Here is a 57,671-nt window from a genome sequence, read left to right as displayed (position 1 = left end):
GCGGGCGCCCGCGATGTTTACGCCATGTTGCGAAGTGCTCACGCGGGGAACGGGCGCGGTGCGCCGCCCCGGCGGATCCGGGCGGCGCAGCCGGTGGGCCCCGGCGGCGCGTTCCGCGTGCTGGGCGGTCAGCGCCCGGGCCCGCTCCGCGTCGCCGCGCGCCACGGCGTCCACGATCGCGCCGCGCTCGGCCCAGGAGTCGACCGGGCGGGCCGGCTGCTCGACCGCGTACATCCAGGCGATCTTGTGGCGGAGCTGGGTGAGCAGCGCGATGAGTCCGGGGCTGCCGGACGCCTGGGCGAGGGTCTCGTGGAACCAGCCGCCCAGCGAGCGCAGATCCTCGCCCTCGCCCCGGCGGGCCCGTTCCTGGCCCAGCCTGACCAGGCCCCGGAGCACCTTCAGGTGGGCTTCCGTGCGGCGCTGCGCGGCGCGTGCCGCACCCAGTGGCTCCAGGAGCATCCGCATCTCCAGGAGGTCGGCGGCCTCCTGCACGGTGGGCTCGGCGACACAGGCTCCGGCGTGTCTGCGGGTGACCACGAAGCCCTCGGACTCCAGCGTGCGCAGGGCCTCGCGGACCGGTACGCGGGAGACCCCGTAACGGCGGGCCAGCAACTCCTCGGTGAGGCGGCTGCCGCGCTCGTAGACACCGGAGACGATGTCGTCACGGATTGCCGTGCATACCGAATGCGCGGGAATGCGCATGTCCGAACCTCCGCCTTGATCCCCGCGAAACGCGGCCGCCCGACGTCTGTTCCGTGACTCTATTGCAATCCGCCGGAATTTCCGATGGCAGGCCGGAATCCATGGATATCCTGGGGCCGGAATTGCCGAAGGCCCCGGCGGGTGCCGGGGCCTTCGGGCAAGGTCGCGCGGAGCGGGTCAGACGTTCAGACCGTGGGAGCGCAGGTAGCCGACGGGGTCCATGTCGGAGCCGTAGTCGGGGGTGGTGCGGGCCTCGAAGTGCAGGTGCGGGCCGGTGGAGTTGCCGGTGGAGCCGGAGAGGCCGATCTGCTGGCCGGAGGAGACGCTCTGGCCGACGGAGACGCCGATCGAGGAGAGGTGGCCGTACTGGGTGTACGTGCCGTCCGTCATCCGGAGCACGATGTTGTTGCCGTACGCGCCGCCCCAGCCGGCCTCGACGACCGTGCCGGCGCCGACGGCGACGACGGAACTGCCGGAGGCGGCCTGGAAGTCCACGCCGGAGTGGCTGCCGGAGGACCAGAGCGCGCCGCCGGTGTTGTAGCCGGTGGTGACGTGGGAGCCGGCGACCGGGAGGTGGAAGGCGTTCAGCCGGGCGCGCTCGGCGGCGCGGGCGGCACGGGCCTTCTCCTCGCGGACCTCCTTGGCGCGGGCCTCGGCCTTGCGCTGGGCCTCCGCCTTCGCCTTGGCCTTGGCGGCCTTCTCGCGGGCCTCCGCGGCGGCCTTGGCCTTCGCCTTCGCGATCGCGTCGGCCTGCTGCTTCTGGGCGTGGGCCTGCGCGTCGATCTGGTCGGCGAGGGTGGCGTCGAGGGCGACGGCCTGGGTGAGGCCGGTGTCGGCGACCTTGGCGGCCTCGGTGTCCGCGGCGAGGGCCGGGGAGGCCAGCGAGCCGAGGACGCCGGTGGTGGCCAGAGCCGCGATGCCGGCGGCCTGGGCGCTCCGGCGCGTGAGGCGGCTCGGGGCACGGTGCTTCCCGGTGGCACGGGTGAACGCCATGGAGGGGCTGATCCTTTCCTTCCTTCTCGCCTACCGGGTTAGCTGACGGGTTCGGAGCAGGAAGGTCTCCTACGGATCCCCACGCCGGTTTCGCGGCACGGGCCTCCGATTCACCCCAGGGACTGCGTGGGTCCCCGGCTCCCCAGGCTCGCGCCTGACGGGGACTCGGCGATGACTGCCCGGCGCCGCGGCTGCGGCATACGGGTGACGGACAGCCGAGCCGACGCTAGGCCGGGCGACTTCCCATCACCAAACGGACCAGGGGATTTGTCGCACATCCCACAGGGCAGACAGGCAACCTCTCCCCCAAAGGGGATGGAATGAACTAATCGGGCGAAACAGGAAGGACCCCGACGAACTGATGCCCGTCGGGGTCCTGCTCGCGGCGGTGTGCCACGGGTGCGTCAGCCGGTGACGACGGACACCTCTCCGATGCCGAGGGCCCTCACGGGCTCCTCGATCCGCGCGGCGTCCCCCACGAGGACCGTGACCAGCCGGTCGACCGGGAAGGCGCTGACCACGGCGGCGGTCGCCTCCACGGTGCCCGTCTCGGCGAGCCGGGCGTAGAGGTGGGCCTGGTAGTCGTCGGGCAGGTGCTGCTCGACCTGGTCGGCCAACGTGCTCGCGACGGAGGCGGCGGTCTCGAACTTCAGCGGGGCGACGCCCACCAGGTTCTGCACGGCCGTCTCACGCTCGGCGTCGGTCAGACCCTCGGCGGCCAGCGTCCGCAGGACCTTCCAGAGGTCGTCCAGCGCCGGGCCCGTGGACTCCGTGTCCACCGAGCCGCTGATCGCGAGCATGGCCGCGCCGCCCGAGTCGGGACCGCTGGAGCGCAGCACCTGGGCGAAGGCCCGCACCCCGTAGGTGTAGCCCTTCTCCTCGCGCAGCACCCGGTCCAGCCGGGAGGTGAGGGTGCCGCCCAGGCAGTACGTGCCGAGCACCTGGGCGGGCCACACGCGCTCGTGCCGGTCGGCGCCGATGCGGCCGATCAGCAGCTGGGTCTGGACCGCGCCGGGCCGGTCCACGATCACGACGCGGCCGGTGTCGTTCGCGGTGATGGGCGGCACCGGGCGGGTCCGGCCGGCGTCGCCCGACCAGTCGCCGAGGGTCTCCGCCAGCAGCGCGTCCAGGTCGATGCCGGTCAGGTCGCCGACGATCACGGCCGTCGCGGTGGACGGACGGACATGGGCGTCGAAGAAGGCGCGCACGGCCCTCTCGTCGATCCGCCGGACCGTCTCCTCGGTGCCCAGGCGCGGGCGGGACATCCGGGCGGTGGCCGGGAACAGCTCCTTGGAGAGCTGCTTGGCGGCGCGCCGGGACGGGTTGGCCTGCTCGTGCGGGATCTCGTCGAGCCGGTTGCCGACGAGGCGCTCGATCTCGCTCCCGTCGAAGGCCGGGGCCCGCAGCGCCTCGGCGACCAGACCGAGGGCCTTGGTCAGCCGGGAGGCCGGGACCTCAAGGGAGACCCGGACGCCGGGGTGGTCGGCGTGCGCGTCGAGCGTGGCGCCGCAGCGCTCCAGCTCGGCGGCGAACTCCTCGGCGCTGTGCTTGTCGGTGCCCTCGGAGAGCGCCCGCGACATGATCGTGGCCACACCGTCCAGGCCCTCGGGCTCGGCCTCCAACGGCGCGTCCAGGAAGATCTCCACCGCGACGACCTGCTGGCCGGGGCGGTGGCAGCGCAGCACGGTCAGCCCGTTGGGCAGGGCGCCGCGCTCGGGCGCCGGGAAGGCCCAGGGGCGGGCCGTGCCGGGCGTGGGCTGCGGGTGGTACTCCATGGCTACTCCAGTCACGGCGGCGTCGCTCACTTGTCCGCCCCCTCGTGCGCGTCGGTGCCCTCTTCGCCCTCGGCGGCCTCGTCGGCCGGCTCGATGGGCTCGTAGACCAGCACCGCCCGGTTGTCGGGGCGCAGGGCCGCCTCGGCCGCCGCGCGCACCTCCTCCGCGGTGACGTCCAGGACGCGGCCCACGGCGCTCAGGGCGAGCTGCGGGTCGCCGAACAGGACCGCGTAGCGGCACAGTTCGTCGGCGCGGCCGGCGACCGTGCCGAGCCGGTCCAGCCACTCGCGCTCCAACTGCGCCTGCGCCCGCTCCATTTCCTCGGGGGTGGGCCCCTCGGAGGCGAACCGGGCGAGCTCCTCGTCGACCGCGGCCTCGATCGTCTCCACCTCGACGCCGCCGGACGTCTTCACGTCCAGCCAGCCCAGCGAGGGTGCGCCGGCGAGCCGCAGCAGCCCGAAACCGGCCGCCACCGCCGTACGGTCGCGGCGGACCAGGCGGTTGTGCAGGCGGGAGGACTCGCCGCCGCCCAGCACGGTGAGCGCCAGGTCGGCGGCGTCACAGGCGCGGGTGCCGTCGTGGGGGAGGCGGTAGGCGGCCATCAGCGCGCGCGCCGGGACCTCCTCGTGCACCACTTCGCGCAGCTGCTCGCCGATGGTCCCGGGCAGCGTCCCGTCACGCGGCGGCTGCTTGCCGTCGTGGGAGGGGATGGAACCGAAGTACTTCTCGATCCAGGCGAGCGTCTGCTCGGGGTCGATGTCGCCGACCACCGAGATCACCGCGTTGTTGGGCGCGTAGTACGTACGGAAGAACGCGCGGGCGTCCTCCAGCGTGGCCGCGTCCAGGTCGGCCATGGAGCCGATCGGGGTGTGGTGGTAGGGGTGGCCCTCGGGGTAGGAGAGGGCGGTCAGCTTCTCGAACGCGGTGCCGTAGGGCACGTTGTCGTAACGCTGGCGGCGTTCGTTCTTGACGACGTCGCGCTGGTTCTCCATGGACTCCTCGTCGAGCGCGGCGAGGAGGGATCCCATCCGGTCGGCTTCGAGCCAGAGAGCCAGCTCCACCTGGTGGGTGGGCATGGTCTCGAAGTAGTTGGTCCGCTCGAAGCTGGTCGTCCCGTTGAGCGAGCCGCCGGCCCCCTGGACGAGCTCGAAGTGACCGTTCCCCTTGACCTGGCCCGAGCCCTGGAACATCAGGTGCTCGAAGAGGTGAGCCAGACCGGTGCGTCCCTTGACCTCGTGGCGCGAGCCGACGTCGTACCAGAGGCAGACCGCGGCGACCGGGGTCAGATGGTCCTCGGAGAGCACCACACGCAGGCCGTTGGCCAGGCGGTGCTCGGTCGCTGTCAAGCCGCCGGAGCCGGCCTGTGCGGTGGCCGTGTGACCCATGGGCATGTACGTCCCTTCGATCGCGATACTGGACTTCCTGCCAGACCTGCCACTCTAAGCAAGCGCACCGGCACCTGGCGAAGTTCCCGTTCCTCGGATGTTTCCGTCGATGGTGTCGCGGACGCTGTCCGGGCGGGCCCCCTCGGCCCGCTTCGGACGGGTCGAGGTCGGCGTTGTCAGTCCGGCGGTCCACAATGGACCGCGTCAGTAGCTCGTGTTGTACCGAACAAGCTCAGGTTGTCCGAACAGAATCTGTGAAGGAGTCGCAGCCGCGATGGCCCGCCGTAGCACGAAGACCCCGCCGCCGCCGGACGACTTCGAGGAGAAGATCCTCGACATCGACGTCGTCGACGAAATGCAGGGCTCCTTCCTCGAGTACGCGTACTCGGTGATCTACTCCAGGGCCCTGCCCGACGCCCGCGACGGCATGAAGCCGGTGCACCGCCGCATCGTGTCCCAGATGAACGAGATGGGGCTGCGCCCCGACCGCGGCTATGTGAAGTGCGCCCGCGTCGTCGGCGAGGTGATGGGCAAGCTGCACCCGCACGGCGACGCCTCGATCTACGACGCCCTGGTGCGCATGGCGCAGCCGTTCTCGATGCGCCTTCCCCTGGTCGACGGCCACGGCAACTTCGGTTCCCTGGGCAACGACGACCCGCCGGCCGCCATGCGGTACACCGAGTGCCGGATGGCCGACGCCACGTCGCTGATGACCGAGGCGATCGACGAGGACACCGTCGATTTCCAGTCGAACTACGACGGCCAGGAGCGCGAGCCGGTCGTCCTCCCCGCCGCGTACCCCAACCTCCTGGTCAACGGGGTCTCCGGGATCGCCGTGGGCATGGCCACCAACATGCCTCCGCACAACCTGGGCGAGGTCATCGCCGCCGCCCGGCACCTGATCAAGCACCCGGGCGCCGACGTCGAGACGCTGATGCGCTTCGTCCCGGGCCCCGACCTGCCCACCGGCGGCCGCATCGTCGGGCTGGGCGGCATCAAGGACGCGTACACGGCGGGCCGCGGCACGTTCAAGATCCGCGCCACCGTCGCCGTGGAGAACGTGACGGCACGCCGCAAGGGCCTCGTCGTCACCGAACTGCCCTTCACCGTCGGCCCGGAGAAGGTGATCGCCAAGATCAAGGACCTGGTCTCGGCGAAGAAGCTCCAGGGCATCGCCGACGTCAAGGACCTCACCGACCGGGCGCACGGACTGCGTCTGGTCATCGAGGTGAAGAACGGCTTCGTGCCGGAAGCGGTGCTGGAGCAGCTCTACAAGCTGACGCCGATGGAGGAGTCCTTCGGCATCAACAACGTGGCGCTGGTCGACGGCCAGCCGCTCACCCTGGGCCTCAAGGAGCTGCTGGAGGTCTATCTGGACCACCGCTTCGAGGTGGTGCGCCGGCGCAGCGAGTTCCGCCGCACCAAGCGCCGCGACCGGCTGCACCTGGTCGAGGGCCTGATCGTCGCCCTGCTCGACATCGACGAGGTCATCCGGATCATCCGGGACAGCGACAACTCCTCGCAGGCGAAGGAGCGCCTGATGGCGCACTTCTCGCTGAGCGAGATCCAGACGCAGTACATCCTGGACACCCCGCTGCGCCGGCTCACCCGTTTCGACCGGATCGAGCTGGAGAGCGAGCGGGACAGGCTCACCGGCGAGATCGACGCGCTGACCGCGATCCTGGAGTCGGACGCCGAGCTGCGCAAGCTGGTCTCCTCGGAGCTGGCCGCCGTGGCGAAGAAGTTCGGCACGGACCGGCGCACGGTGCTGCTGGAGTCGGCCGGTGCGCAGATCGCGTCCGTACCGCTGGAGGTGGCGGACGACCCGTGCCGGGTGCTGCTCTCCTCGACGGGCCTGCTGGCCCGCACGGCGAACGCGGAGCCGGTCGAGATCTCCGAGGACGCCCGCCGGACCAAGCACGACGTGATCGTGTCGGCGGTGGCGGCGACGGCGCGCGGCGACGTCGGGGCGGTGACCTCCACGGGCCGGATGCTGCGGCTCTCGGTGATCGATCTGCCGCAGCTGCCGGACACGCACGCGGAGCCGAATCTCTCGGGCGGGGCACAGATCTCCGAGTTCCTCAGCCTGGAGGCGGACGAGGAGCTGATCTGCCTGACCACCCTGGAGGAGTCCTCGCCGGGCCTCGCGATCGGCACCCTTCAGGGCGTGGTGAAGCGCGTCGTGCCGGACTACCCGGCCAACAAGGACGAGTTGGAGGTCATCTCCCTCAAGGACGGTGACCGCATCGTGGGCGCGACCGAACTGCGCACGGGCGAGGAGGACCTGGTGTTCATCACCTCCGACGCCCAGTTGCTCCGCTACCCGGCGGCCCAGGTGCGCCCGCAGGGCAGGCCCGCCGGCGGGATGGCGGGCGTCAAGCTGACGGCCGGGGCCGAGGTGCTGTCGTTCACCGCGGTGGACCCGGCGGCCGAGGCGATCGTGTTCACGGTGGCCGGCTCGCACGGCACGCTGGACGACTCGGTGCTGACGTCCAAGCTCACCCCGTTCGACCAGTATCCGCGCAAGGGCCGGGCGACCGGCGGAGTGCGCTGCCAGCGGTTCCTGAAGGGCGAGGACGTCCTGGTCTTCGCCTGGGCGGGCCCCACCCCGGCACGGGCCGCGCAGAAGAACGGCACCCCGGCGAAGCTGCCGGAGCCGGACCCGAGGCGGGACGGCTCGGGCACGCCGCTGCTGGAGACGGTGGCCGTGATCGCGGGACCGCCGCTGTAGGCGGGGCTCCTTCCCCGGGACACCTTCCCGGGGGCTCCTTCCCGGGGGTTCCTCCCGTACGACGGGGAGCGGCCGGGGGCGTTATGCCTCCGCGGCCGCTTCCCGCGGGTCGGCCGTCCCGTGTGCGTCGAAGACTTCCGGTTCGGGGGCCTGCTCCTGTACGTAGCGGAGCACGCCCCACATGGCACGCTCGACTTCGGCGGCGTCCGCACGCCCGGGCTCGTCCGCCCGCTCGGCCCCGTCCGCGCGGCAGGCGGCGAGTCCGGCCGACAGCGCCGCGGCGTCGATGCCCGCGCCGATCATGACGAGCTGGGTGAGCCGCTGTTCGCCGCGCGCCCACGGGCGGGGGACGAAGCGCAGGAAACGGCCCACCGCGTGCAGCGCGTAGGTGTGGTCCCGGTCCCCCTCGCCGAAGTCCGCGAACCCCTTGATCCGGTAGAGCCCGTCGGGCCGGGAGTCGAGGAACTCCATGAAGCGGCGCGGGTCCATGGGGATGTCCGAGGTGAAGTCGACGCTCTCGTACGAGGCGTGGAGATGGTCGTCGTGCCCGTCGGGCGCCTCCTCCCGCAGCAGGTCCTCGAAGGTGAGCTGGCGGACCTTGTCCTCGTGGTCCGGCCGCAGGGCCGGGTCGAAGAGGAGCTCGGGGTCGATCCGGCCGTGCACGGCGGAGATCACGGCGGCGGGGCCGCTCAGCTCCGCGACGGCCGCTCGCAGCCGCTCCCGCTCGGCCTCCCCCACCCGGTCGGTCTTGTTCAGGACGACGAGGTCGGCGACGGCGAGATGGCGGTCGATCTCGGGGTGCCGCTGACGTGTGCGGTCGAACTCCGCCGCGTCGACGACCTCGACGAGGCCCCCGTACAGGATGTGCGGGTTGTCGCTGGCCAGCAGCATGCGGACGAGTTCCTGGGGTTCGGCCAGCCCGCTCGCCTCGATGACGATCACGTCCAGTCGGGCGGACGGCCGGGTCAGGGTCTCCAGGAAGGTGTCGAGTTCGCTCGCGTCGACGGCGCAGCACAGGCAGCCGTTGCCCAGCGAGACCGTCGAGCCGACCTGTCCCGAGACGGTCATGGCGTCGATCTCGATGGCCCCGAAGTCGTTGACGATCACGCCGATCCTGGTGCCCGCGCGGTTGCGGAGCAGATGGTTCAGGAGCGTGGTCTTGCCGGAGCCGAGGAAGCCCGCCAGGACGACGACCGGGATCTGCGGGGTGCGGGGCGGGGTCAACGGGGGCCTTCCTGGGGGCGTCGTCAGGGTGCCGGGACCGGCTGCGGCGGGGGTGCGCCGACGTAGCGGGCCGCCGGGCGGATGATCTTCGAGTCCTCCGCCTGCTCCAGGATATTGGCGCTCCAGCCGATCACCCGTGCCGCGGAGAAGGTGGGGGTGAACATCGCGCGCGGCAGCCCGCACAGTTCCATGACCACTCCGGCGTAGAACTCCACGTTGGTGTGCAGTTCCCGGCCCGGCTTGAGCTCGGCGAGGATGGCCTCGACCTGGCGTTCCACCTCCACGGCGAAGTCCACGAGCGGTCCGCCGAAGCCCTGTGCGAGGGACTTGAGCATCCGGGAGCGCGGGTCCTCGGTGCGGTAGACCGGGTGGCCGAAGCCCATGATGCGGCGGCCCGAGAGGACCTGTTCGCGGATCCAGCCGTCGATGCGGTCCGGGGTGCCGATGGCGTCCAGGGTGTCCAGGGCCCGGCTGGGGGCTCCGCCGTGCAGCGGTCCGGAGAGCGCGCCGACCGCCGCGACCAGGCAGGCGGCCAGGTCGGCTCCGGTGGATGCGACGACCCGGGCGGTGAAGGTGGAGGCGTTGAAGCCGTGGTCGACGGTCGAGATGAGGTACTGCTCGACGGCCCTGGCGTGCTCGGGCTCCGGCTCCGACCCGGTCAGCATGTACAGGTAGTTCGCGGCGTGCGGCAGGTCCTCGCGGGGTTCGACCGGCGAGAGCCCCTGGCCCAGCCGGTGGAGGGCGGTGAGGATCGTGGGGACGGCCGCGCAGGCGGCGAGCGCGTCCTCCCGCCGCTGCTCGGCCCCGATGTCGTACACGGGGCGGAATCCGGCCGAGGCGCCGAGCAGGGACAGAGCCGTGCGCAGTCCGGCGAGAGGCCCGGAGACGGCGCCGGCGCGGGCGATGGCGGGGAGCGCCTCGCGCACCTCGGCGGGCAGGGTGCGCAGTGCGGCCGTGCGGGCGGCGAAGTCGGCGGCGGCCGCCCGGTCCGGCAGTTCCCCGTGGACCATCAGGTACCAGACGTCCTCGAAGCCGCGGGTCTGTGCGAGCTCGATCGCCGAGTACTGGCGGTAGTGGTAGAAGCCCTCGCGACCGCGCACGTCGCCCAGGGCGGTGTCGGTGACGACGACGCCGGCGAGACCGCGGGGGACGGCAGGGGGGGTGGTCATGGCTGTTCTCTTTTCGACGACGGAACATTGATTCGACTGTCTATGCTTGACTCGATTCCTGTCAACATTGATTGAATCAATATATGGAGCGGGATCCTTGGGCTCCCTCATGGATTCAGGATGGATACGGTGGTCGGCATGACGGATCAATCAGCGCCCGACGAGCGGGGGGCGCCCCGGCTCACCACCCGGGAGGCCGCCGAGCTGCTGGGCGTGAAGCCGGAGACGGTGTACGCCTACGTCAGCCGCGGCCAGCTGAGCAGCGTGCGGGCCCCCGGGGGCCGGGGCAGCACGTTCGACGCCGACGAGGTCCGGGCGCTGGCCCGGCGCTCGGGACGCCGGGACGCCTCCCCGGCCGGGAGCGACCTGGCGTTCCGCACCGGCATCACGCTCATCGAGGACGACCGCTGCTTCTTCCGAGGGGTCGACGCGACGGAGCTGGCCCGGCGCTACAGCTACGAGGAGGTCGCCGAGTGGCTGTGGACGGGCGAACTGCGTCCCGGCGCCCGGTTCACCGCGGCCGCCGGAACCCTCGCGGCGGCCCGCCGGACGGTCGGCGCACTGCCCGCGCACAGCGGGTCCACGGACCGGCTGCGGGTGGCGGTGACCGCTGCGGCGGCCACGGATCCGCTGCGGTTCGACCTGTCGCCCGAGGCGGTGCTGAGCAGCGCCCGGAGCCTGATCCCGACCCTCGTGGGCGCTCTGCCGACGCTCGGCGACCCGGAGGACGGCGGCGGCTCCCTGGCGCGGGAGCTGTGGTCACGGCTCACCGCCGAGCCGGCCGACGCCCCCTCCCTCGCCGTGCTGAACGCGGCCCTGGCCCTCCTGATCGACCACGACCTGGCCGCCTCCACCCTGGCCGCCCGGGTCGCCGCCTCCGCGCGGGCCCACCCGTACGCCGTGGTCTCGGCGGGCCTCGGCGTACTGGAGGGGCCGCTGCACGGCGCGGCGAGCGGGCTGGCGCACCGGATGCTCCGGGAGGCGGTGGACCGGGGCAGTGCGGTCCCCGTGGTCGCCGATCATCTGCGGACCGGGCGGCGGGTGCCGGGCCTGGGCCACCGGCTGTACCGGGGCGAGGACCCCCGGGCGACGGCCCTGTTCGCGCTGCTGGAGGACGTACCGCAGGCCGGCGGGGCGCTGGCGGCGGCCCGCGAGGTGGTCGGCACGACGGCACGGCACGCTCCGCTGCACGCCAACATCGACCTGGCCCTGGCCGTCCTGTCCGTCTCCCGGGGGATGCCGGCGGACGCGGGCGAGACCGTGTTCGCGGTGTCCCGCACCGCGGGCTGGATCGCCCACGCGCTGGAGGAGTACGGGGAGCGCCCGCTCCGCATCCGCCCCAGCGGGCAGTACACGGGCCCCCGGCCGCCGCAGCCACTGCCCGCCCCCTAGAGCCATCAGGTCCGGACCAGAGGCTCGGGCAGCGCAAATTAGCTACGGATCACAGGGAATTCTCGCGCGGCGGCTGCGCGGTGGACCCGCGCACCACCAGCTCCGGCTCGAAGAGCAGCTCGTCCGAGGGCACGGTCCGCCCGCCGATCTGCACCGAGAGCAGCTCCACGGCCGCGCGCCCCATGGCCTCGATGGGCTGGCGGACAGTGGTCAGGGGCGGCTCGGTGCAGTTCATGAAGGCCGAGTCGTCGTAGCCGACGACCGACACGTCGCCGGGCACCGAGAGACCGCGCCGACGGGCGGCGCGCACGGCGCCCAGCGCGAGCGGGTCGCTCGCGCAGATGATGCCGGTGACGCCCCGGTCCAGCAGTCGCATCGCGGCGGCCTGCCCGCCCTCCAGGGAGAACATCGCGCGGGCCACCCACTCGTCGGGCACGGTCGTGCCCGCTTCCTCGGCGAGCACCCGGGCGGCTGCGAGCTTGCGCTGCGAGGGCACGTGGTCGGAGGGACCGAGGACGAGTCCGATGCGCTCGTGACCGAGCGAGACGAGATGCCGCCAGGCCTGCTCGACGGCGACGGAGTCGTCGCAGGAGACGCCCGGGAAGCCGAGGTGGGCGATGGCCGCGTTGATCAGCACGACCGGGATCTTGCGGTCGGCGAGCACCTTGTAGTGGTCGTGCGGGGCGTCGGCCTGGTGGTAGAGGCCGCCCGCGAAGACCACGCCGGAAACCTGCTGCTGGAGAAGCAGCTCGACGTAGTCGGCCTCGGAGACGCCGCCCTTGGTCTGGGTGCAGAGCACCGGGGTCAGCCCCTGCTGAGCGAGGGCGCCGCCGACCACTTCGGCGAACGCCGGGAAGATCGGGTTCTGCAGCTCGGGCAGGACCAGCCCGACCAGCCGGGCCCGTTCGCCGCGCAGCTGGGTCGGGCGCTCGTACCCGAGGACGTCCAGCGCGGAGAGAACAGCCTGCCTGGTGGCGTCGGAGACGCCCGGCTTGCCGTTCAGCACCCGGCTGACCGTCGCCTCGCTGACTCCCACTTTCTGGGCCACTTGAGCAAGTCGTCGCGTCATGTGCGCAAGATTAGCGCAAGAAAAGCAAGCAGATTGCGTTGATGGCGAACTCCTCCGGAACGCTCACAGACACAGCGCCGCGAAGCAAGAGGTGCGTACGGCGGAGGCCCGGACGGACGCCGGAACGCGGCAGAATTTCCACCCCGGCCGCCCGGCGCTTACCGTCTCTACGATGAACGCCCCACCGACCCCCGGCAGGGGACCGCGCCGGTTCGGCTGGCCCCAGCGGGTCTTCTCCCAGGTCCTGCTGATGCAGCTGACCATCATCACCGGCGTGACGATCCTGGTCACCGGCCTGTTCCTGGCCCCCCTCAGCGACCAGCTGGACGACCAGGCGATGCGCCGCGCCCTCGCCATCGCCCAGAGCACCGCCGCCCAGCCGGGGATCGTGAAGGACCTGACCAGCACGGACCCGTCGGACCGGGGCCCCGTCCAGTCGGCCGCCGAGCGGGTCAGGCGGGCGACCGGAGCGGAGTACGTCGTCGTCATGAACCAGCGCGGGGTGCGCTGGTCGCACCCCGACACCCACCGGATCGGCGCGATCGTCTCCACCGACCCCGGCGAGGCGTTGCGCGGCCGCGAGGTGATGGAGATCGACAGCGGCACCCTCGGCCGCTCCGCGCGGGGCAAGGTGCCGTTGTTCGGCCCGTCCGGCGACGTGGTCGGCGCGGTGTCGGTGGGCATCGCCTACGACAGCGTCCGCGCCCGCCTCCTCGGGGCGATCCCGGGGCTGCTCGCGTACGCGGGCGGAGCCCTGGCGGTCGGGGCGCTCGCCGCGTACCTGATCTCCCGCCGTCTGCAGCGACAGACCCATGACCTGGCGTTCTCCGACATCTCCGCGCTCCTGACGGAACGCGAGGCCATGCTGCACGGCATCCGCGAAGGGGTCGTCGCCCTGGACAGGGCCGGCCGCGTCCGGCTGCTGAACGACGAGGCGCAACGGCTGCTGGGCGTGGGCCCGGAGGCGGCCGGCCGGACGCTGGAGGAGGTGCTGGGCGACGGCAGGACCGCGGACGTGCTGGCCGGGCGGGTGGTGGGCGACGACCTGCTGGCGGTACGCGGCAGCCGGGTGCTGCTGGCCAACCGCATGCCCACGGACGACGGCGGGGCCGTGGTGACCCTGCGCGACCGGACCGAGCTGGAGCACCTGGGCCGCGAGCTCGACTCCACCACGGGGCTGATCGACGCCCTGCGCGCCCAGGACCACGAGCACGCGAACCGGCTGCACACCCTGCTGGGACTGCTGGAGCTGGAGATGCACGAGGACGCGATGGAGTTCGTCACCGAGGTGGTGGGCGTGCACCGGGCGACGGCCGAGCAGGTCACCGAGAAGGTCCAGGACCCGCTGCTGGCCGCCCTCCTGGTGGGCAAGGCGACGGTCGCCGCCGAGCGCGGCGTATCGCTGCGGCTGGCCCCCGGCACCCTGCTGCCGGACCGGGTGGTCGATCCCCGGGGCCTGGTCACCGTCATGGGCAACCTCGTCGACAACGCCACGGACGCGGCGGCCGGATCGGACGGGGCGCGGATCGAGGTCGGGCTGTGCACGGAGGGACGTACGGTGATCCTGGAGGTGCGCGACAGCGGCCCCGGCGTCCCCCCGGAGCAGCACGCGTCGATCTTCACGGAGGGCTGGTCCACCAAGGACGTCCCGGCTCACGGCAAGCGCGGCCTCGGGCTCGCCCTCGTACGGAGGCTCGCGGAGCGTCAGGGAGGCAGTGTGACGGTGTCCGGGGCGGACGGAGGCGGCGCGGTGTTCACGGTCGTCCTGCCGGAGGCGCTGACCGAGCCCGCGCCGCGCCCCTTTGCCGAGCCCGCCGGCTTCCCCGGCGGTCCGCCGCCCTCCACGCATCCGGCCACGACGGGAGAACAGCCGTGATCCAGGTCCTGATCGTGGACGACGACGTCCGGGTGGCGCAGATCAACGCGGCGTACGTCGCCAAGGTCCCCGGCTTCCGGGTGGCCGCGCAGGCCCACTCGGCCGCCGCGGCGCTGGAGACGGTCGAGAAGGTCCCGGTGGACCTGATCCTGCTGGACCACTACCTGCCCGACCGCAACGGCCTCGCCGTCGTACGGGAACTGCGCCGCCTCGGCCGTCAGGTCGACGTGATCATGGTGACGGCCGCCCGGGACGTCGCGACCGTGCAGGACGCGATGCGGCACGGCGCGCTCCAGTACCTGGTGAAGCCGTTCACGTACGCGGGGCTGCGCTCGAAGCTGGAGGCGTACGCGGCCCTGCGGCAGGCTCTCGACGGGGGCGGGGAGGCCGAGCAGGCGCAGGTGGACCGGCTCTTCGGCGCACTGTGGGCGGCGGACGAACCGGCTCTCCCCAAGGGCCACTCCCCCACCACCGCCGAGCTCGTACGAGGGGCCCTGCGCGGCGCCGACGGCCCGCTCTCCGCCCAGGAGATCGCGGACAGCGCGGGGATGAGCCGCCAGACGGCCCAGCGCTATCTGAAGCTGCTGGAACGCACCGGCAAGGTCCGGCTGACGCTGCGCTACGGGGAGACGGGCCGCCCGGAACACCGGTACGCCTGGGCGGCCGGCTGAGCCGCCCACGGGCGCGTACGGCGTTGCGCCTGGACGCACAGGCCCCTCCCGGGAGCCCGCTCTACGCCGCCCCGGCCCCCGTCAGCGCCCGGACCTCGGCCTCGGCGTGCTTGGCCTCGTCGGGCTGCTCGGGCGAGGTGACCGTACCGATCCAGCCGGCCAGGAAGCCGAGCGGGATGGAGACCAGGCCCGGGTTCTCCAGGGGGAAGAGCTGGAAGTCGACACCCGGGAACAGGGACGTCGGGCTGCCCGAGACGACGGGCGAGACCAGCACCAGGACGACCGCCGGGACCAGGCCGCCGTACACCGCCCAGACCGCGCCCCGGGTGGTGAAGCCGCGCCAGAACAGGGAGTAGAGCAGGGCCGGGAGGTTCGCCGAGGCGGCGACGGCGAAGGCCAAACCCACCAGGAAGGCGACGTTGAGGTCCTGGGCGAGCAGTCCGAGGCCGATCGCGACCGCGCCGATGCCCGCGGCGGCGATACGCGCCACGGCGACCTCGCCGTACTTCTTGCGCCCGGGGCGACGGAGCGAGGCGTAGAGGTCGTGGGCGACGGACGCGGACGAGGCGAGCGTGATGCCCGCGACGACGGCCAGGATGGTGGCGAAGGCGATGGCGGCGACCACAGCGAAGAGAATCGTTCCGCCGGTGGACCCCTCGCCGCCGCCGAGGTGGAGCGCCAGCAGCGGGATCGCGGTGTTGCCCGCCGCGTTCGATGCGCGGACCTCGGCGGAGCCGACGAGGGCGGCGGCGCCGAACCCGAGCACGATCGTCATCAGGTAGAAGCTGCCGATCAGGCCGATGGACCAGACGACGGAGCGGCGCGCGGCGCGGGCGGTGGGCACGGTGTAGAAGCGCGACAGGATGTGCGGCAGCCCCGCCGTGCCGAGGACGAGGGCGACGCCCAGGCTGATGAAGTCGAGGCGCGAGGTGAGGTCCCCGCCGTAGCGGAGGCCGGGCGCGAGGAAGTCCTTGCCGTGGCCGCTGCGTTCGGCCGCGGTGTTGAGCAGGTTGTTGATGTTCCCGTGGAAGTGGACCAGGACGAGCACCGTGAGCGCGACGGCCCCGGCCATCAGCAGGACGGCCTTGACGATCTGGATCCAGGTGGTGGCGCGCATGCCGCCGAACGACACGTAGATCACCATGAGCGCGCCGACCCCGACCACCGTCCAGGAGCGGGCGGCGTCGCTCGTGCCGCCGAGCAGCAGGGCAACGAGGCTGCCCGCGCCGACCATCTGGGCGACCAGATAGAGCACGGAGACGGTGACGGACGAGGTTCCGACGGCGGTACGCACCGGGCGCTCGGCCATCCGTGCCGCGACCACGTCGGCCAGGGTGAACCGGCCGCAGTTGCGGACGAGTTCGGCGACGAAGAGCAGGACGACCAGCCAGGCGACGAGGAAGCCGACCGAGTAGAGCATGCCGTCGTAGCCGAAGAGGGCGATCAGCCCGGAGATCCCGAGGAAGGAGGCCGCCGACATGTAGTCGCCGGCGATGGCGAATCCGTTCTCCATGGGCGAGAACAGGCGCCCGCCGGCGTAGAACTCCTCGGCGGAGCCCTGCCGGTTGCGGCCGAACCAGGTGGTGATGAAGAGCGTCACCGCGATGAACGCGCTGAACAGCAGCAGGGCGAGTGTCTGGTGATCGCCTCTCAACGTCCGAGCCCTCTCGTCATCTCCTGGGTGTCCCAGCGCAGATCGAGCGCGGCCCGGTCCCTGCGCAGCCGCGCGTGCCGTGCGTACGCCCAGGTCAGAAGGAAGGTGGTGAGGAACTGGCCGAGACCCGCCACCATCGCGACGTTGACCGCTCCGGCGACCGGGCGGGCCATCAGCCCGGGCGCGGTGGTCGCGGCGACGACATAGGCGAGATACCAGAGGAGGAAGGCGAGGGCGGCGGGCGCCACGAAGCGGCGGTAGCGTCGGCGCACCTCGCGGAAGGCCTCGCTGCGGTGCACCTCCAGGTAGATGTCGGCCGCTCGGGGCTCGGGGTCCGGCCCCGCCGCAGCGGGCGCGTCGAGGTGCGCGACGCCTCCCGTCCCGTCCCTGTCGCACCGGTCGGAGACCGGCACGTCGTCCCACGGGTCGTCGAGCCGCACTCCCGCGGCCTCCGGCCCTGCTTCCTTCTCCACCGCACAACTCCCCTGATCCACGGACCTTTTCGGCCGCATGGCCAACCATGGGCGGTTCGGGAAGATCCCGGGCGCGTCATTCGCCCGACTTCACCCCTTCAGGTGACAGAAGTCCCGGACGGCTGCGCGAACCCCGGAGTTCCGGATCACCGGACCACCTGAAATCCGCCCGGACACGTACGCGGCCCCCGCTCCGGAGGTACGGGAGCGGGGGCCGGCGGATGCCCGGGATCAGGGCGCGGGGTCAGGCGTCGATGCGCGAGCGGTCCAGGGTGGCCGCGGAGCTGGTGATGAACTCCTTGCGGGGCGCGACCTCGTTGCCCATCAGCAGGTCGAAGACCTGCTCGGAGGATTCCAGGTCGCCGATGTTGATCCGTCGCAGCGTGCGGTGGCGCGGGTCCATCGTCGTCTCCGCCAGCTGATCGGCGTCCATCTCGCCCAGGCCCTTGTAGCGCTGGATCGATTCCTTGATCCGGACGTTCTTGCGCTGGAACTCCAGGAGGGTCTGGCGCAGTTCGTTGTCGGAGTAGGTGTAGACGTACTTGTCCTGGCCCTTCTTGGGCTGGACCAGCTCGATCCGGTGCAGCGGCGGCACCGCGGCGAAGACCCGCCCCGCCTCGACCATCGGGCGCATGTAGCGCTGGAAGAGCGTCAGCAGCAGGCAGCGGATGTGGGCGCCGTCGACGTCGGCGTCCACCAGCAGGACGATCTTCCCGTAGCGCGCGGCGTCGATGTCGAAGGTGCGTCCGGACCCGGCTCCTATGACCTGGATGATCGCGCCGCACTCGGCGTTCTTCAGCATGTCCGATACGGACGACTTCTGTACGTTGAGGATCTTTCCGCGGATCGGCAGCAGCGCCTGGAACTCGCTGTTCCGGGCCAGCTTGGCCGTGCCGAGCGCCGAGTCCCCCTCGACGATGAACAGCTCGCTGCGCTCGACGTCGTCGCTGCGGCAGTCGGCGAGCTTGGCGGGCAGCGAGGAGGACTCCAGTGCGGTCTTGCGGCGCTGGGCGTCCTTGTGCTGCCGGGCGGCGATCCGGGTGCGGGCGGCGGCCACGGCCTTCTCCAGCACCGACCTGGCCTGGGCCTTGGCGTCCCGCTTCGTCGAGGTCAGGAAGGCCTTGAGCTCCTTGGCGACGACGCCTGCCACGATCCGGTTGGCCGCGGAGGTGCCGAGCACCTCCTTGGTCTGCCCCTCGAACTGCGGCTCGGCGAGCCGTACGGTGACGACGGCGGTGAGCCCTTCGAGGGCGTCGTCCTTGACGACGTCGTCCTCGGCGACCCTCAGCATCTTGGCGGAGCGCAGCGCCTCGTTCACGGTCTTGGTCAGGGAGCGCTCGAACCCGCTGACGTGGGTGCCGCCCTTGGGGGTGGCGATGATGTTCACGAACGACCGTACGGTCGTGTCGTAGCCGGTGCCCCAGCGCAGCGCGATGTCGACGGCCAGCTCACGGGTGACCTCGGTGGCGGTCATGTGGCCGCGGTCGTCGAGGACGGGCACGGTCTCCTTGAAGGTGCCGGTGCCGCTGAGGCGCTGGACGTCGCAGACGGCCTTGTCCTGGGCCAGGTACTCGCAGAACTCGCTGATGCCGCCGTCGAAGCGGAACGTCTCTTCCGTCTTGCCCTCGCCGTCCAGCCCCCGCTCGTCGCGGACGATGATCGTGAGGCCGGGGACGAGGAAGGCCGTCTGGCGGGCGCGCTGGTAGAGCGTGTCCAGGTTGAGCTTGGCGTCCTTGAGGAAGATCTGGCGGTCCGCCCAGTACCGCACCCGGGTACCGGTACGGGTCTTGGGGACGCGCTTGCCCTTGCGCAGGCCGTTGGCCGGGTCGAACGGGCTGTCCGGCCCCTGCTCGGTGAACATGCCGGGGACGCCGCGCCGGAAGCTGATGGAGTGGGTCGCGCTGTTGCGGTCGACCTCGACGTCCAGGCGGGCGGAGAGAGCGTTGACGACGGAGGCGCCGACGCCGTGGAGACCGCCCGAGGCGGCGTAGGAGCCGCCGCCGAACTTGCCTCCGGCGTGCAGCTTGGTCATGACGACCTCGATGCCGGAGAGGCCCGTCTTGGGCTCGACGTCGACCGGGATGCCACGGCCGTTGTCGCGGACCTCGACGGAGGCGTCGTCGTGGAGGATGACCTCGATCTGGTCGCAGTAGCCGCCGAGGGCTTCGTCGACGGAGTTGTCGATGATCTCCCAGAGGCAGTGCATCAGGCCACGGCTGTCGGTGGACCCGATGTACATGCCGGGGCGCTTGCGGACCGCCTCCAGCCCTTCGAGGACGAGAAGGTGCCGCGCGGTGTAGTTGGAGCTGTCCCGGTCGCCGCCTGCTCCGGTCAGCATCGCGGTGGACGGCACGGACGTTTCGGCGGTCACGCGGTTCGCTCCTCGCTGAATTTCATCTGGGGCCCCCGTGGGTATCGGGCTGGGCTTCGGTTGCCGCTGAGAGCCTACAGAGGCCTGGTAGAGCGGTTGTAACGCCACCCTCGGGGAATCCTCATGCTAGTCGAGCTTCCTCCAGGCTCGCATGAGTGTTCGATCATTCGTTGGAGTGACGTGCACATCACGTTCCCTTCGACGCATGAACCATTTAGGCTCCGGGCACGTCCTCATGAACAAACCGGCAAGCCGGCCGGCGGGACCCACCCCTAGACAAGCAATGCGAAACCGTAGCGCTCCGCATACGGCACATTCGCCGCCAACCGGCAACAGACAGCCACACCGAGAAGAAGTTTCGAAGAAAAGCCACGAGCGGGAACGTTTTCGGCCTGGTTGGATGTTGACCCTGGTACGACAGCTCGTCGAGCTAGAGAAGAGGCGACGTGACTACTGTTCTGACCCCCGCGAGCCCGCTGACCGCAGCAGACCGCTGTGACCGTTGCGGCGCCCAGGCATATCTGCGCGTCGTCCTGATCAGTGGCGGTGAACTGCTCTTCTGTGCCCACCACGGGCGCAAGTTCGAGCCGGAACTCAAGAAGATCGCCGCGGAAATACAGGATGAGACGGATCGGCTCACCGCCGTGCAGGCGGCTGCCGCCGACGAGGAACAACACTGATACCTCGCATCCACGACGAGCCAGGGGCCGGTCCATGACCGGCCGACGGGCGGCTCCCCCACCGGGGGGAGCCGCCCGTTCTCGTCCGCGAGGACCGCGCACGGACACCCCCCTGCGGGGATCACCGCCCGCACGCGGCCCCGCCGCGGGTCAGATGCGGCCCTCGGCCCATTCCAGGGCGGCGGAGACCCGTGTGTACACCCCGGGGCTGCCCGCGCGCCCGCAGCCGCTGCCCCAGGACACCAGGCCGATGAGCCGCCCACGGGCCACCAGCGGCCCGCCGCTGTCGCCCTGGCACGCGTCCCTGCCACCGGCCGGATCGCCCGCACAGAGCATCGCCGAGGCCTTGTACGTACCCTCCTGGCCGCCCGGGTAGGCCCGCGCGCAGTCGCTGTCCGGCAGGACCTGGACCCGCGCGGAGCGCAGCACGGAGGCGTACGCGCCGCTCCCCGTCGTATCGCCCCACCCGTAGACGGCCGCCGCGGTCCCGGCCCGGTAGGCGGTGTCCCCGCCCTTGGCCGTCGGGATGACGCCGCCCTCCGGCATCGCCCGGGACAGGGTCAGCACCGCGAGGTCGCCGGCGTTGGAGGCGGGGTCGTACGCCGGGTTCACCCAGATGCCCCGGACCGGGATCTCCTGGCCGCCGGAGTCGCTCAGCCGTTCCCGGTCGGCGATGACCAGCAGATCCCTCACCCGCTCCGCCGGTCCGCCGAGCGCCTCGTCACTCAGACAGTGGGCGGCCGTCAGGATCTTCGTGGGCGCCACGGCGACGCCGCCGCAGAACTGCCCCGAGCGCGCCCCGCCGAACCGGTCCCGGCTCGACAGCGCCACGACCCAGGGGCTGTCCGCCACCGGGGCGGGCTGTCCGCCGACGATGATGCTGTCCGCGACCGCCGCGGAGGGCGAGGCGAGGGGCATCACGGCCGCGGCGGCGGTCAGGGCGAGCACCCCGGTCAGGGCGCGGACGACGGAACGGGGCATGGAGGCTCCTGACGCTGAGGCGGTAACGGTCCACCCAGCGTGATCCAGCCGGTCACCGTCCGCACCCGTGGACACGCCGGAGGGCCCGGATCCCCTGGGGGTTCCGGGCCCTCGGCCGGTGAATCTTCCGCGATCTAGTCGAGGTAGTCGCGCAGCACCTGCGAGCGCGACGGGTGACGAAGCTTCGACATCGTCTTCGACTCGATCTGACGGATGCGCTCACGCGTCACGCCGTAGACCTTGCCGATCTCGTCGAGCGTCTTCGGCTGACCGTCGGTGAGACCGAAGCGCATCGAGACCACGCCGGCCTCACGCTCGGAGAGCGTGTCGAGCACGGAGTGGAGCTGCTCCTGGAGGAGCGTGAAGCTGACCGCGTCCGCCGGGACGACGGCCTCGGAGTCCTCGATCAGGTCACCGAACTCGCTGTCGCCGTCCTCACCGAGCGGGGTGTGGAGGGAGATCGGCTCGCGACCGTACTTCTGGACCTCGATGACCTTCTCGGGGGTCATGTCGAGTTCCTTGGCCAGCTCCTCCGGGGTGGGCTCGCGGCCCAGGTCCTGGAGCATCTGGCGCTGCACGCGCGCGAGCTTGTTGATGACCTCGACCATGTGCACCGGGATACGGATGGTGCGGGCCTGGTCGGCCATCGCGCGGGTGATCGCCTGACGGATCCACCAGGTGGCGTACGTGGAGAACTTGTAGCCCTTGGTGTAGTCGAACTTCTCGACCGCGCGGATCAGACCGAGGTTGCCCTCCTGGATCAGGTCCAGGAAGAGCATGCCGCGACCGGTGTAGCGCTTGGCCAGGGAGACCACCAGACGGAGGTTGGCCTCCAGGAGGTGGTTCTTGGCCCGCCGGCCGTCCTCGGCGATGATCTCCAGCTCGCGCTTGAGCTTCGGGGCGAGCTTGTCGGCGTTCGCCAGCTTGTCCTCGGCGAAGAGACCCGCCTCGATGCGCTTGGCGAGCTCGACCTCCTGCTCGGCGTTGAGGAGGGGAACCTTGCCGATCTGCTTCAGATAGTCCTTGACCGGGTCGGCGGTGGCGCCGGCGACGGCGACCTGCTGCGCAGGTGCGTCGTCCTCGTCGTCGTCGGAGAGGACGAAGCCCTTGTTCTCGCCCTCGCCCTCCTCTTCCTCGCCCTTGCCGGCCTTGACTTCCTCGGCCGCCTCGTCGCCGTCGAGGAGCTCGTCGTCCTGCTTGCCGGACTTCTTCGCCGCTGTCTTCTTGGCCGCCGTCTTCTTCACGGCGGTCTTCTTGGCCGCTGTCTTCTTGGCCGCCGCCTTCTTGGCGGGAGCGGCCGCGACGGCGTCATCGGCCACCGCGTCCGCGCTCTCGACCGTCGAGGCGGCGGTGGCCGCGACGGTCCTGGTCACGGTGGTCTTCGCCGCGACGGTCTTGGTGGCGGTGCGCTTGACCGGGCTCTTCGCTGCGACGCTCTTGCGGGCGCGCTTCGGCGACTCCGCGGCACTGACCATCAGCGTCACACCCTCTTCCTCGAGGATCTGGTTGAGGCTGCGCAGAACGTTCTTCCACTGGGTTGGCGGAATCTGGTCAGCCTCGAAGGCCCGACGCACGTCATCGCCGGCGATCTGCCCATCAGCCTTTCCCCGCTCGATGAGCGCCATCACAGACTCGGACTCGGCGATCTCCGGCGGGAGCGTACGGGATGTGCTGGCCGACACGAACAACCTCTCGGAACGATGGAAACGGCTTCCGGCCCTGCCCTGGAGAGGGCTGGAACCGACGACCGTCGACTGGGGATGTCGCCGACGGCGCGGGTTTGGCCTCAGAACTGCACAGCGCACCCAAGGGTTGCTGTATTCCTTCCGCGACGCTCACCTCTTAAGTCATCGCGCTGCTTCGAGGAGTGTTACGGCCAATCCGCGTGGCCCGAGTCACACCCCATACGCGACGAAATGGGCCAAGGGTGCCATCCCCCCACAATTATGCCGCCGGACCCGTGTGGTCCGGCGGCACCGGGCCCACACACCCGACCGCGCCCCGGTCAGTGCTCGCGGGGTGCGGGAACCACACGCTCGACGTCGGGGTGGACGACGAGCAGCTGACGCATGGCCGTCTCGGCGGCCCCGGCGTCGCCCGAGGCCAGGGCGTCGGCGATGCGCGCGTGGTGGGCGAGCGAGGTCTCACCCGGACGGTCACAGCCGGTGACCGGGCCGCCGGAGACATGAAGGGCGGCCGAGACGATGCCGGAAAGGTGTTCGAGCATCCGATTGCCCGCCGCCTGGATGAGCAGGGCGTGGAACTCCGCGTCGGCGCGGGAGAAGGTGATGGCGTCCCCCTGCCCCATCGCGTGCCCCATGATCTCCACCATGTCGCCGAGCCGCTGCTGAATATCGTCCCGGCCGTGCCCGGCCGCGAGGCGGGCCGCGAGCGGCTCGATGGTCCAGCGGAGCTCGGCCAGCTCACGACGCTGGTCGTCACGCTGCGGACCGAAGGCCCGCCATTCGATGATGTCGGGATCCAGCAGGTTCCAGTCGCTGACCGGGCGGACCCTCGTACCCACATTGGGGCGCGCGCTGACCAGCCCCTTGGCTTCGAGGACGCGCAGGGATTCGCGTACGACGGTGCGGGACACCTCGAACCGCTGGCCGATCTCCTCGGGAACGAGGGGGCGGTCCGCGCCGAGGTCACCGGAAACGATCATCTGGCCGAGCTGCTGGACGAGTTGGCCGTGGAGACCGCGCCCCCGGCTGGCCGACCCCCGTCGGCTCGCCCGACCCAGCTCGGAATCGGAACCGCCCCAGGCCCGGGAAGCGGCACGCTCCCCGGCCGGCGCCTCCGTATAGGGATAGCGGTCGAGTTCGCCCGAGCCGGCCAGGCCGGAATCGACGGTGCGGGCGGCGGTCATCATGGTGTGCGCAAGGGTACTCACGCATCCTTTGTCGGCGCGGCTCGCCCACCCCTTGAGGTCTTTGGTGAAAAGCACACGAAAGGGTGATCGGCGCTCGCCCCGCAATTGACGCCATACCCTAACAAATCGGTCATTCCTCAGGGAGTTGTGAACCCCTGCCCCCGATGTAGGGCGACGGCGATCACCAACGAGCCTTTCCGCGAAGGCTGGTGAGCAGATATGCGCAGATCAGGGCCGACAACGACAGGGCGAGTGCGGTGCCGACGGGCTGCGCCACCACTCGTGCGACGGCCAGGACCCAGTGGTCCGCCTGCTGCGGCAGCTGCCACCCGACCAGTTCGCGCAGCCGGCCCGGGAGCCCGGCGACCGAACGCGCGGACGGAGCCGCGAAGAACTTCTGCACCAGCGGGACGACGAGCACCGGAACGGCCAGCACCGCGGCGATTCCCGCCCCCGCCACCCGGAAGACGCCGGCGGCCAGCAGCCCCGCCCAGGCGCAGCCGACCGTCAGGCCGGCCCAACTCGCGCCGAGCGCAAAGGCGTTCGAGGGGATCTCGATCAAGTCCGGCCCGTACACGAGCCGGAGGCTCTGCGCCCCGCACACCACGGTGAGGCCCGCGAGCAGCAGCGCGAAGCTCGCGGTCACGGTGAGCTTGGCCAGCAGCAGACCGAGCCGCCGGGGCACGGTGCCGCGAGCGGCGGCGAGCGCCGGATAACGGAACTCGTCCCCGAAGGACAGCGCCCCGAGCAGGCCCGCGCCGAGCGCGGCGGGAGGGAGCGGCAACAGGGCGGGCCACGCGGCGAGCACGCGGGGCAGCGCGGTGCCGTCCGTGCGCGCGAGCAGGACGGAGACCGCTGCCGACACCACCAGAACGGCCGCCATGATCATGGCCGTTGTCCTGACGCCCAGGGAGCGCCGCAGTTCGTACCGGAGCGGGCGCAGGGGGCCGCGCGCGGGGCGCACCCGGATCGGGGGCGGCAGCTCGGACAGGGCGACGGCCGAGTCGCCCCGCTCCGCGCTCCCGGACTCCGCCGGGGCAGCGGGTCCGGTGTCGCCGATCTCGTCGGCGAGCCGGTGCACGGGGACGCCGTGCCGGTACGCGGTGTCGCCGATCTCCGCGCAGGTGCTGCCGTACACCGTCAGCCGGCCGCTCGCTTCCTCGACCACTTCGACGGACCGCCGCGCCGCCCGGGCCTCCCGGCTGACCACGGCCGCCAGCCGGGCGGCGTGCGGGGTGCGGACGGCGACCCGCGCCCGGAGCCGGGTGCGGGCGAAGTCGGAGACGTCCTGGTCGGCGACGAGGCGCCCGCCGCCGATGGTGACGACACGGTCGGCCGTGCGGGCCGCCTCCTTGGGGTCGCCGGTGGCGTAGAGGACCGTGCCGCCCTGGGCCGCGTGCGCACGCAACAGCCCGTACAGCCAGCTGTTCTCCCGAGGGGACAGCCCCTCCGCCGGTTCGTCGAGGATCAGGGTGTGGGGGTCGCCGAGCAGCGCGGAGGCGAGACCGAGCCGACGGTCCATCCCCACCGAGAGGGTGCCCAGGCGCTGGTCCCCGAGCCCGGCGAGACCGACGACTTCGAGGACCTCGTCGGCCCTGGTCGCGGGCACGCCCGCGGCCGCGCAGAGCATACGGAGCTGCCCTCGGGCGGTACGGGAGGGATGGCCCGGTACGTCGCCGAGCAGTACGCCCACTTCCCGCGCCGGGTGGGCGATACGGTGCAGCGGCCGCCCCCGGAAGTAGGCGACGCCTCGGCCCGCGTCCAGTTCGAGCATCAGCCGCAGGGCCGTGGTCTTGCCCGATCGGGGGGCGCCCAGCAGGGCCGTGACACGGCCGGGGGGAGCCTCGAAGGTCAGATCGTTCACGGCGGGCGGAGCGTCGCGACGGGGGGTGCTGGTGAGTCCGATGGCCTGGAGCATCGCTTCTCTCGCGTCTCTCGCGGAAGGTGAGACCGCTCGGCGGCAGGGGGTACCGCAGCAACATAACGCGACATTTCAGACTTTTGGCGCAGGGGTGGGCCGACAGGCGTTCCGCGGGCCGCCGCAGCGGAACGCCCGGTGGCTCAGACCTCGGGTCGCAACATCGGCGGATTGAGCACCGTGGCCGCCCCGGCCCGGAACAACTGCGCGGGCCGGCCGCCCTGTCGCGTGGTCGTCCCGCCGGAAGGCACCAGGAATCCGGGCGTTCCGGTGACCTTGCGATGGAAGTTACGGGGGTCGAGAACCACGCCCCACACCGCTTCGTACACCCGGCGCAGCTCGCCGACCGTGAATTCCGGCGGGCAGAACGCCGTGGCCAGCGAGGAGTACTCGATCTTGGAGCGGGCGCGCTCCACTCCGTCGGCCAGGATCCGCGCGTGGTCGAAGGCCAGCGGCGCCGCCTGCTCCCCCTCCCGTCCGGTGCCGGGGTGCAGCAGATCCTCGACCGGCGCCCAGCGCGCGCTGTTGGCGTCGCCCCCCGCCCGGGGCGCGGGCAGGTCCGGCGCGAGGGCGAGGTGAGCGACGCTGACCACCCGCATCCGGGGGTCGCGCGCCGGATCTCCGTACGTGGCCAGCTGCTCCAGATGCGCCCCGTTGCCCACGGCCGGCTTCGCCGGGTCGTGGGCGCAGAGGCCGGTTTCCTCGACGAGTTCACGCGCTGCCGCGGACCCCAGGTCCTCGTCCATCCTGACGAAGCCGCCAGGCAGCGCCCATCGGCCCTGGAACGGGGTCTCTCCGCGACGGACGACCAGCGCGCAGAGCGCGTGACGTCGCACCGTGAGCACGACCAGGTCGACGGTGACAGCGAAGGGCGGGAAGGTCGACGGGTCGTAGGGCGGCATGTCGCGATCATAGTCGTCTGCCTGACGATAAACACTCCCTTCGGCATGCTCGTGATCGGTTGGGGTTCCACGATTCCGGATGCGTAGCGCGGCGCGCGGCATCGCTGTGCGGCAGAGACAGCCGGTCGGGAGGAGGGACGATGGAGAAGGACTGCCGGTCACACCGGGGATTCACGCCGCGTCAGTTCCGGTCCGGGCGGGTCGCGTAGCCCGGTTTCCGTTCCGTCGGCAGGCAGGACGGACGCCCCCCGCCGGCTCTTCGGAGAGCACCCGGGTCATCGTCGCGCCCTGCTGCCGCGACGGCCGTACCGCCGGGCCTCACGCGACCGCCGCCCGGCCGCCGAGGTCCAGGGGCGGGGCGAACCGGGTGACGCCTTCACCCGCTCGGCGCCCGGACGCCGGTGAGCGCGCCCCCGCCGTCGGCCCCCGTCGGGCAGCGGGCGGACCCTGCGGACGCGCAGCGAGGGGGCGCCCCGGTCGGCGGCGGGGTCCATCACCGCCTCCACGGCCCGGGCGTCGGGGCGCGTCCCCTCGTCCGCGGCCTCGCGCAGGCAACGGCGCAGGGCCTCCGGATCAAGCCCTTCATTGCAGGCCCGATGCAGCAGCTGGGCGAACGTGTAGTCGGGATCGGCGCGCAGCGCCAGGGCCAGGGCGACCCGCGCGCCCGGCTCGTCGCCCGTGGACCAGGAGACCCAGCCCGCCAGGGTGAGCGGAGCGGCGGCGTGCTCCCCGTACGGCCCGACGCAACGCCGCGCCAGCGTCCGCCACAACCGCAGGGCCGCTTGCGCTTCCGCGCCCTCCATCCAGGCGGCGGCCTTGTCCCGGGTCTCCCGGTCCTGGAGCCCGAGGATGACGGCCGCGGCTTCGTCGGAGCCGATCAACTGGTCGTCACCGGCGTCCGAGAGCGCGGGCGGAGCGGGCTGTGTCTCCTCGATGCGGTCCATGAGTGTGCGTGCCAACCGGAGGGTCTCCGCCGCGACCTCGCCCTTGGCCCGCTCGTCGAGGAGCCTCGGGATCAGAGCCGGTCCGGCCCTGTCCAGGGCCTCCTCCTGCGCGGTCACGGCCGCCGGGGTCCGCCAGGGCTGGAGCCGCGCTTCCATGTCGCGCAAGGTGCCGCGCACATGGACGCCCGCGTAGGCGGCGGCCGCGGCCATCACCGTCGTGCCGGGCATGGCCAGCGGGTTTCCCTGGTCGGGGCAGCATCGGGTGTCGGGGCAACAGTAGGACCAGTAACGGCCGTCGGAGATGCAGAGCGCTTCGAGGACGGGAACGTCGAGTGCTCCGCACGCCGTGCGCAGGCGTTGCGCGAATGGCCTGAGCCGCTCCATGGCCAGTCGGCCGCCCGACCCGTCCGGAGAGTCCTGGCAGAGGAAGATCACGATCGCGTCGGGACGTCCTTCACGGCGCTCGCTCCCCGATACCAGGCACTCCGCCAACTGATCGGCGACCGGCCCCCATTCGCCGGGCGCCTGGGGAATTCCGAGGCGTAGCCGGCCGCCGAACCGGCCCCGGCCGCCGTGCAGGGCGACCATCACGACGCTGTCGTTGGGATAGAAGCCCATGAGATACGGGAGGGCGTCGGCCAGCTCGGCGGGACCGCGCAGGGTGATCTGCTGCTCCCCGGCCCGGCCGGTGGATTCGTGGTGCTTGTTCATGCCTTGACGGTCCCGCAGCCCGCCGCATCCCGCGACCCCTGTGGATAACGTTATCCACAGGGGTCGCCCCCTCGGTTCGGGGCTCGATACCGTGTGTCACGTGCCGCGTTCAGTTCACGTCGCGCCGGTCGCTCCCGGGGGCGAGGACTCCCAGGCCGAACAGGTCAACGACCTGGTTGATCAGCGTGTCGGCCCGTGAGGCGTCGAGGTAGTCGTCGACGAACATCTGGGAGAGCCCGTAGGCCAGCGCCTGAGCGGCGATTCTGATCAACTCGGGATCGGCCTGCCGTAGTTCGCCGCGCTGCTGCCCGGCGACGATCAGCTCGGTGACGCTCCGGGTGAAGGCGCGATGCCCCTCCTCCAGGGCGGGCGTTCGCTCCGCGCCGAAGAGGGCGCCGCGCAGGAGCGCGAGCCGGTGCGGGTGAGCCAGCGCGTACCGCACGAACGCGGTGCCCAGGGCCCGGAACGGGACGGAGGCGGCCGAGGCGACCGCTTCCGTCTGGGCCGCGCCGAAGTCCACCGCGACCGCCTCGGCGACCGCGGCCAACAAGGCCGCCCGGTCGGGGAAATGCCTGAACGGGGCCCCGGGGGAAACGCCTGCCCTGCGGGCCACCTCACGGACGGTCACCGCCTCGGCGCCCGCCTCGTCCAGTAGTTGGACGGCATGCGCGACCAGCGTCTCCGGCAAGGATCCATGGTGATAGGGCCGGCCGGCCACCCGGGTGCTCATGCAGCCAGTCGTACCACACCTTGACACGCACCCCGAAGGGCCCATGTAATCAGCGATTACACACATGTATTCGCTGATTACATGGGAGCGTTCATGGACCTTCGTCACGGCGGCTGGGCCCAAGAGGTCGACGCCGAGTTACGCCCCAGTCAGGGGGCCGTCCCCCAAGGCCTGGCCGGAACCCTCTACCGAAACGGTGCGGGCAACCATCTGTCGGACTACGTCATCGACGGCGACGGCCTGGTCAGTGCCGTGACGTTCACTCCGGGCAGCCCCGTGCACGTCCGCTCCCGCTATGTCCGGACCCCCTCCTACCGGGCTTCCCTGAAAGCCCCCGGGGCAGACGCGCCTCCGGTCCGGCTGGCCGGGGCCAACGCCGCGGGCGGCCGGCTCCGCAATCTGCTGCTGCGCCCGGCCGCCTCCCAGGCCAGTACCTCGGTGGCGATGATCGACGGCCGGCTGTTGGCGCTCTGGGAGGGCGACATGCCCTGGGAGCTGGAGCCCGGCACCCTGGAGACCCTCGGTCGCTGCGACCTCGACCGCGCGCTGGCACCGTCGGGGCTCCTCGGCCGCCGTCTCGGCAGCCCGTACTCGGCGCACCCGTGCCGGGACCCCCGGACCGCCGAGACATGGAACTTCGGCTGCGTCTACGGCCCACGCCCCCGGCTGGACATCTACCGGTCCGCGCGGGGCGGACCGACCGAGAAGCGGCGCTCGATCGCACTGCCCCACCGCTACATGGTCCACGACTTCGCGATGACCGCCACCCACCTGGTGTTCTGTCTCGGCCCCGTGATCCTCGACCTGCCCGCCGTCGCGTCCGGCCGGGTCCCCGCCTTCGAGGCGATGCGCTGGCACGGTGAGGAGGCCACCCGCATCCTGATCGTCCCCCGCGCCGGTGGCCCGTTCCGTGTCGTCGAGGCGGATCCGTGGTTCCAGTGGCACTTCGCCGGCGCGTACGACGACGGTGACGAGATCGTCTTCGATCTGGCCCGCTTCCGGTCCTGGACCGTCATGCACGAGGCCATCTCCAGCATGGGCCACCTCACCGATCCGTCCTGCTTCCCCGTCGGCCGGCTCTGGCGCTACCGCGTCACCGCCTCCGGCAAGGTCGAGGACCACCAGCTCAACGCACTGCCCATGGAGTGGCCCACCATCGACCCACGCCGCTCCACCACCGCCCACCGCAATGTCTACGGCGCGACCATCGGCACCCCCGCGTCGGGCGTCGCGTTCACAGCTGTCGCACGCTACGACACCGAACTCGGCGAGGCCGACGTCCACGACTACGGCCCCGGTCATCTCGTCAGCGAGCCGCTCTTCGTCCCCCGCGACCGCAGGAAGCTCGACGAACAGGGCTGGCTCGTCGCCTACGAGGCCCAACTCACCGCGGGCACCACGAACATCGTCGTCTTCGACGCACAATCCGTCGCCGACGGCCCCGTCTGCACCCTCCCCGTCCCGGAAAGCCTCGGCTTCACCTTCCACGGCCAGTGGGTCCACGCGTGACGGCCCGGGTCAACGCCGACGGGCGGCTCACATCGTTCGGACGCGACGGTCTGGTCTTCGACGTCGTGGACCGGGGTCCGCTCGACGGAGAGGTCGTCGTGCTTCTGCACGGGTTTCCCCAGAGGGCAAGCTCCTGGGACCTGCTCGCACCGCTGCTGCACGCGTCGGGATACCGCACTCTGGCACCCGACCAGCGAGGCTACTCACCCCGGGCCCGGCCGCGCGGCAGGTTCTCGTACCGCATGTCCCAGCTCACCAAGGATGTCGTCGCCCTCATCGAGGCCGCCGAACCCCGCGGCCACAAGGTGCACGTCGTCGGGCACGACTGGGGCGCCGCGGTTGCCTGGACAGTGGCCGCAGCCCGGCCGGATGCGGTGGCCACCCTGACCGCCCTCTCCGTCCCGCACCCCGCCGCCTTCATGCGGGCCCTCTTCACCAGCCGCCAGTTCCTGCTGTCCTGGTACATGTTCGTCTTCCAATTGCCCTGGATCCCGGAGCTGTTGATACGCCGCCTCGATCCCGTCTCGGCACCACGCGTCACCGAGCGCATGGCAGCCGGGCAGACCGCGGCCCATCTCGCCCGGGACCTGGAGTTCCTGGTGTCCTCGGGCGCTCTCACCCCTGCCCTCAACTGGTACCGGGCGATGCCCTTCAGCACACCGAGCCAGCTGGCCGAGGTCACTGTCCCGACGCTGTTCATCAACAGCGACAGCGACCCGGCCCTGGGCCGGACGAGCGGCGCACACGCACACAGGTACGTGACCGGCCCGTACACCTTCCACACCCTGACCGGAATCGGGCACTGGATTCCGGAGCAGGCCGCTCCCGAAGTCGCGGAACTCCTGCGCGTTCACCTCTCGAGCTCGCCCGGGGGGCCGTCACAGGGCCTGTAGAGCGACCGGCGTTGTTCCCCGGCCGGCGTAGTGCTGTTGGCCGGGGCGGGGCGAGCGGTGGAGGCTGCTGAGCAGGCACAGCGATTCCGCGCCGTAGCCCAGCCGTCCGGGAGGCGGGAACGCTCATGACGGAGACGGGCAGCGACGCAGGCCCGGGCCCGGACGAGGAGGACGCGGCCCGGTCCGCCGACCGCAAGGGCGGCCCCGGGCACACGGTGCTGCTGGCGGTGGCGCTCGCGGTGCCGGTGACGAAGGTCGCGTACACGGTCGGGGGCGGCGCCGCGGCCCGTGACGTGTTCATCGGCATGGAACCCGCGAACTGGCCCGACGTCCTGATCGGCATGGTGCTCACCGACCCGCTCCTCGCCTCCGTGCTGGCCGTCGTCGTCTCCCGCCTCGTCTTCGCCCTGTTCGCGGCGCGCGGCGCCGTCCCGGTGGGGGGCGGCGTCCTGCGGGCGCTCCAGCGGGCGGCGCTGACCGTCGTCAACCCCGTCGCGATGGGGGTGGTGGACGCGTGCTTCTTCGGCCCCTGGTGGGGGCTGGGCACCGGGCTCGCGGCCTACGCGCTGCGCAAGGGCGTCGTGGTGGAGTACCGCACCGGCAGACGGCGGCCGCACGGACACCGCGCCGACCGGCGGGCGACTGCCGGATCACACCGCGACGGCGGCTACCGGCCGTCGCGGGGGCTGCGCCGGGTGGCGGCCCTGGAGCAGTGGGCGGCCCTGGGCCTGACGACCCTCGCACTCCCGGTGCTGGCCTTCGTCGCCGCGTTGGACGGGCAGGCGTGGACCTCGATCGTCCGCTGCCAGGTCACCGACGGCACACGGACCGGGAGCAACCGCCTGATCGAGCTCGGCCGCAAGGGAAACGGCGTCGTGGGCTGGAACCTGGACAGGGAGGAAATCTCCAACGGTGCGGGGTGCACGGGCGAGGAGAGCCTCCATGTGCGCGAGCCGTGGTGGCGCGACTGAGCGGCCGTCTCCCGCCATGCGTACGCGAGGCCCGAGGGGCTACCGGACAATCCGGGGCGAACATGGCACCTTCTCACCGCGTCACCCGAATGCCGCACTCCCTCCGGCGAAAGGGCTCGTTGTGCGGAGTGCAGCAGGAGAAAGCATATTTCGTTTCAAATTTTGACGACTTTCGAGGCCACCCGCGCATGACTGACGCGGCTTCGGCGAACAACCGTACGTTCCGGATCCGGTGCCGGATGCCGGGAACGGCCAGAGAACGAGGAACAGATGTACGAAGGAAGCATTCCGCTCGAGGACTTCCTCGACACCTTGAACCGGCTGCAGGCCGACTTCGAGCGGCGCCTCGGAGGCATCGAACGCAAGGTGCTGCCGGCGCCCCCGACGCACCCTCGCACGCAGGAACGTTCCGGCTCGTCGGCCTGGACACCGGAGGACGGTTACCGTCCGCTCGGACTGGAGGCCATCTGGACCTCACCCGGCACTTCTTCGGATGACCGTTCAAGCGGCCGGCGCCGTCCGATCCGCTCACACCATGCGGATACGTTCCTCGACTGACCGACCAGAAGAAACGTTCCGCTCACCTGGTGGCAGCGGCAGCCGAAGCGGAGATCGGGGCAGCATGGTTGAAACTCCGCAGCCTCCGGGCGGCCCCAAACCGCCCGGGCAGCACCGTCGCCGCCCCTCTGGCCTACCCGGCCACGGCCAGGACGAGCGGGAGCACCTGATCGGCACCGGCCTGGCTGAGCAGACGTGCGCCCACGGCGAGGGTCCAGCCGGATTCGGTGTAGTCGTCGACGAGCAGAACCGGGCCGTTGGCGGCGGCCAGCGCGGCGGCGAGTTCGTCGGGCACCGTGAACGAGTCCGCCAGGGCACGCAGCCGCTGGGCGGAGTTGCTGCGGTGCGCGGCGTGCTCGTCGGCATGCGGGGTGTGGGCCAGGCTGCCCAGGAGCGGGAGCCTCCCGACCCGGGCCACGCCCTCGGCCAGGGAGGTGACCAGCCGGGGGTGGGTGCGTGACGGCACGACGACGATCCCCACGGGCCGCGCCACCGCATCGGGAGACCCGTCGGCCCAGCCGCCCGGCGAGCGGGCCCAGTCCGCCAGCACCGTCACCACGGCGTGCAGTACGTCGTCCGGTACCGGCCCGTCCGCCGCCTGCGCGGACAGGAGCGGGCGGAGTCGGTTGCCCCAGCCGATGTCCGACAGCCGCCCCAGCGCACGCCCCGTCATCGCCAGCTGCCCCGCGGGGATACGGCCCTTGAGATCCATGCCGACCGACGCCAGGCCGGTCGGCCACATCTTGCGGGGCTCGACCTCGACGCCCGGCCGGTCCAGCTCGCCCGTCGCCGCCGAGAGGGCAGCGGAGGAGACGGCCGGATCGAGCCAGGGGCCGGCGCAGTTGTCACAGCGGCCGCACGGCACCGCCTTCTCGTCGTCGAGCTGTCGCTGCAGGAACTCCATGCGGCATCCGGTGGCAGCCACGTAGTCCCGCATCGCCTGCTGCTCCGCCGCCCGCTGCTTCGCGACCCACGCGTACCGCTGCGCGTCGTACGCCCACGGCTGCCCCGTCGCGGTCCAGCCGCCCTTCACACGCTTGACCGCACCGTCCACGTCCAGGACCTTCAGCATCGTCTCCAGACGCGAGCGCCGAAGATCCACCAACGGCTCCAGCGCCGGCAGCGACAACGGACGGCCCGCCTGCCCCAGCACGTCCAGGGTGCGCCGCACCTGCTCCTCCGGCGGGAAGCCCACCGAAGCGAAATACGCCCAGATCGCCTCGTCCTCCTTGCCCGGAAGCAGCAGGACGTCGGCATGGTCCACACCGCGCCCCGCGCGCCCCACCTGCTGGTAGTAGGCGATCGGCGACGAGGGCGATCCCAGGTGCACCACGAAGCCGAGGTCCGGCTTGTCGAAACCCATCCCCAGCGCGGAGGTCGCCACCAGAGCCTTCACCCGATTCGCCAGCAGATCCTCCTCCGCCTGCAGCCGGTCGGCGTTCTCCGTCTTCCCCGTGTACGAGGCCACCGGATATCCGCGCTGCCGCAGGAACGCGGCGACCTCCTCCGCCGCCGCGACCGTCAGCGTGTAGATGATCCCGGAACCCTGCAGATCCCCCAGCCGCTCCCCCAGCCACGCCAGCCGGTGCGCCGCGTTCGGCAGCTCCAGCACACCCAGCCGCAGGCTCTCGCGGTCCAGCGGCCCCCGCAGAACCAACGCGTCCCCGGCTCCGGTGCCCAACTGCTCCGCCACATCCGCGGTCACCCGCGCGTTGGCCGTGGCGGTGGTGGCGAGCACCGGTACTCCCGCCGGCAACTCCGCGAGCATCGTGCGCAGCCGACGGTAGTCGGGCCGGAAGTCATGGCCCCAGTCGGAGATGCAGTGCGCCTCGTCGACCACCAGCAGGCCGGTCGTCGCCGCGAGCTTCGGCAGCACCTGATCACGGAAATCCACGGAATTGAGGCGCTCCGGGCTCACCAGGAGAACGTCGGTCTCGCCGCGCTCCACCTCTCCGTAGATCGTTTCCCATTCCTCAGGATTGGCCGAGTTGATCGTGCGGGCCTGGATGCCCGCCCGTGCCGCCGACTCGACCTGGTTGCGCATCAGTGCCAACAGCGGCGAAATGATCACCGTCGGGCCGGCGCCCCGCCGGCGCAACAGCGCGGTGGCCACGAAATACACCGCCGACTTGCCCCACCCCGTGCGCTGGACCACCAGCGCACGACGACGGTCCTCCACCAGGGCCGCCACCGCCTGCCACTGATCCTCCCGCAGCCGCGCCGACCCCCCGGGCGCACCGACCAGCTCAGCGAGGATGGTGTCGGCTTCGGTGCGGAGCTCCAGGGTGTCCATGTCCCCATGCAACCCGATGGGACTGACAATCAGCGAATCCACCCACCGCGACAGCGGTGTTTCTGCTGGTCCTCGCGATTCAGGGGTGACGGAGGGAGTCATCCCGGGCGGGGATGGGCAGGGATATCAGTGTCATTCCGGCTGATTCCCGTCAGCCGCAGCAATTGCTCGTTGCCGCCTGCCGGTGGGCCAGGGAGAATTGGAGCCGCCCCCGCACAGTTCCTCATCGGGCCCGGAAGGGCTGTGTCGCGGCGCGCCCTCACTCGACCCTGCCCGCATCGTGGGCGCGTAGCGAAGGGAGGACCGTGACCTTCGGATTCGCCCCGTCCACAGCCACTTCGACAGCGGCGTCCTCGGTTTCCGCAGACTCCGTCAACCGCCTTGCCCGGATGCTCGAACCAGCGGAGTGGGCATCGGCGGGCATACCCCTGCTCCGAAGTCCCCGGGAGGTCGTCAGCGGACTGCACTCCCGGCACCGGCCGACCCCCGCCACCGCCGTGGTCGCGGTCCTCGATCATGAGGAACGGCTCACGGCGAGCGCGTCGTTCGCCCGCCGGGCGACGGTGGCCGCGGACGGCTGGGAGTTCCGCAACGCCCTGCTGGGTCAGTTGCGGCGCGTCATCCCGCACGATCTTCGCCGCCGCACTCCGGTCCGTACGGCCGTGCTTCTGTACTGCCGTGACGGCGACGAACGCTGGACCGAGGAGGACGGTGCGTGGATGTGGGGCCTCCGGGACGCCTGCACCCTGCACGGCCTCCGCTGCGGCGCCTACATCACGCTCACTCGCGGGGGCTGGCAGGTGCTCGGTGAGGGAAGGGGCGGGCGGCGGCCCAGTTCGCTGTCGGAGCCGGCGCTCCTGGCCGACGCCGTCGCCGAGCACCGGACCGCACCGACGCGGTCGGGCGGCGGAGCGGTGGAGGCGCTGCGTCGCACCGCGGCCCGCTGAACGGACACCGGCTCCGGCACCTGCGACCAGGCACGGGTCACCTGCCGAACGGCCGCCGATCGACCACCGGTCGCGGCCGGTCGCGGCCGGTCGCGTTGGCGGTCGCGTTGGCGGTCGTGCCCGGGATACCTGCGGTGGTGCTCCCGGCCGTCCGTGCGGGCGGCCGGGAGCACCTGCGGGGTGTGTTCAGACCCCGGCGCCGAGTGCGGAGTTGATCGTCTGCGGGTCTCCGCAGACGATCAGCAGCGCGGCGGCCCGGTCACGTGCGGCGGGCAGCGTACGAGCCACGGTGCGGTCCGTGTCGCCGTTGACGGCGACGACGACCACGGGCCGGGACCGGGCGCGGTCCGCCGCGGAGACGTCGGCGAAGAAGACGTCGTCGCCCGCGTCGTGCTGGGCCCAGTAGGCGGCTTCGCCGAACGACAGCTCGTGGGCGGCCCACGGGTGCTGCTCACCGGTGGTGAGCACCAGGATGTCGCCCGGTGCACGACCGGATTCCAGCAGCAGGTCGACCGCTTCCTCGGCCGCGTCGAGCGCGCCGGCCGCCGGGGCCGGGATCAGCTGGATCTGCGGCGCGGAACGATTCTCCGCCGGTTCCGGACGGGCGGGGGCCGCAGGGGCCGGTGCCGGAGCGGCGGGTGCCACGGGGGCGGGGTGGGCGCGCTGCGCCGGGGGCGCGGGGCGCGCGGGGCCGGGACCCGGACGGCCGGGACGCGGAGTGGCCGCGGAACGCGGACCGGGTACGGGACGGGGGGTCGGCGCGGTGCGGCCGGCGGCCGGAGTGACGCGGGGACCCTGGGCGCTCTCGGGAATCTGAGGCTCCTCGGAGATCAGAGGCATGAAGGTGGTCTGTGGCGAACGCCGATGTCGTCGGCGTCGGTAAGAGGGGCGCGTGTGCGCGATCAGAATTCGAAGCCGAGCTGGCCCCCGCTTTCGAGTGCGGCCGCCTCGGCGGAGAATCGGACCTTCTTCAGGTGCTGCCACCGGGGCAGCGCGTCCAGATACGCCCAGGAGAGGCGGTGGTGGGCCGTGGGCCCCCGCTCCTCCAGCGCGGCCCGGTGCACGGGCGAGGGATACCCCGCGTTGGCACCGAAGGCGAAGTCGGTGCATTCCTCGGACGCGGCGCCCAGCTCGGCCATCATCCGGTCACGGTGCACCTTGGCGATCACCGAGGCCGCGGCCACCGCGATACAGGACTGATCGCCCTTGATCACGGTGCGGACCTTCCAGGGAGCGCCCAGATAGTCGTGCTTGCCGTCGAGTATCACCGCGTCGGGCCGCACCGGCAGCCCCTCCAGGGCGCGCACGGCGGCGAGCCGGAGGGCGGCGGTCATTCCGAGGTCGTCGATCTCCTGCGGCGAGGCGTCGCCCAGTGCGTAGGCGGTGACCCAGCTCCGCAGCACGGGAGCGAGCTCGGCGCGCCGCCGGGGGGTCAACAGCTTGGAATCGGTGAGGCCTTCGGGCGGTCGGCGCAGACCGGTGACCGCCGCACACACGGTGACGGGTCCGGCCCACGCACCGCGTCCGACCTCATCGACACCGGCGACGGTCCTGGCACCGGTGGTAGCACGGAGCGAGCGCTCGACGGTGTGCGTGGGTGGTTCGTACGGCATGGCGCCAGCCAGCGTACGCCGAGAGCCACGGCAGCAACACCCCGGGGCGCCGTGCGTACTGCGATTCAGCCGCCGGAGGAGCGTTCGCAGTACGCACGGGCCGCCTGAACGCCCGGGCTCGGAGGGCCCGTCGGGTCGGAGAAACCTCAGGGCCGGCCGGTCTCGGTCGGGTCGGGGAGTCCGACGCCTCAGTACGGGTCGTAGCCGTCGTCGTCCGGCTCGTATCCGTCCCCGGTCCCTTCCCTGCCCACGCGGTAGCAGTCGCTCCCGTCGCCCTTCACCGGGCGCTTCTCCAGGATCTCCTTCGCCCGCGCCTCTCCCCAGCTGGTCGCGTACCAGGGGGTGTCGTCGTGGAGGACGTCGTTCTGGATGAACCGCAGCGCACAGGAGCGTTCCGGTTCGGGCAGTCGGTCCAGGGCCGGTACGGCGTCGGCGGACAGGTCCTTGACGTAGTCGATGTCGATGGAGGTCGACCGGCCGTCCTCGAAGCGCTGGACGTTCTGCTCCGCGATCAGCCCGTCCGGTGAGATCAGCCCGAAGGCCAGGACACCGGCCGCCGCGCTCACCGCGACGGCCCGGGGCAGGAACCGGGCCCCGAAGACCCCGGCCGCCAGGATCAGGATCAGCACCACCCCGAGCCAGAGCTCCATCGCGGCCACGGATATCCGGAGCCTCGTCAGGCCGTACTCGTCGACGTACAGGTCCATGCGGCGCAGCGCGGAGGCGACCACCACGAGGGTGAGGACGCAGAGGGGGCCCAGGACCGACCGCACCAGGGTGCGGTCCCCGGTGCCGCCGCGCGGCGCCCAGCGCAGGGCCAGGGCGATCACGAGAAGGGTGAGCAGCGTGGCCCACAGCAGCTGCCAGAAGCCCTGGCGGGCGTACTCGGCGTGGCTGAGCCCGGTCACGTCCCGCACCTTGTCGTACCCGCCGAAGAGCACGACGAGCTGGAGGGTGATGAACGCGGCGAAGAGCAGGTTGAGGACGATCAGCGGAAGGGCCCATTCGGCCCGTCCCCGGGGCTTGCCCGGCCGTACGGTGAGCCCGTCCCAACGCACCGGGGCCGCCGCGGCGTGCGCGGCGGCGAGCGCGCCGGCCAGCCCGAGGGCGAACAGGAGGGTCCGCCACGGTCCCGCCCCGACCGAGGCTTCGGGCATGAGGCTGCTCAGCAGTTCGGCGAACGCGGCGTCCGCGCTGGCGAAGAGGGTTCCGAACACCACCAGCAGTACGAGGGCCACCGCCGTGGTGCGCAGGGTGGCGCCCCAGTTCGCCCGGGAACCGCCGGCCCGTGCGCGTATCCCCCGCACGCCCCAGATGATGCCGGGGACGACCGAGTCGAACAGCCCCAGCGAGCCGATCAGCACGCCCGGCCAGCTGCGGCTGCCGTGCAGCGCGAGCGAGCCGAGCGCGAAGGCGGACACCACGGCGAGGAAGGTGGGCCAGCCCGCGTCCCGGAGCGCGGGCACCGCGAGCAGCGCGAGCCCGCCCACCGCCCAGGTCGCGGTCCAGGGCCGCAGCCGGCGGCCCGCCGCCTGCGCGGCGAAGAACGCGGCCAGCGAGGCGGGCACGGCCACGATCAGGAGGTTCACCCCGAGCCCGTCGCTCAGGAAGAGCGCGCTCAGGAGGGCGGTGGCCAGGACCGACCCGAGCACGGCGGGGCGGATCAGGGGTGGTGGGGGTGGCCGGAGCCGGGCCGTCATGCCGTCGTCCTTGGCGGCGGGCGCCCCGGCGCCGTGCTGCCAGGGGCTGCCCGGCTGCCCGGCCTGTTGAGCGGCCTGGGCCCGTTGGCGCCGGCCGTCGGATGCCTGCGCCGGGGACGGCCGCGCGGTATCGGCCGGCGTCGCACCGACGGTCCGCGCCTCGGACGGCCCCGGTTCGCTGGCCGCCGGTGTGCCGGCGGCCTCGGCGGCCGCGGGTGGTTCCGGTGGCCGGGGCGTGTCGGCTCCCCCTGGTCTCTCCGGCGGTCTGGACGCCTCGGACGGCTGATCGGACATGGGACCCCTCCCCCACCGGGTCCACGCGCGGCCCTGGGCCGTACGCCTGTCCCGGCGTCTCATTCGGCGCACGCCCTCAAGATCAACTAGGGGCGGCGTGGCCGAAAGATTAATGCCGAACTCGCGTTCGCAGACACGCGGAGTGATCCTGTGGCAGGACCGTGACAGACGACCGGGGCCCCGGATCGGGGGCCGTCAGCGGAGCAGCGGGACGGAACGGGGCCGGATCAGCGCAGGAGCGGGGTCAGCCACGCCGGCGGTTCCTCCGTCTGTGCCAGCCAGCCGGCCGGCGGCGCTCCGGCCTCGCCCGACGCGACGACACCGCCGACGATGGCGCAGGTCGTGTCGACGTCGCCGCCCGCCTGGGCGGTGACCCAGAACGCCTGCTCGTAGTCCCCGAGGCTCCTGGCGGCCGACCAGAGCGCGAACGGCACGGTGTCGTGGGCGCTGGTCCGGCGGCCGTTGCCGAGGACCGCGGCGACCGTCCCGGCGTCCCGGTAGTCCAGCATGTCGCGGGCGCGGCGCAGCCCCGCGCCGACGGCGCTGCGGGGCACGAGCGCGATGACGCCGTCGAGGAGGTCCTCGGGGCTCGGCGGCCCGCCGGGGGCGGCGGCGAGCGACGCGGCGGCGGCCACGGCCATGGCGCCGACGACGGCCTCGCGGTGCTGATGCGTGGTGTACGAGGAGATCTCCGCCTGGTGCGTGGCCTGCTCCGGGTCGTCCGCGTACCAGGCGCCGAGCGGGGCGATGCGCATCGCCGAACCGTTGCCCCAGGAGCCCTGGCCCTGGAACAGCGCCGAGGACAGCTCCCGCCAGTCGCCGCCCTCCCGTACGAGCCTGAGGAGCCGGTTGACGGCGGGGCCGTAGCCCCGGTCGAAGTCGTGGTGCTCGGCGAAGGAGCGGGCGAGCGCGTCCTGGTCGATACGGCCGTGCGCGGAGAGCACGGCGAGGACCGAGCAGGCCATCTCGGTGTCGTCGGTCCACTGCCAGGGCCCGGGCGGCAGGGCCCGCTGTTTCAGCAGGGGGTAGTTGACGGGGACGAAGAACTGGGAGCCCAGGGCGTCTCCCACGGACAGCCCACGCAGGCTGGCCAGGGCGCGTTCGAAGCGCCGCTCGGAAGCAGAATCAGCGGTCATCGCCCTGCCACTCTATCCGGTGCGGCCGTACGGCTCAGGGGTCCGCCAGCTCTGAAAGGGCCGGTCGAGGGTGTAGCGGCCGTTCTCGCCCAGCAGCAGGGTCCGTGTCTCGCCGTTGCCCGGGTTGGACAGCGACTCGAACTCCGCGACCGACCAGTGGAACCAGCGCATGCAGAACAGTCGCATCGTCAGTCCGTGGGTGACCAGCAGGACGTTCTCCGGGTGGTCCGGCTCCTCGAAGCTCCGGTGCAGGCTCTCCAGGAACGCCCCGACCCGGTCGTAGACGTCGGCGCCGGACTCTCCCTGGGCGAAGCGGTAGAAGAAGTGCCCGTAGGCGTCCCGGTAAGCCTTCTGCAGCCGTACGTCGTCCCGCTCCTGCCAGTTGCCCCAGTCCTGCTCGCGCAGCCGGGGCTCCTCGCGGACGCGGACGCGTGCCGGGTCGAGACCAAAGGCCCGGAACGTCTCATGGGTGCGGCGGTACGGCGAGATGTAGACGCTCACCCGCTCCTCGCCGAACAGCTCGCGCAGCCCCTCCCCGGTCTCCCGGGCCTGCCGCAGACCCGTGTCGGTGAGCCGGAGCGCGTGATCGGGCTCCCGCTCGTACACCGTGTCGTCGGCGTTGCCCTCGGACTCGCCGTGCCGGACGAGGACAATGCGCTGCGGTCGTGCCATGCCCCGACCATAGATCGGGTCGGGCCAGCACGAGTGGTCGGGGCCGCGCACCAGGGGCGCGGACCCGGGTCACACCGTCCAGGAGGGCTCCAGCTCCACGACGTCTCCCGTCAGGGCGATCACGTCCGTCTCGGTCTGCGCGCGGGCCGCCAGCCGCTCGGCCCCCGCCGCGCGGTACTTGCCGCGCTCGGCGCTCGACCTCCACAGGGACAGCGCCAGGAACTCGTTGCCGGGAGCCTCGCCGAACACGCCGCGCAGCATGCCGGGCGACCCGGCCACGGCGGGGTTCCACACCTGCTGCTGCATCAGCACGAAGTGCTCGGCGCGCTCCTCGTGGACCCGGCTGTGCGCGACCCTGACGACGTCCGCCTCCGCGAAGTGGGGCTCGAATCCCGTCTTCACGTCGAAGCGGCGCTCGAAGAGCGTGACCTGCATGTCGCGGAACATGCCCGACTGCCCGGCCGCCAGCCGATCGTGCCCGCGCGCCATGAAGGAGTCGTAGAAGACGCGGTTCTCCCAGAACGCGAACACATGGGCGACGTCGGGGCGCGTTCGGCTCCACCCGCCGCCCTGTCCTCTGAACCCCGGCTCGCCGAGCAGCCCCGCCCACTTCCGCTGTCCCCGTTCGAAACCATGACGGTCCACCACGGAGCAGCGAATCCACTTCACCAGCACCGCGCCATCGTACGGCGCGGAACGTGGCACGCGTCACGGTCCGGGCGAGCCCGTCCCGGCCGGTCGTTCCGCCCGCCCCCGTGTCGCGGGGGCCTGTGAGGAGGCTCCAACAGCCGTGCCGGGGCCGGAGGGTGGCCCGAATCCGACGCCCGTGGCCGGAGCAGTTGGTTCCGCCGCCGGTTCCGTACATGATCGGGTGAATCGTGTATCAGGTGGTGGATACGGTCCGTGGGCCGTCGGCCGGGAGGGAAGTCCCTTGAGCACTCCGAACAAGGACATCGAAAAAGTCGAGGTGCGGGTCAAATGGGACCCCAGCCCGCACGGGGCGGCGGCCAACGACCTCGACATCATCGCCGCGACCTACCCGGCCGACGAGCCGCACGGCGCCCCCGCCTATCTGGTGCACTTCGACAGCCGCTCGCCGGACGGCACCATCACGCTGAACCGGGACAGCCGGAACGGCCAGGGGTTCGGCTTCGACGAGGTCATGACCATCGAGCTGAACCGGCTGGCGGACGCGTACGGGCGGGTGGTGGTCGGTGTCGCCATCCAGCAGCGCGACGGTCACAAGACCTTCGGCGACATAGGGAACACGGCGATGGAGATCCGCGAGGGCTACACGAGCCTGACCGAGAGCGACTTCTCCGACGTGGCGTGGGCGACCGCTGCGGTCGTCGGGGAGTTCACCCGGGACGGCTCGGGTCTCTGGGGGTTCCGCTCGGCCGTACGCGGCTTCGACGGCGACCCCGACACGTTCGCCGCGGTGATGGGAAGCCGGGCCGCCGAAGGGTGACGTCGGCCAGTTCCGGCCAACCCGGCGTGGGCGTCGGTGACCTGCCGAAAAGCGGCCGGGGACATGCCGAAGGGGACCGGCCGGTGGCCGGTCCCCTTCGTGAACCGCGGGTCAGCCGCGCGTCGGCGCGGTTCCCCGTCCGGTCAGCTGCAACCGCTCGTCGAGCCGCAGCCCTCGCAGATGTAGCAGGAGCCGGCGCGCTGCATCTTCGTACCGCAGGAGAAGCAGAGCGGGGCGTCGGCGCTGATGCCGAGCTGCATCTCGACCAGTTCGGCCGAGGTGTGCGCCGTCTTCGGTGCGGGCTTCGCGGCGGGCTCCTCGGGAGCCGCCACCACCTTCAGGGGCTCGGCGCGGACCGGGGCCGACTGGGCCAGGCTGTCCGCGTCCAGGCCGTCGGCCTCGAACGACGGCTCGTAGCTGCCGGTGTCCAGGTGACGCTGACGCTCCTCGGCGGAGTGGATGCCGAGGGCCGAGCGGGTCTCGAAGGGCAGGAAGTCGAGCGCCAGGCGACGGAAGATGTAGTCGACGATCGACTGCGCCATCCGCACGTCCGGGTCGTCCGTCATCCCGGCCGGCTCGAAGCGCATGTTGGTGAACTTCGAGACGTACGTCTCCAGCGGGACGCCGTACTGCAGACCGACGGAGACGGCGATGGAGAAGGCGTCCATCATGCCCGCGAGGGTCGAACCCTGCTTGGACATCTTCAGGAAGACCTCGCCGAGACCGTCGTCCGGGTAGGAGTTGGCGGTCATGTAGCCCTCGGCGCCGCCCACCGTGAAGGAGGTGGTGATGCCGGGACGGCCCTTGGGGAGACGCTTGCGGACCGGGCGGTACTCGACGACCTTCTCGACCGCCGTGCGGATGGTCTCCTCGGCCTTCGCGGTGACCGCTTCCTTCTCCTTGTCCTTGGTCTTGGCGGAGAGGGGCTGGCCGACCTTGCAGTTGTCGCGGTAGATCGCGAGCGCCTTGACGCCCATCTTCCACGCCTCGAAGTAGACCTCTTCGACGTCCTCGACGGTGGCCGTCTCGGGGAGGTTCACCGTCTTGGAGAGCGCGCCGGAGATCCACGGCTGGATGGCCGCCATCATCCGGACGTGACCCATCGCGGAGATGGAGCGCTCGCCCATCGCGCAGTCGAAGACCTCGTAGTGCTCGGTCTTCAGGGCGGGGGCGTCGACCACGTTGCCGTTCTCGGCGATGTGGGCGACGATCGCCTCGATCTGCTCGGGCTGGTAGCCGAGACGGCGCAGCGCCTGCGGCACCGTGCCGTTGACGATCTGCATCGAGCCGCCGCCGACCAGCTTCTTGAACTTGACCAGGGCGAGGTCGGGCTCCAGACCGGTGGTGTCGCAGGACATCGCGAGACCGATGGTGCCGGTGGGCGCGATGACCGAGGCCTGCGCGTTGCGGAAGCCGTTCTTCGCTCCGAGCCGGATCACGTCCTGCCAGGCCTCCGTCGCGGCGGCCCAGACCGGCGAGTCGAGGTCGTCGACATGGACGGCCTTGGCGTTGGCGTCGGAGTGCTGCTTCATGACGCGCTGGTGCGGCTCGGCGTTACGGGCGTAGCCGTCGTACGGGCCGACGACCGCGGCCAGTTCGGCGGAGCGGCGGTAGGAGGTGCCGGTCATCAGCGAGGTGATGGCTCCGGCCAGCGCACGGCCGCCGTCGCTGTCGTACGCGTGACCGGTCGCCATCAGGAGGGCGCCGAGGTTGGCGTAACCGATGCCCAGCTGACGGTAGGCGCGGGTGTTCTCGCCGATCTTCTGCGTGGGGAAGTCCGCGAAGCAGATCGAGATGTCCATCGCGGTGATGACGAGCTCGACGACCTTGGCGAAGCGCTCGGACTCGAAGGACTGGTTGCCCAGGCCGTCGTCCTTGAGGAACTTCATCAGGTTCAGCGAGGCGAGGTTGCACGAGGTGTTGTCCAGGTGCATGTACTCGCTGCACGGGTTCGAGCCGTTGATCCGGCCGGACTCCGGGCAGGTGTGCCAGGCGTTGATCGTGTCGTCGTACTGGATACCCGGGTCGGCGCACGCCCAGGCGGCCTCGGCCATCTTGCGGAAGAGGGACTTGGCCTCGACCTCTTCGATGACCTCGCCGGTCATCCGGGCGCGCAGCCCGAACTTGCCGCCCGCCTCGACGGCCTTCATGAACTCGTCGTTCACCCGGACCGAGTTGTTGGCGTTCTGGTACTGGACGGACGTGATGTCGTCGCCGCCCAGGTCCATGTCGAAGCCCGCGTCGCGCAGGGCGCGGATCTTCTCCTCCTCCTTGACCTTGGTCTCGATGAAGTTCTCGATGTCGGGGTGGTCGACGTCGAGGATGACCATCTTGGCCGCGCGGCGGGTGGCGCCGCCCGACTTGATCGTTCCGGCGGACGCGTCGGCGCCGCGCATGAACGAGACCGGTCCCGAGGCGTTGCCGCCGGAGGAGAGGAGCTCCTTGGAGGAGCGGATACGGGAGAGGTTCAGGCCGGCTCCGGAGCCGCCCTTGAAGATCATGCCCTCTTCCTTGTACCAGTCGAGGATCGACTCCATGGAGTCGTCGACGGCCAGGATGAAGCAGGCGGAGACCTGCTGCGGCTGGGGCGTGCCGACGTTGAACCAGACCGGGGAGTTGAAGCTGAAGACCTGGTGCAGGAGGGCGTACGCCAGCTCGTGCTCGAAGATCTCCGCGTCCGCGGGAGAGGCGAAGTAGCTGTTGTCCTCGCCGGCCTTCCGGTACGTCTTCACGATGCGGTCGATCAGCTGCTTGAGGCCGGTCTCGCGCTGCGGCGTGCCGACGGCCCCGCGGAAGTACTTGCTGGTGACGATGTTGACCGCGTTCACCGACCAGAAGTCGGGGAACTCGACGCCACGCTGCTCGAAGTTGATCGAGCCGTCGCGCCAATTGGTCATGACGACGTCACGGCGCTCCCACGCCACCTCGTCGTACGGGTGCACGCCGGGGTTGGTGTGGATGCGCTCGATACGCAGACCCTTGCTCGCCTTGGCGCCCTTGGTACGGGAACCTCGTGCCGGGCCGCTCGCCGTCTCTGTCATGCCGCCTCCCATATGTGGGCGAAAACGCCCTGAAGTGCCCAGATCTTCCCAGGCACAATGTGTGTCCGATGCTCCGGAAGCCGCACTCGGCAGCCGGAAGCACATCTCATGTCGCCCTGCCGCCGGTCCGCAGTCGTTACGTCTGCGGGCACGGGCGTCCCGGGCGGGTACCGCTCAGTCGGCGGCAATGGCGGGCGCGGGGACCTCAAGGGTCTCTCCGCTTCCGCGGTCCTCTGCGGAAGGCCGCTGCGTACGCAGTTCCACGATGGCGGCCTCGAAGTCTTCCAGGGAATCGAACGCCCGGTAGACGGACGCGAAGCGCAGGTACGCGACGAGGTCGAGTTCCTGCAGCGGGCCGAGGATGGCCAGTCCCACGTCGTGGGTGGTCAGCTCGGCGCTGCCGGTGGCGCGCACCGCCTCCTCGACCCGCTGGCCGAGCTTGGCGAGGGCGTCCTCCGTGACGGGTCGCCCCTGGCAGGCCTTGCGGACGCCGGAGATGACCTTGGTGCGGCTGAAGGGCTCGGTCACGCCGCTGCGCTTGACCACCATCAGCGAGCAGGTCTCCACCGTGGTGAAACGGCGGGAACAGTCGGGGCACTGCCGGCGGCGACGGATCGACGTCCCGTCGTCGGTGGTGCGACTGTCGACGACCCTGCTGTCGGGGTGCCTGCAGAAGGGGCAGTGCATGGCTCCCAACCCTCCCTCACACGCACGACTGAATAGCCTCTTCAGGGCCTTGTCCGGGCCCTTGGAAGCAGTCCCCAGCATAGGCGATGACCACGGTGCGATTGAACCGCGACCACAACTTCTGGGCGACTGGAGCAATCCAACCACTAGATCTAGGGTTGAGTCGCGTTTTCGGCCCCATCGCGTGTCGCGCACCGGACCTCGCTCGGAGGCCGCTCGGGGGGAGCGTGGGCCAGAGAAGAGGGTACGGGAAACGCGGGACCGCCGAGCCGCCGGGGCACCGGCGCGCGGGTCCGGATGAAAGACTCGGGCGGGGACGGCGACGGGCCTCCGCGGAGCGTTCGCGCAGCCTCTATTCTGTTGCTCATACACCTGTCGGTAGCACTGCGGCACCCCTTTATTCGTTTTTCACTCGAACGTGTGTTTGGCGCAACCTTTCGAAAGCTACTACCGTTGTCCAGCTAGGGAGAACATTCGAGAGGGGCCGACGTGACCACCACCGCAGACAGCGCCACCATCACCGCCCGGGACCACCGCTCCCAGAGCCGACTTGAGCCGGTGCATGCCATGAATGACTCAGTCACGAACACGGACGGGCCCGAGCCCGCACGCCCGGGACGTTCCATGCCCGGCAGGCCGCCCGGCATCCGGGCGGACAGCTCGGGGCTCACGGACCGGCAACGGCGGGTCATCGAGGTCATCCGCGACTCCGTGCAACGGCGGGGATACCCGCCCTCCATGCGGGAGATCGGTCAGGCGGTGGGCCTGTCCAGCACCTCGTCCGTCGCCCATCAGCTGATGGCGCTGGAGCGCAAGGGCTTCCTCCGCCGGGACCCGCACCGGCCCCGCGCCTACGAGGTGCGCGGCTCGGACCAGCCCAGCACCCAGCCGACCGACACGACGGGCAAGCCCGCCGCGTCCTATGTGCCGCTGGTGGGCCGGATCGCCGCCGGTGGCCCGATCCTCGCGGAGGAGTCCGTCGAGGACGTCTTCCCGCTCCCCCGCCAGCTCGTCGGCGACGGTGAGCTGTTCGTCCTGAAGGTCGTCGGCGACTCGATGATCGAGGCCGCGATCTGTGACGGCGACTGGGTCACCGTCCGCCGCCAGCCCGTCGCGGAGAACGGCGACATCGTCGCCGCCATGCTCGACGGCGAGGCGACGGTCAAGCGCTTCCGCCGGGAGGACGGTCACGTATGGCTGCTCCCTCACAACGCCGCGTACCAGCCGATCCCCGGCGACGAGGCGACCATCCTCGGCAAGGTGGTGGCGGTGCTGCGACGGGTCTGAGGACGTCAGATCCGAGAAGAGCGCCGGTCACGGCTGTCTGCCCCGGGGTCACTGCCTAGGACGTCGATCATGACGTCGGTCCCGGGGCTTTGCCTTGCCCACCCGCCCGGAGCCGGGCGGGTGGGCGGGCTGCCGGCGGATCAGGCCCCGTCCGCCTTGGCCCGTGCGTCGATGGCGGCCAGGGAGCGGCGCGCCTGGTTCGGGTCGGTGGTGTACCAGAAGTCCGGCAGCGAGGCGCGCAGATAGCTCCCGTACCGTGCGTTGGCGAGCCTCGGGTCCAGCACGGCGACGACGCCCTTGTCGCCCGTGGCCCGGACCAGCCGGCCCGCGCCCTGGGCCATCAGCAGAGCGGCGTGCGTCGCCGCCACCGCCATGAAGCCGTTGCCGCCCGCCTCCTCGACCGCCTTCTGCCGTGCGCTCATCAGCGGATCGTCCGGCCGGGGGAACGGAATCCGGTCCATGACCACCAGCTGACAGCTCGCCCCCGGGACGTCCACGCCCTGCCAGAGCGACAGCGTGCCGAACAGGCAGGTCTCCGGGTCGGCGGCGAAGTTCTTGATCAGCTCGCCGAGCGTCTCCTCGCCCTGGAGCAGGATCGGCTTGTCCAGGCGGCCCCGCAGCTCCTCGGCCGCCGCCTTGGCTCCCCGCATGGAGGAGAACAGCCCCAGCGTGCGGCCGCCGGCCGCCTCCACCAGCTCGGCGAGCTCGTCCAGCATGTCCGTACGGGAGCCTTCGCGGCCCGGGGTGTTCAGATGCCGGGCGACATAGAGGATGCCCTGCTTCGGGTAGTCGAACGGGGAGCCGACGTCCAGCCCCTTCCACTGCGGGACGTCCTCGCCCGCCGTGCCCTCGGGGGCCAGCCCGAGGGACGCGCCCACCCCGTTGAAGTCTCCGCCGAGCTTGAGGGTGGCCGAGGTCAGCACCACGGACCGCTCGGCGAAGAGCTTCTCGCGCAGCAGTCCGGAGACGGAGAGCGGGGCGACCCGGACGGAGGCGCCGAACCGGTCGTGCTGCTCGTACCAGACGACGTCGTACTCGGAGCCCTGGGTGATGCGCTCGGCGACGCCGTGGATCGACTCGACCGAGGCCAGGGCCTGCTTGCGGACGGCGTTCTCGTCCTCGACCGACTTGTCCCGGGTGGCGCCGATGGCGGAGATCACCGTGCGTGCCGCGTCGCGCAGCGCCATCAGCGCGTACCCGAGGTCCTCGGGCACCTCCTCCAGACGCCCCGGGAGCGCCAGCTCCATGACCCGTTCGAAGCCCTCGGCCGCGGTCTGCAGGGCGTCGGCGGCCTTTTCGTTGACCAGCTTCGCCGCCCGGCGGACCGCGCGGTTGACCTGGGCGGGGGTGAGCTCGCCGGTGGCGACGCCGGTGACCCGGGAGACCAGCTCATGGGCCTCGTCGACGATCAGCACCTCGTGCGACGGCAGCACCGGCGCGCCCTCGATGGCGTCGATCGCGAGCAGGGCGTGGTTGGTGACGACCACGTCCGCGAGCTTCGCGCGCTCGCGGGCCGCCTCCGCGAAGCACTCCGCGCCGTACGCGCACTTCGTGGCGCCCAGGCACTCCCGCGAGGAGACCGAGATCTGCGCCCAGGCGCGGTCCGAGACGCCGGGGGTCAGATCGTCCCGGTCGCCCGTCTCCGTCTCGTCCGACCAGTCCCGCAGCCGCAGCAGGTCCTGCCCCAGCTTGCTGGACGGGGCCGCCGCCTCGAACTGGTCGAACAGCCCCTCCTCCTCGTCCTGCGGAACCCCTTCATGGAGCCGGTGCAGGCAGAGGTAGTTCGACCGGCCCTTGAGCATGGCGAACTGCGGGCGGCGGCGCAGCAGCGGATGCAGGGACTCGACCGTACGCGGCAGGTCCCGCTCCACGAGCTGTCGCTGGAGGGCGAGGGTGGCCGTGGCCACGACGACCCGCTCCCCGTGCGCCAGGGCCGGCACCAGATAGCCGAGCGACTTGCCCGTACCGGTGCCGGCCTGGACGAGCAGGTGGGATTGGTCGTCGACGGCCTCGGCGACGGCTTCGGCCATGGTGACCTGGCCGGGCCTTTCCGTACCGCCGACGGCGGTGACGGCGGCGTGCAGGAGCTCGGGGAGGGATGGCTTCGTCATAGCCCGACCACCCTACGGCGCACCACTGACAACGGCGATCACTCCCGGACGCGGGCGGAGGGGTGCAACGGGTTGGGGACCGTGCCGTGGATCGCCGCGTGCGGCCGGCTGGCACGGTCCCGGTAGCCGTCGACGAGCAGGCGGTTGCGGTTCAGACAGAGTCGCTCGATCTCGGGGGTGAGCATGTCGAAGAGCTCGAACCGCTCCTTCAGCTCCGGAAAGCGGGCGTGGTGGCGGACTATCTCCGCCCGGACGAGTGACCAGAACACGTCCTCGGAGACACCGAGCTGCTCCTCGCACAGGGGGGACAGATAGCGGAAGACGCCCACGAAGAGGCCGGAGTGGATGAACTGGGTGAGGAAGGACGGCTCCTCGGTGAGGAGGACGGCGCGCACCTCGTCGGGCATGCCTGCGTGCTCGGGCAGCGGGTGGGCGCTGACGTTGACGTCGTCGACGAAGTCCTTGATGGCGAGCCGTACGGGCACGTCGTTCTCGTCGAACACGACGATGGCGTTCTCGCCGTGCGGGGAGAAGACGGTCCCGTAGCGGTAGAGGAAGTGCAGCAGGGGCGGCAGCAGGGCACCGAAGAGCCGCTTCAGCCAGACGTCCGGGGACAGGCCGGAGCGCTCGACCAGCTCCGCGGTGAACGCGCGGCCCGCCGGATCCGTATGGAGGGGGGAGGCGAGCGTGCGGGCGCGTTCGCCCGGCGCGAGGCGGGGCGGCAGGGGCTCCCGCCAGATCGCGCCGAGGATCTCCTTGTACTGGTAGGGCGCCTCGGGGAGGTGGTCGTACAGCGGGTGCTCCACGGCGACGGAGGCGACCTCGCCGAGGAGGACGACCCGGCAGGTGTCGCGCAGGAAGGGGTCGTCCTCGCACAGCCCCTGGACCCAGGCGGTGACCGCGGGGGCGGCGAGGGTCCGCTCGGTCGGCAGGCCGCGCCAGACCAGGGTGTTGAGGATGGAGAGCGGGAGCTTCACGGTGTGCCGCTCGGGGCGCTCCACGTTCGCGAACGTACGGATGGACTGCTGCGGGAGGCGGGCGTCGCCGTCGGTGTGCAGGGCCACGATGTCGCCGTCGGCGATGGCCGGCGCGAAGAGCGGCACGATCCACTCGTCCCACTGCCAGGGGTGCACGGGGAGGTAGAGGTAGTCCCGCGGGTCGTGCCCCCGGGCGCGCAGCACCTCGGCGAAGGCGTCCCGGACGTCCGCGTCGAGCTCGCCGGCGTACAGCTGCTCGGGGGTGCCGACGCGGCCCACGCCCCGGTACTGCGCGATGCGGGTGCTGACCGCGATCCACGGCAGCCGGAGCGGGCTGCGGGTCTCGGGGGTGAAGCGGGCGGCGTCGGCGGCGGAGAAGCCGAGCCGTCCCTTGCTCGCCACCAGCCAGGGGTGGCCGGTCTGATGGCCCTCCAGCTCCGCGTAGTCGAGCGCGGCGAGCTGCTCGGCGGTGAGCGCGGTGTGGTCGAGCCGGGCGTCGGCGGACAGGGTCCGGGTCAGCTCGCGGATGAGGTGGCCCAGCGTCGTGCCGTCGAGCCCGAGGAGGCTCCGGGCCCGGGTGAGGAAGGTCAGCGGGTCGCGGAACGGCCGGGAGCCGCTGGCCGGGCCGTTGGGCTGCGGCTCGGCGCTCGCGGCGGCGGATGAGCCGTTGGCGTGAGCGGCCGGGGGCCCCGCCGTGACCTCGATCGAGTCGGGGTCGACGCGCCAGCTGCCGTACACGCCGCGCCGGGCCGTGAAGGCGAGCGCTCCCCCGTCGTCGAGGGTCAGCCGGTGGCGTCCGCCGGTCCCGGGCTCCGGGACGGGCTCGATGATCTTCTCGTAGGCGAACTCGCCGAGCATCTTGGCGAGGAGCCGTACGGCGGCCCGGTCCCAGATCTGTCGGTTCAGCTCCGGAGGGCTGAACAGCTGCGGGGACTCGGCTGATTCACGGCTCGCGGGATATATCGGCACGGGGACTCCTCCGGATGGAACCTATGAGGTTCGAGCGGTGTGGAAAGTGCGGCGAGTAAGTCACAGCTGGGCTCGGTACGTTCGGTCGCGGATCATCAGCGCGGCGCGTTTGTCGGGGAGATCCACTTCGGCGGAGAAGCGGAAACCGGCGCTGAGGAAAGCGGATACGGATGGGGTGTTGCGCAGGTCCGGCTCGGCTACGACCCGTCCGCACCTCGGAAGGTTGTCCAGGACGAGGTCGGCGACGGCGCGGAGCAGGGTGGTGCCCACGCCCCGGCCCCGGTTGTTCACGCCCCCGATGAGGAGATGGACGCCGGTGTCGTGGGGGCGGGCGGGGTAGTGGCGGGCCAGGGGGTCGAGATCGGCGCGGTAGATCTCCCAGTAGCTCATGGGCGTGCCGTCGAGCACGCCCAGGCACGGAATGCTGCGGCCGTCCCCTTCGAGCTGGGGCCTGAGGTGGTCGGCGGTGACGGACTCGGGTCCGGCGAGCTCCCAGAAGGCCGCCACGGCAGGGTCGTTCATCCAGCGGCTGACGACGGCGAGATCGCGCTCGGGCCAAACGGGGAGAAGGGCGAACTCTCCCGCCGCCGTGGCCGAGGGCGGCCAGGCCCCCGGGTCGCCCAGCAGCTCGCCGGGGGCCCCGGCCCGGGCTGCCCCGGCGCTTCGGCCCTCGGCAATCAGGGCGAGGAGCTCCTCGGTGAGCTCCAGGTCGAGGGTGTCCTCGACGCCGGTGCTCCCGTCCGCGCTGCTGCCGGACCGGTCGGCGGTGCCGTGGTCGGCCGGTACGGCGTCGGGTTCCGCTGAGGGTTCGGCGGGAGGCACGGTGGCGCTCTCCTCTCTGGACCGGGTGCGGTCGGTGGGCGTCTCCGGAGCGGGTGCGGTCGGAGTCTGCCGGTCAGGTGCTCAGCTGTGCAGCGGATTGGCGATGGTGACGTACACGGACTGGGTGTCGACCGGCCCGACCAGTTCGTCGAGGCCGTGGAGCCGGGTCAGCAGGTTGGCCTTGCAGCGCAGTTGGCGGTGGGCCAGGAGATACGCGGGCAGGGGCGAGCCCAGTTCCGCGGTCTCGGTGAGGAATCGGCGCAGAACGGTGAGGAGTTGCTGCTCGTCGGCCAGGCGCTGGGCGCCGAACGCCCCGATCAGGCCAAGGACGTTGTTGATGCCGAGGTAGTACGCGAACCGCTCGTCGGTGACCGGGTCGGAGACGAAGGTGTCGCTGACGGCGCCGATGCCGGGGAGCCGCTGTTCCAGCTCGTCGCGGCGGGAGTCGCGGAAGTAGTAGCCCTGGTTGTCCCGGTAGCGGCCGCCTACGGGCCAGCCGTCCGGGTCGAGGAGGACGAGGGTGTTCTGCTGGTGGGCTTCGAGGGCGACTCCGCCGTGGGCGTCGAGCCAGAGGACGGGGCGTACGACGTGGTGCAGATAGCGGCGGAACCATTCGGCGGACACGTCGGTGGCGGCGCGGCCGGTGCGGGCGGCGAGGGCGGAGACGACCTCGGCGAGCCGGGAGCGCATGCCGGGCCGGCCGGGCCGGGGGCGCTGCGCGGTGAGTCCGGCGATGCAGGCGGCGTCGTCGCCCGGGCCGAAGGGGTTGTGGCGGAGCATCACGTCGAGCCCCGTGACGGGTGCGCCCTCGGGGTCGTCGACGGCGAGCCAGGCGGGGTCCCGGACGATGTCGAAGCCGGGGTGTTCCCGCTGCCAGCGCTCGGCGAGCCCGGTCGACAGGAGGCGGTGGACCTCGACGCCCCGGTGCAGCTCCTTGCGGAGGTTCTCCCGGCGGGAGTTGGTGATGCGTACGCCGAGGGAGAGCTTGAGCATCACCCGCGCCCCGGGCCGGTGCACGGTGCGGATGGAGGAGGTGGGGTGCCAGTGCTCGCCGTGGGGGCCGAGGTCGTGGAGCAGCCCGGTCTCGGCGAGGGCACGGACCTGGGGGCGGTGGAGCAGATCGGCGGCCTGCCAGGGGTGCACGGGCACGGCGACGGTGCCGGGGGGCGGCTTCAGCCCTTCGGCGTGCGGGGCGAGCAGCTCGTCGGCGGTGGCCGGACCGCCCTCGGTCCAGGCGGAGTCGGTGGCGATCAGCGACCGGTCGACGGCGAACCAGTGGAGCGGGAAGGACCCGTGGAGCTCCGGGGAGTAGCGGCGGGACTCCGACTCGGAGAGGCCTTCGCGGCTCTTGGGCGTGGGGTGGAGGGGGTGGCCGAGCAGCAGGGACTGTTCGGCGGTGAGGAAGAGGTCGGCCTCCGCGGGGTCCGCCGGGCTGCGCCGCCGCTGGTCGATGAAGCCGGCGGTGTGGCGTACGGAGTCGGCGACCCGGGCGACCAGATCGCCCGCGCCGCTCTCGCCGCCCTCGCGGCCGATGAGGACGGCGACGGTGGCGGCGTCGGCGGGCGGGGCGCCGGCGGGGGCGTTCTCCAGGGCAGGGGCGCCGAAGCGGTGGGTCCCGGTGGCGGACCAGTAGCGCACGGGGACGAGCAGGGCGGTGCCGCTGGCGGGGAAGGCGATGCGCAGGGTGTCGCCGTCGGGGCGGGGCAGGTCGGTCTCCCGGGTCCAGCACCGCAGGAGGCTCTCCGTGCCCGCCGCGTCGGCGGCCCGCAGCGGGTCGGGGTCGTCGAGGGCGTCGGGCCTCCGGTCCTGGTCCGTCGCCGCTTCGTGCCCTGAACCCGGCCCGTACGAAGGGGGGTTCGCTTCTTCGTGGTGCACGGATTTCTGGCGGGGCACGGTCGTCGCCTCGACCGTGCCGGGGGCGGCCGGTCCGTCCTGCCCTCGGTGCTGGGGGGTGCCGTGGCCGTCGGCCTCGGACGCGGGGGTGGGGTTCACGGCGTTCTTCCTTGTGGGGATTCCGGGTTCAGGTGGTCGGCCCGGTGGTGGTCCGACGGTGCGGGGAGCGTGTCGCGGCTGCCAGCGCGTCGGCGAGACGGTCGACGACGGCACTCGCCTGCTCGTCGGTGATGGTGAGGGGCGGCAGGAGGCGGACCACGGCGTCGTGGCGGCCGCCCAGTTCGACGATGAGGCCGCGCCGCAGACATTCCTGCTGGACGGCGAGGGCGAGGGCCGGGTCGGGCGGCGGGGCGGGGTGGTCGTCGCCGGCTTCGGCGGGCAGGGGTGCGCGCTCGGGATCCACCAGCTCCATGCCGATCATCAGTCCACGCCCCCGTACGTCACCGATTCCCGGGTGGAGTGCCCGCAGCTCCGTCAGACGGGCGAGCAGCCGGGCCCCCAGGACCGCCGCGCGGTCCGCCAGTCGGTTCTCCCTGACGTACGCGAGCGTGGCCGCGCCCGCCGCCATGGCGAGCTGGTTGCCACGAAACGTACCCGCGTGGGCGCCCGGCTGCCAAAGATCCAGTTCAGCGCGGTAGACGATCACGGCGAGGGGCAGGGAGCCGCCGATCGCCTTGGAGAGGACCATGACGTCGGGGACGATGCCGCTGTGCTCGACGGCCCAGAAGGCGCCGGTCCTGCCGACCCCGGTCTGCACCTCGTCGGCGATGAGGGGGATGGAGCGGTCCTCGGTGATCCGGCGCATGCGGCGCAGCCAGGAGTCGGGGGCGGGGTTGACGCCGCCCTCGCCCTGGACCGGCTCCACGATCATTCCGGCGGGGGCCGGAACGCCGCCCTTGCGGTCGTCCAGCAGGTGTTCGGTCCAGCGGGCGGCGAGCGCGGCGCCGCGCTCGCCGCCGGTGCCGTACGGGCAGCGGTAGTCCTGCGGGAAGGGCAGCCGGGTCACTCGTACGTCGGTGGCGCCGCCGGACGCCTCCAGGGCCCCGGCGGTCATGCCGTGGTAGGCGCCGGTGAAGGTCAGCAGGCCGGTGCGCCCGGTCGCGGCGCGGACCAGTTTGAACGCGGCCTCGACGGCGTCCGTACCGGCGGGGCCGCAGAACTGGATGCGGGCGTTGTCGGCCAACTCCCTCGGCAGGGTGGCGAACAGCTCGGTGGTGAACGCGTCCTTGACCGGGGTGGCGAGGTCCAGCACGTGCAGGGGGGCGCCGGAGTCGATGACCTTCCGGATGGCTTCGAGCACGACGGGGTGGTTGTGCCCGAGCGCCAGCGTGCCGGCGCCCGACAGACAGTCGAGGTAACGGCGTCCGTCCGCGCCCTCGATGGTCAGCCCGCGGGCGCGCACCGGGACGATCGGCAGGGACCGCGCGTAGGTGCGGGCCGCCGATTCGCGCAGGGTCTGGCGACGGAGAATGCCCTCGTGCGCGGAGGGTGGCGCCACCGGTGCGGGTTCGGTCACGGACACGACTCTTGATCCTCCTGCGGTAACAGTTGCGTTGCACGTCGGTACGTTTTCGCGCGGACGCACCGAGGGCGTGAACGCTGTCCTGGTGTCCCCCGTACGTACCAACGACGCCGTCCGCGATGGATCACGGGTAAATCGGAACATCCTCGCGGCGGCGGAACCGCGGACCTGCCGCGTACCGTCACCATCGGCACCGGCATAGTGGGGGCCGCACAGGGGCGCGGAAGCACCTGCTCCGGCGCCCGAAGTGTCCGCAATACAGCACGAGTACCGAGTGACGAAGTCCCAGGGGGATCACGAGATGCGACCCATTCGCCCGACCGATACCGCACGGCGCGGGAGGCGCGCACGGCGCATGCCCTCCACCGCGCTCGCCGCGACCGCCGTTGCCGCGGTGCTGGCGCTCACCGCCACCGCGTGCGGTCCGGAGGAGGACAACGCGGGCGGTTCGCCCAGCGCCTCGGCCGACCAGTCGTCCGACGGCAAGGTCGCCATTCCGGACGACCTCAAGGACCGGCTCAAGGAGCACGGTATCGACCCCGACAAGTGGCGGGACGGGGAGTGGAAGAACTGGGACAAGGACAAGTGGCTGCGTGAGGCCAAGGACTTCGTCAACCCGATCATCGACGGTCTGTGGGACCCGGACCGGATGCGGGAGGCCGACAAGCCCCCGGAGAACCCGGTCGACAACGACATCTCCGGCGACGACGGCGTGACGGACCCGACGCCGGCCCCGGTCCAGGCCGCCGGTGTCGCGACGCCGTACCACGACAACGCCCCCGAGTCCGGGAAGCTGCTCTTCGACGGCCCGCAGGGCTCGATGGTCTGTTCCGCGACCGTGGTGAAGGACCCGGCGAACCCCGGCAAGTCCAACATGGTGTGGACCGCCGGGCACTGCGTGCACGCGGGCAAGAAGGGCGGTTGGTACCGCAACATCGCCTTCGTCCCGGCGTACAACAACGACGGCCTGTCGCTGGCCGAGCTGGAGACCGCACCCAAGGAGAAGATCGCTCCCTACGGTGTGTGGTGGGGCAAGTGGGCCCAGACCTCCGAGCAGTGGATCGCCCAGGGCGCAGCTGTCGGCG

Annotated in this window: 44 protein-coding genes and 1 riboswitch (2 of these 45 cut by a window edge); of the genes, 13 read left to right on the top strand and 31 right to left on the bottom strand. The window is 71.7% G+C overall.

The genetic code is table 11. From position 1 onward, the window contains the following. The 4 genes from IE272_RS34490 to IE272_RS34475 all read right to left on the bottom strand — a co-directional run. Window positions 1-702, bottom strand: the 5' portion of a protein-coding gene (locus tag IE272_RS34490; RefSeq protein ID WP_057666255.1) for a GntR family transcriptional regulator. 6 nt of this gene lie to the left of the window's left edge; the window shows 702 of its 708 coding nt (coding positions 1-702); the start codon lies at window positions 700-702; the stop codon falls past the left edge of the window. A gap of 177 nt (window positions 703-879) precedes the next feature. Next, complete coding sequence (locus IE272_RS34485; RefSeq protein ID WP_050360258.1) at window positions 880-1,695, bottom strand: M23 family metallopeptidase; 816 nt, start codon at window positions 1,693-1,695, stop codon at window positions 880-882. A 13-nt stretch (window positions 1,696-1,708) separates the two neighbouring features. Further along, window positions 1,709-1,876: riboswitch (cyclic di-AMP (ydaO/yuaA leader) on the bottom strand. A 223-nt stretch (window positions 1,877-2,099) separates the two neighbouring features. Continuing rightward, window positions 2,100-3,470 carry a M16 family metallopeptidase gene (locus IE272_RS34480; protein WP_050360259.1) on the bottom strand — a complete coding sequence of 457 codons (1,371 nt, stop codon included), beginning with the start codon at window positions 3,468-3,470 and terminating at the stop codon, window positions 2,100-2,102. A gap of 26 nt (window positions 3,471-3,496) precedes the next feature. After that, on the bottom strand, window positions 3,497-4,861 hold the full coding sequence (locus IE272_RS34475; RefSeq protein ID WP_050360260.1) for a M16 family metallopeptidase: 1,365 nt from the start codon (window positions 4,859-4,861) through the stop codon (window positions 3,497-3,499). A 268-nt stretch (window positions 4,862-5,129) separates the two neighbouring features. On the opposite strand from IE272_RS34475, the gene IE272_RS34470 reads away from it, so the two are divergent. Beyond that, complete coding sequence (locus tag IE272_RS34470) at window positions 5,130-7,586, top strand: DNA gyrase/topoisomerase IV subunit A (protein ID WP_050360261.1); 2,457 nt, start codon at window positions 5,130-5,132, stop codon at window positions 7,584-7,586. Window positions 7,587-7,667: 81 nt separating this feature from the next. Here the strand turns inward: IE272_RS34470 and IE272_RS34465 are convergent, their stop codons facing one another. Both IE272_RS34465 and IE272_RS34460 read right to left on the bottom strand, forming a co-directional pair. Then, window positions 7,668-8,810 (bottom strand): CobW family GTP-binding protein, encoded by a 1,143-nt coding sequence (locus IE272_RS34465; protein ID WP_190009590.1) that lies wholly within the window; start codon window positions 8,808-8,810, stop codon window positions 7,668-7,670. 23 nt (window positions 8,811-8,833) lie between these two features. Next, the gene (locus IE272_RS34460; protein WP_190009588.1) at window positions 8,834-9,979 is read right to left on the bottom strand and encodes a citrate synthase/methylcitrate synthase; all 1,146 of its coding nucleotides are present in this window, start codon (window positions 9,977-9,979) and stop codon (window positions 8,834-8,836) included. A gap of 138 nt (window positions 9,980-10,117) precedes the next feature. On the opposite strand from IE272_RS34460, the gene IE272_RS34455 reads away from it, so the two are divergent. Beyond that, a complete protein-coding gene (locus tag IE272_RS34455) occupies window positions 10,118-11,371 on the top strand; it encodes a citrate synthase (protein ID WP_190009587.1) in 1,254 nt (417 codons plus the stop codon). 49 nt (window positions 11,372-11,420) lie between these two features. Here IE272_RS34455 and IE272_RS34450 read toward each other — a convergent pair whose 3' ends face one another. After that, window positions 11,421-12,440 (bottom strand): LacI family DNA-binding transcriptional regulator, encoded by a 1,020-nt coding sequence (locus IE272_RS34450; protein WP_050360264.1) that lies wholly within the window; start codon window positions 12,438-12,440, stop codon window positions 11,421-11,423. A gap of 172 nt (window positions 12,441-12,612) precedes the next feature. Between IE272_RS34450 and IE272_RS34445 the strand changes: the two genes are divergently transcribed. Together IE272_RS34445 and IE272_RS34440 are read left to right on the top strand one after the other, a co-directional pair. After that, window positions 12,613-14,316, top strand: a complete 1,704-nt coding sequence (locus IE272_RS34445; protein ID WP_190009585.1) for an ATP-binding protein — start codon at window positions 12,613-12,615, stop codon at window positions 14,314-14,316. After that, entirely contained in the window at window positions 14,313-14,987 is a 675-nt protein-coding gene (locus IE272_RS34440; protein WP_007449797.1) for a response regulator, read from the top strand. The genes IE272_RS34445 and IE272_RS34440 overlap by 4 nt, the downstream gene beginning before the upstream one ends. A gap of 61 nt (window positions 14,988-15,048) precedes the next feature. Here IE272_RS34440 and IE272_RS34435 read toward each other — a convergent pair whose 3' ends face one another. The 3 genes from IE272_RS34435 to IE272_RS34425 all read right to left on the bottom strand — a co-directional run bounded on the left by IE272_RS34435 (window position 15,049) and on the right by IE272_RS34425 (window position 19,485). Further along, window positions 15,049-16,641, bottom strand: a complete 1,593-nt coding sequence (locus IE272_RS34435; protein ID WP_056698856.1) for a monocarboxylic acid transporter — start codon at window positions 16,639-16,641, stop codon at window positions 15,049-15,051. Then, window positions 16,638-17,081, bottom strand: a complete 444-nt coding sequence (locus IE272_RS34430; RefSeq protein ID WP_050360266.1) for a DUF485 domain-containing protein — start codon at window positions 17,079-17,081, stop codon at window positions 16,638-16,640. The genes IE272_RS34435 and IE272_RS34430 overlap by 4 nt, the downstream gene beginning before the upstream one ends. Window positions 17,082-17,358: 277 nt before the next feature. Further along, window positions 17,359-19,485: a DNA gyrase/topoisomerase IV subunit B gene (locus IE272_RS34425; protein WP_050360267.1), complete on the bottom strand. Its 2,127-nt coding sequence runs from the start codon at window positions 19,483-19,485 to the stop codon at window positions 17,359-17,361. A 446-nt stretch (window positions 19,486-19,931) separates the two neighbouring features. Here IE272_RS34425 and IE272_RS34420 point away from each other — a divergent pair, with 446 nt between their 5' ends. Next, window positions 19,932-20,165, top strand: a complete 234-nt coding sequence (locus IE272_RS34420; RefSeq protein ID WP_007449803.1) for a DUF7455 domain-containing protein — start codon at window positions 19,932-19,934, stop codon at window positions 20,163-20,165. A 150-nt stretch (window positions 20,166-20,315) separates the two neighbouring features. Here IE272_RS34420 and IE272_RS34415 read toward each other — a convergent pair whose 3' ends face one another. From IE272_RS34415 to IE272_RS34385, 7 genes are all read right to left on the bottom strand, one after another. Further along, entirely contained in the window at window positions 20,316-21,146 is an 831-nt protein-coding gene (locus IE272_RS34415; protein ID WP_056698863.1) for a S1 family peptidase, read from the bottom strand. Between the two features lie 134 nt (window positions 21,147-21,280). Continuing rightward, entirely contained in the window at window positions 21,281-22,828 is a 1,548-nt protein-coding gene (locus tag IE272_RS34410; protein ID WP_032794932.1) for an RNA polymerase sigma factor, read from the bottom strand. Window positions 22,829-23,151: 323 nt separating this feature from the next. Beyond that, window positions 23,152-24,018 (bottom strand): FadR/GntR family transcriptional regulator, encoded by an 867-nt coding sequence (locus tag IE272_RS34405; protein ID WP_050360269.1) that lies wholly within the window; start codon window positions 24,016-24,018, stop codon window positions 23,152-23,154. 181 nt (window positions 24,019-24,199) lie between these two features. Then, a complete protein-coding gene (locus IE272_RS34400; RefSeq protein WP_190009583.1) occupies window positions 24,200-25,936 on the bottom strand; it encodes an ATP-binding cassette domain-containing protein in 1,737 nt (578 codons plus the stop codon). A gap of 143 nt (window positions 25,937-26,079) precedes the next feature. Further along, window positions 26,080-26,838: an NUDIX hydrolase gene (locus IE272_RS34395; protein ID WP_030080101.1), complete on the bottom strand. Its 759-nt coding sequence runs from the start codon at window positions 26,836-26,838 to the stop codon at window positions 26,080-26,082. 275 nt (window positions 26,839-27,113) lie between these two features. Continuing rightward, window positions 27,114-28,493: a DUF4192 domain-containing protein gene (locus IE272_RS34390; RefSeq protein ID WP_098892537.1), complete on the bottom strand. Its 1,380-nt coding sequence runs from the start codon at window positions 28,491-28,493 to the stop codon at window positions 27,114-27,116. A gap of 109 nt (window positions 28,494-28,602) precedes the next feature. Further along, window positions 28,603-29,181 carry a TetR/AcrR family transcriptional regulator gene (locus IE272_RS34385; RefSeq protein WP_229897918.1) on the bottom strand — a complete coding sequence of 193 codons (579 nt, stop codon included), beginning with the start codon at window positions 29,179-29,181 and terminating at the stop codon, window positions 28,603-28,605. A gap of 135 nt (window positions 29,182-29,316) precedes the next feature. Here IE272_RS34385 and IE272_RS34380 point away from each other — a divergent pair, with 135 nt between their 5' ends. The 4 genes from IE272_RS34380 to IE272_RS34365 all read left to right on the top strand — a co-directional run bounded on the left by IE272_RS34380 (window position 29,317) and on the right by IE272_RS34365 (window position 33,154). Beyond that, entirely contained in the window at window positions 29,317-30,732 is a 1,416-nt protein-coding gene (locus IE272_RS34380) for a carotenoid oxygenase family protein (protein WP_190009581.1), read from the top strand. Then, window positions 30,729-31,625 (top strand): alpha/beta fold hydrolase, encoded by an 897-nt coding sequence (locus tag IE272_RS34375; protein WP_057668535.1) that lies wholly within the window; start codon window positions 30,729-30,731, stop codon window positions 31,623-31,625. The genes IE272_RS34380 and IE272_RS34375 overlap by 4 nt, the downstream gene beginning before the upstream one ends. Window positions 31,626-31,750: 125 nt before the next feature. Next, window positions 31,751-32,596 carry a hypothetical protein gene (locus tag IE272_RS34370; RefSeq protein WP_190009578.1) on the top strand — a complete coding sequence of 282 codons (846 nt, stop codon included), beginning with the start codon at window positions 31,751-31,753 and terminating at the stop codon, window positions 32,594-32,596. A 270-nt stretch (window positions 32,597-32,866) separates the two neighbouring features. Further along, window positions 32,867-33,154, top strand: a complete 288-nt coding sequence (locus IE272_RS34365; protein ID WP_190009576.1) for a hypothetical protein — start codon at window positions 32,867-32,869, stop codon at window positions 33,152-33,154. A gap of 133 nt (window positions 33,155-33,287) precedes the next feature. Here the strand turns inward: IE272_RS34365 and IE272_RS34360 are convergent, their stop codons facing one another. After that, complete coding sequence (locus tag IE272_RS34360; RefSeq protein ID WP_190009574.1) at window positions 33,288-35,447, bottom strand: RecQ family ATP-dependent DNA helicase; 2,160 nt, start codon at window positions 35,445-35,447, stop codon at window positions 33,288-33,290. Between the two features lie 305 nt (window positions 35,448-35,752). On the opposite strand from IE272_RS34360, the gene IE272_RS34355 reads away from it, so the two are divergent. Further along, window positions 35,753-36,394, top strand: coding sequence for a hypothetical protein (locus IE272_RS34355; RefSeq protein WP_190009572.1), 642 nt, complete (start codon window positions 35,753-35,755; stop codon window positions 36,392-36,394). A 186-nt stretch (window positions 36,395-36,580) separates the two neighbouring features. On the opposite strand, the gene IE272_RS34350 is transcribed toward IE272_RS34355, so the two are convergent. The 6 genes from IE272_RS34350 to IE272_RS34325 all read right to left on the bottom strand — a co-directional run bounded on the left by IE272_RS34350 (window position 36,581) and on the right by IE272_RS34325 (window position 42,484). Further along, window positions 36,581-37,234 carry a hypothetical protein gene (locus IE272_RS34350; RefSeq protein ID WP_050360278.1) on the bottom strand — a complete coding sequence of 218 codons (654 nt, stop codon included), beginning with the start codon at window positions 37,232-37,234 and terminating at the stop codon, window positions 36,581-36,583. Window positions 37,235-37,296: 62 nt separating this feature from the next. Further along, window positions 37,297-38,007: a ribonuclease HII gene (gene rnhB / locus IE272_RS34345; protein WP_056698883.1), complete on the bottom strand. Its 711-nt coding sequence runs from the start codon at window positions 38,005-38,007 to the stop codon at window positions 37,297-37,299. A gap of 188 nt (window positions 38,008-38,195) precedes the next feature. Continuing rightward, complete coding sequence (locus IE272_RS34340; RefSeq protein WP_190009570.1) at window positions 38,196-40,001, bottom strand: DUF4153 domain-containing protein; 1,806 nt, start codon at window positions 39,999-40,001, stop codon at window positions 38,196-38,198. 227 nt (window positions 40,002-40,228) lie between these two features. Then, the gene (locus IE272_RS34335; RefSeq protein WP_073959949.1) at window positions 40,229-41,137 is read right to left on the bottom strand and encodes an ADP-ribosylglycohydrolase family protein; all 909 of its coding nucleotides are present in this window, start codon (window positions 41,135-41,137) and stop codon (window positions 40,229-40,231) included. Window positions 41,138-41,149: 12 nt separating this feature from the next. Then, a complete protein-coding gene (locus IE272_RS34330) occupies window positions 41,150-41,809 on the bottom strand; it encodes a histidine phosphatase family protein (protein WP_190009568.1) in 660 nt (219 codons plus the stop codon). 69 nt (window positions 41,810-41,878) lie between these two features. Continuing rightward, window positions 41,879-42,484: a YdbC family protein gene (locus IE272_RS34325; RefSeq protein ID WP_050360283.1), complete on the bottom strand. Its 606-nt coding sequence runs from the start codon at window positions 42,482-42,484 to the stop codon at window positions 41,879-41,881. Between the two features lie 256 nt (window positions 42,485-42,740). Between IE272_RS34325 and IE272_RS34320 the strand changes: the two genes are divergently transcribed. Continuing rightward, on the top strand, window positions 42,741-43,277 hold the full coding sequence (locus IE272_RS34320) for a TerD family protein (protein ID WP_050360284.1): 537 nt from the start codon (window positions 42,741-42,743) through the stop codon (window positions 43,275-43,277). A gap of 143 nt (window positions 43,278-43,420) precedes the next feature. On the opposite strand, the gene IE272_RS34315 is transcribed toward IE272_RS34320, so the two are convergent. Both IE272_RS34315 and nrdR read right to left on the bottom strand, forming a co-directional pair. Further along, window positions 43,421-46,318, bottom strand: coding sequence for a vitamin B12-dependent ribonucleotide reductase (locus IE272_RS34315; RefSeq protein ID WP_050360285.1), 2,898 nt, complete (start codon window positions 46,316-46,318; stop codon window positions 43,421-43,423). A 174-nt stretch (window positions 46,319-46,492) separates the two neighbouring features. Beyond that, window positions 46,493-47,005: a transcriptional regulator NrdR gene (nrdR, locus tag IE272_RS34310; RefSeq protein WP_018962021.1), complete on the bottom strand. Its 513-nt coding sequence runs from the start codon at window positions 47,003-47,005 to the stop codon at window positions 46,493-46,495. Window positions 47,006-47,494: 489 nt separating this feature from the next. Between nrdR and lexA the strand changes: the two genes are divergently transcribed. After that, complete coding sequence (lexA, locus tag IE272_RS34305; RefSeq protein WP_010072358.1) at window positions 47,495-48,292, top strand: transcriptional repressor LexA; 798 nt, start codon at window positions 47,495-47,497, stop codon at window positions 48,290-48,292. Window positions 48,293-48,432: 140 nt separating this feature from the next. Here lexA and IE272_RS34300 read toward each other — a convergent pair whose 3' ends face one another. The 5 genes from IE272_RS34300 to IE272_RS34280 all read right to left on the bottom strand — a co-directional run bounded on the left by IE272_RS34300 (window position 48,433) and on the right by IE272_RS34280 (window position 56,586). Next, window positions 48,433-50,403 carry an ATP-dependent DNA helicase gene (locus tag IE272_RS34300; RefSeq protein ID WP_050360286.1) on the bottom strand — a complete coding sequence of 657 codons (1,971 nt, stop codon included), beginning with the start codon at window positions 50,401-50,403 and terminating at the stop codon, window positions 48,433-48,435. A 38-nt stretch (window positions 50,404-50,441) separates the two neighbouring features. Next, window positions 50,442-52,349, bottom strand: a complete 1,908-nt coding sequence (locus tag IE272_RS34295; protein ID WP_190009566.1) for an IucA/IucC family protein — start codon at window positions 52,347-52,349, stop codon at window positions 50,442-50,444. Window positions 52,350-52,409: 60 nt separating this feature from the next. Next, window positions 52,410-53,171: a GNAT family N-acetyltransferase gene (locus IE272_RS34290; RefSeq protein WP_190009564.1), complete on the bottom strand. Its 762-nt coding sequence runs from the start codon at window positions 53,169-53,171 to the stop codon at window positions 52,410-52,412. Between the two features lie 81 nt (window positions 53,172-53,252). Next, window positions 53,253-55,163, bottom strand: a complete 1,911-nt coding sequence (locus IE272_RS34285) for an IucA/IucC family protein (RefSeq protein ID WP_190009562.1) — start codon at window positions 55,161-55,163, stop codon at window positions 53,253-53,255. 28 nt (window positions 55,164-55,191) lie between these two features. Then, window positions 55,192-56,586 carry a diaminobutyrate--2-oxoglutarate transaminase family protein gene (locus tag IE272_RS34280; protein ID WP_056698907.1) on the bottom strand — a complete coding sequence of 465 codons (1,395 nt, stop codon included), beginning with the start codon at window positions 56,584-56,586 and terminating at the stop codon, window positions 55,192-55,194. Window positions 56,587-56,941: 355 nt separating this feature from the next. Between IE272_RS34280 and IE272_RS34275 the strand changes: the two genes are divergently transcribed. Beyond that, window positions 56,942-57,671 carry the 5' portion of a trypsin-like serine peptidase gene (locus IE272_RS34275; protein ID WP_098892560.1) on the top strand. 440 nt of this gene lie beyond the right edge of the window, so 730 of the gene's 1,170 nt are visible here — the first part of the coding sequence; its start codon is at window positions 56,942-56,944; its stop codon lies beyond the right edge, outside the window.

It is taken from the genome of Streptomyces anulatus, assembly GCF_014650675.1.
In the GTDB taxonomy this organism is placed as follows: Bacteria; Actinomycetota; Actinomycetes; order Streptomycetales; family Streptomycetaceae; genus Streptomyces; species Streptomyces anulatus.
Note: the sequence above shows the minus strand (reverse complement) of the source record. Positions and strands in the feature narration are given on the sequence as shown.

Bases quoted from the DNA above. Each gene is read 5' to 3' on its own strand.
- IE272_RS34380 (WP_190009581.1), top strand. From the start codon at position 29,317: ATGGACCTTCGTCACGGCGGCTGGGCCCAAGAGGTCGACGCCGAGTTA.
- IE272_RS34450 (WP_050360264.1), bottom strand. From the start codon at position 12,440: ATGACGCGACGACTTGCTCAAGTGGCCCAGAAAGTGGGAGTCAGCGAG.
- IE272_RS34360 (WP_190009574.1), bottom strand. From the start codon at position 35,447: ATGGACACCCTGGAGCTCCGCACCGAAGCCGACACCATCCTCGCTGAG.
- IE272_RS34470 (WP_050360261.1), top strand. From the start codon at position 5,130: ATGGCCCGCCGTAGCACGAAGACCCCGCCGCCGCCGGACGACTTCGAG.
- IE272_RS34330 (WP_190009568.1), bottom strand. From the start codon at position 41,809: ATGGCACGACCGCAGCGCATTGTCCTCGTCCGGCACGGCGAGTCCGAG.
- IE272_RS34340 (WP_190009570.1), bottom strand. From the start codon at position 40,001: ATGTCCGATCAGCCGTCCGAGGCGTCCAGACCGCCGGAGAGACCAGGG.
- IE272_RS34415 (WP_056698863.1), bottom strand. From the start codon at position 21,146: ATGCCCCGTTCCGTCGTCCGCGCCCTGACCGGGGTGCTCGCCCTGACC.
- IE272_RS34480 (WP_050360259.1), bottom strand. From the start codon at position 3,470: ATGGAGTACCACCCGCAGCCCACGCCCGGCACGGCCCGCCCCTGGGCC.
- IE272_RS34485 (WP_050360258.1), bottom strand. From the start codon at position 1,695: ATGGCGTTCACCCGTGCCACCGGGAAGCACCGTGCCCCGAGCCGCCTC.
- IE272_RS34315 (WP_050360285.1), bottom strand. From the start codon at position 46,318: ATGACAGAGACGGCGAGCGGCCCGGCACGAGGTTCCCGTACCAAGGGC.
- IE272_RS34395 (WP_030080101.1), bottom strand. From the start codon at position 26,838: ATGCCGCCCTACGACCCGTCGACCTTCCCGCCCTTCGCTGTCACCGTC.
- IE272_RS34475 (WP_050360260.1), bottom strand. From the start codon at position 4,861: ATGCCCATGGGTCACACGGCCACCGCACAGGCCGGCTCCGGCGGCTTG.
- IE272_RS34365 (WP_190009576.1), top strand. From the start codon at position 32,867: ATGTACGAAGGAAGCATTCCGCTCGAGGACTTCCTCGACACCTTGAAC.
- IE272_RS34460 (WP_190009588.1), bottom strand. From the start codon at position 9,979: ATGACCACCCCCCCTGCCGTCCCCCGCGGTCTCGCCGGCGTCGTCGTC.
- IE272_RS34445 (WP_190009585.1), top strand. From the start codon at position 12,613: ATGAACGCCCCACCGACCCCCGGCAGGGGACCGCGCCGGTTCGGCTGG.
- IE272_RS34390 (WP_098892537.1), bottom strand. From the start codon at position 28,493: ATGAACAAGCACCACGAATCCACCGGCCGGGCCGGGGAGCAGCAGATC.
- IE272_RS34455 (WP_190009587.1), top strand. From the start codon at position 10,118: ATGACGGATCAATCAGCGCCCGACGAGCGGGGGGCGCCCCGGCTCACC.
- IE272_RS34335 (WP_073959949.1), bottom strand. From the start codon at position 41,137: ATGACCGCTGATTCTGCTTCCGAGCGGCGCTTCGAACGCGCCCTGGCC.
- IE272_RS34400 (WP_190009583.1), bottom strand. From the start codon at position 25,936: ATGCTCCAGGCCATCGGACTCACCAGCACCCCCCGTCGCGACGCTCCG.
- rnhB (WP_056698883.1), bottom strand. From the start codon at position 38,007: ATGCCGTACGAACCACCCACGCACACCGTCGAGCGCTCGCTCCGTGCT.
- IE272_RS34405 (WP_050360269.1), bottom strand. From the start codon at position 24,018: ATGATGACCGCCGCCCGCACCGTCGATTCCGGCCTGGCCGGCTCGGGC.
- IE272_RS34300 (WP_050360286.1), bottom strand. From the start codon at position 50,403: ATGACGAAGCCATCCCTCCCCGAGCTCCTGCACGCCGCCGTCACCGCC.
- nrdR (WP_018962021.1), bottom strand. From the start codon at position 47,005: ATGCACTGCCCCTTCTGCAGGCACCCCGACAGCAGGGTCGTCGACAGT.
- IE272_RS34350 (WP_050360278.1), bottom strand. From the start codon at position 37,234: ATGCCTCTGATCTCCGAGGAGCCTCAGATTCCCGAGAGCGCCCAGGGT.
- IE272_RS34370 (WP_190009578.1), top strand. From the start codon at position 31,751: ATGACGGAGACGGGCAGCGACGCAGGCCCGGGCCCGGACGAGGAGGAC.